This window comes from Natronobiforma cellulositropha, assembly GCF_025629245.1.
In the GTDB taxonomy this organism is placed as follows: Archaea; Halobacteriota; Halobacteria; order Halobacteriales; family Natrialbaceae; genus Natronobiforma; species Natronobiforma cellulositropha.
Genome location: NZ_JANZXN010000019.1, coordinates 55,612 through 111,432 on the forward strand (window position 1 = coordinate 55,612; position 55,821 = coordinate 111,432).

The window sequence follows — 55,821 nt, forward strand, 5'->3', positions numbered from 1 at the left end:
GGCTTCCGGTTCGCGTAACGAAGTTCCTCGACGGACGTTTCGTTCTCTCGAGCGGCGACGTAGTCGACGACGTCGCGAAAGTCGGCCGACCCGCGCGTGTGCTCGACGAGGTACTCGAGGACGTAGAGCCGACGCTGGTTACTCAGGACGGCGAAGATGTCACACCGAGCGGTGACACCTCCGCCCGAGGCGGTGTCGAGGGGACCGAAGACGGGCCGGGACATCAGTGGCTCACCATCGTCTGCCGAACGGTCACCCGCCCAGGAAGTTAACTACGGACGAACTACCCGAACCGGCCGGCCGGGTAACGGGGTGCTGATCGCAGGGATGGCCGCGCGAGCGACCGTCGGCCGGCACGGTATCGAGGACCTATCAGCAGAAGGGAGTGAGAACAGAGACGACTCGAAGTCTATACAGAAGGTCGTCGGCGCTGTCAGCCCAGTCAGTCGCGACCGGGACGGCCACGGCCGTCTCGCAGCGGCGGATACAACGATGAACCGAAGAACATTCTTGCTCGGAACGGGCGGTACCGCAATCGCGGCCGGTGGAATCATCGGCTCGAGTGCGTTCACCTCGGTGAATGCAGACCGCGTCGCAGACGTACAGGTAGTCGGTGACGAGTCAGCGTACTTACAGCTCGAGCCGACGACCGAACCCAACGGTGACTACGCAGCAATCGGCACCGATGGCGCACTGGAGTTACAGATGGAACTGGTGAACCCGCTCGCGGAGTCGAACTTCGAACAGGTGTTCACCGTCACGAACAACGGGAACCAGGACGTGGGCGTCTGGTTCGAACCGCAGGGTGACAACCCCGGGCTGATCGATTTCACCGACAACGACACCGGCGACCCGCTGGACGACGATACGGCCCCGGTAACGATCGCCGTCGGAAACTCGGTCACCGTCGACATCTTCGTCGACACGTCCACCGTGGGCGACGGCACCGAAATCATCGACGAACTCACCATCATCGCCGACGCCGACGAAGCCGCACCGTAGTCGCTGTCGACGAGACCAGGGGTCGCGAGCCGGTACGGCTCCGGCGTCCCTGGCCACCGCACGCCGGTCAACGCGTAGGCGCCTGCTACCGTGTCGCTGACTCCGTATACTCAAGGCCGTGGCGGATGGGCACACGGACCGACCGGACGAGTCGAGCGCGGCTCGAGGACGGACGATCATGAAACGACGCACACTCCTGGTCGGTTGCAGTGGAACAGTCATCGCGGGCGCTTCGGTACTCGGCACAGCGGCGTTCTCGACGGCCGAGGTCGACGGACGGTCGCTCGACGTACACGTCGCTGGCGACCGCCACGGCTGGCTCGCGCTGCGACCGGCGGACGACGGGACCCTCCCGAACAGTATCTACGTCGAGTACGACGACACCGACCGCCTGCGCCTCGTCTTCGACGACCGGGGGAACGAACTCGGTGGCGACGGGCCGAACGTCGACGCCGCGTTCACCTTCGGTCGGCTCTTCGAGGCGGTCAACTTCGGTCCCGAGGCGATCCGGCTCTGGGGAGGTCTCTCGAGTGCGACCGGGTTCGACGGCCACCTCTACTACGACGACGAGTCGACCGACGTCTCGAAGCCGGACAACGCCAGACGGCTCGAGCCAGGGGCAGCCCAGACGTTTGGCGTCTCGTTGCGCACCGAGCGCGAACGCGGACGGTTCCAGGGCGAGATGACGATCCGCGGCGAGCGAGCGGACGGAAAACCGCCGTGTGAAGCGAGCGACGGACCGGCCGACCCGGAGAAACGAACGCCGAAACCGGCCGATAGGGATCGCCACCGGAGGACCGATGACGACTGCACCGACTGAAGAGGGTCACGCAGCGCGACGGCGTCGGCCGTCGCCACGAGGCTGAGAGCGATGAGTGAGCCGTCGCTGCGTCGAGCCGTGGTTCCCGTCGCCGTCTGCGCGCTCCTGGCAGTCGTCGTCCTCGGACAGCTACTCGGCACGCCACTGCTCGTGAGCTACGTCGAGACCGACAGCATGGAGCCTGCACTCGAGGCCGGCGACGGCTTTCTGCTCGTCCCTGCGGCGGTGTCATCGCCGTCGGCCGGCGACGTGATCGTCTTCGACGCGGAGTCGGCCGACGGCGGCGGCCTGACGACCCACCGGGTCGTCGCAGTCACCGACGACGGCTACGTCACGAAAGGCGACGCGAACCCCTTCACCGACCAGGACGGCGGCGAACCGTACGTCACCGACGGCCAGGTCGTCGGCACCGCACTCGCCACCGATAGCGTCCTCACGATTCCGGCACTGGGGACGCTCGCGGGGACCGTCACAGACGGCGTCGAGGCGATCCAGACGACGCTCGCAGCGGCGCTCGGGACGCGTCGGGTGCTCGGCTCACAGGGACTCGCGCTCGCGCTCGTCGGTCTCGGAACGGCCCTCTACGGACTCTCGAGAGTGGCCAGTGAGGGCGGGCGGCCGACCCGCGTGCGCACGCGCCGCCGCAAGCGTGAGGGCGTCTACGACCGACAGCGCGTCGTGCTGGCTCTCGCGCTCGTCCTCACGCTCGTCACGGCCGGGGCGATGGGGCTCGCTGCGAACACCGATCGGTTCACCATCGTGAGCACGGAGAGTCCCAGCGACCGTGCGGACGTCGTCGAGACCGGGGAGACGGCGTCGTATCCGTACGAACTGCGCAACGGCGGTCTCGTACCGACGCTCACCGTCGTCGACCCGGCCAGTCCGGGCGTCGCCGTCGACGAGCGAACCCACCGGCTCACACGGGGCGAAGCGACGGCGGCGACGCTCGAGGTGACGGCACCGGAATCGACCGGCTACTACGTCCGCAGCGTCGAACACCGCCAGTACGTCGCCGTCTTACCGGCGGACGTGATCGTCACCCTCCACGACGTCCATCCCTGGGTCGCGACGGCCGCCGTCACGGTTGCCGTCGTCGCGCCGCCGACGGGAGTGGCCGCACTCGCACTCGGGAGCGGCGTGATCAGAACCCGTGACGGCCGGCGTCTCACTACGAGAGAACCGCCCGAGTGATTATCCGAACGCGTGAAATACCGGTTCTCGACGAATGAACGGAGGTCGCTACCGAGACCGGGCACGCTCGCTGGTACACGAGCGGTTCGCCCTCGTGATCGTACTCGTCGTCGTCCTCGTCCTCGCGGGTGGCTGGATGACGTACACGACGCACCTCGCGGGCGCGACGACGACCGAAGAACGCGTCGTCTCCTCGTGGTCGACTGACGGCGAGTTCGACCACCACGCGACCGTCGAAACCGACACCGGCCCGTTCAGTGCGGGCGAGGAACTCAGCGACCGATCGCTCTACTTCACCGACGCGACGCCGGTTCTCGAGGGAACCTTCACCTACCAGTACGCGACCGGTGAGCCAGCAGACGTGGCGGTCACGCTGGAGGCGACACGGGTCTACCGGTCGGTGAGCGACACCGACCAGGGAACGGAGACACACTGGGAAGTGACCGAACCGCTCGAGCGAACCGACGCCACCGGACTCGAACCCGGAGAGCCGGTCGCGGTCGACGTCGCCCTCGACGTCACAGACGCGAGTACGGACCTCGAAGCGCTCACGGACGAACTCGGAGCGACCCCCGGCACGACCGACGTGCTCGTCCGCGTCGACGCGACCGTCGAGGGAACGGTCGGCGGCGAGCGGGTGTCGACGAGCGAGACGTACGACCTGCTGGTCGAACCCGGCGGGTCGACCTACACGGTGAGTCCGCCGGCGGACGACGGCCACACCTACGAGACGGCCGAATCCGCCACCGTCCCGGTCGAACCGAGTCCACTCAGGTCGGTCGGGTCGGTCGGTCTCCTGCTCGCGTCGCTACTCACGGGACTCGCCGTCGGGACCGTCAGGTACGGTCCCGGAGCGGTTCCATCGGGACCGGTACGCGCACACGAACGCGAGCGGGCGGCGTTCGACGACTGGATCACCCGTGGCCGCGTGCCGGAGTCGGTGCTCGAGTCGTCGCCGCTCGAGGTCACCTCGCTCGAGGGACTCGTCGACGTCGCCATCGACAGCGACCGGCGTGTGATCGAAGACGGACGGCGAGGCGCGTACTACGTCGTCGTCGACGACCTCGTCTACCGGTACGGCCCGCCGACGCCGGTAGGGAGGGAGCCGGCCGACGGCGACGAGTGAACCAGCCTCACTCGTCAGAGCGGAGTCGTTCCGTCGTCTCGACGAGCGGGTGGCGTGCGTAATCGACGACCTCGACGTCCTCGAGCGTCTCGAGACCCTCCTTCGCCGCGGTGCGTTCCATCCCGAGGTCGATGGCGTGGTCGATGACGATCACGTACGCGTCCATCTCCTCGATGCCGAGACGGTCGGCCGCGAGCATCCGGTGGTGGCCGTCGGCGAGCAACAGCGTCCCGCCGTTGTCGATGACGACCAGCGGTTCGGCGAGACCGTGCTCGAGTTCGTAGCGCCGTCCCTCGAGTTCGTCGGCGTACACCCGTCCCTGCGTCGGGATGAGGTCGTAGAGGGCGACCGTACGTCGCTCCTGTGTCAACTCGATGCCGTGGATGTTCTCGAGGGTGCGAACCAGCTTCCCTACCTTTTCGGGCGTGGCGCGCTCGATCTGGCTGCGGATCACGTCCGCGTTCGAGATGATGCCGACGAGGTTGCCCGCGTCGTCGACGACCGGCAACTTCTGGATACCCGACCGTAAGATGACGCGCGCCGCGTCCGTCACCTTCATCTCGGGGTGGGCGACGATGAGGTCCGTCGTCATCACCCTGAAGATCGGGTCCTCGTCGTCGGCGAGCAACAGGTCGCGGGCGCTGACGAAGCCCTCGACGCGACGCCGGTCACAGACGGGATAGCCGCTGTGGTCGTCACTCGCAGCGATCCGTGAGGCCACCTCGCGAACGCTGGCGTCCGGTGATACCGTCATCACGTCACGGGTCATGTACTCGTAGACCTGCGCGTTGGTCCCGCCCGAGACGTCGTTCATACGAACGCCACGCGAGGAACCGTCAAAAGCGTCCCGGCTACCCCGGAATCGGGTCCCGGCGACGCGTCTCACTCCGCTCCGGTCTCGGCGTCCGACTCGTAGCCATCACCGGGGACGAACAGCCACTCACTCGTCCGACTGTACGCGCCGACGGGCGTCCCGGGACGGGTCTCGATCGCCTCGAAGAACCGGTCCGTGATCACCTCCTCGACGACGCTCACGATCGAATCGACCTGTTCCTGGTCGTCGACGCCGCCGAGACTGCCGATCTCGAGCTGTGCCCCGGCCATGTCGGTGTGGCCACCGGCGCTTCCAATCGGATCGAACGCGTCTCTGAGCGTCTCGCCCAGGTCGAACGTCCCGGCGCGCGAACGCGCCGAGATGTAGACCATCTCGTCGAGAAAGCCGAAGACGAGCGTCGTGTGCACCCCCTCCATGTTCAACAACTGCTCTGCCGCCTGGGGAAGCGCGTCCCGGTCGGTGATGTAGCCCGCACTCGAGGCGACGACACCGTCTCGCTGTACGCGCTTTTTGATCGCTCGAGCGACGGTATCGAGGGTCTCACCCTCTATCGTCGGCGTCTCGACCTGCGCCAAGATCCCCTCGTCGACGGCCGGCAACAGCGTCGCCGCTGCACGGAAGTCCATCGCAGAGACCTCACGGGTGAAGTCGTTCGTGTCGACGCGGATGCCGTAGAGCAACGCGGTCGCCGTCGTCTGCGAGAACTCGAGACCGAAGCCGTCGATGTACTCGGTCAGAATCGTACTCGTCGCCCCCGCCCGCTCGCGTAAGTCGACGAACTCACCGGGGACCGGCCCGCGGGGCGGATGGTGGTCGATGACGACGTCGACGTGCAGTTCCTCGGGTAGCTGGTCGTTCACGCCGGGGCGAGAGTGGTCGACCAGCGCGAACGAGGAGTACGCCCCCAGCGAGTCCTCGAGACTGAGGTTCCGCAGGTCCAGATCGAGGAGGTTCACCATCGCCCGGTTCTCGTGGTGTGAGATCTCGCCGTAGTAACACGCCTCGGCCTCCAGTCCGACCGCGGCCGCCAGGTCCGTCAGCGCGACGGCGCTCGCGATGGCGTCCGGATCCGGATTGTCGTGCATCACGACCGCGAGCGGTCCCTCGAGTCCCGCGAGGTGGCGGCGCAACGCGAGCGTCTTCGACGCCCCGGCGCTCGAGGTCCGCTCGAGGACGGCCGCCGCGATCGACCGGCGCGGATCGACGAGACGGTCTGCGAGGCGGCAGATCGCGCGGTGGTGGTCGCCATCCGGATCCTCGCCGGCGTAGGCGACCAGCGACGCCGCCGGATAGCGCTCGCTCGCCCGCTCGAGCGCGCGTCGGTTCGTCTCCGCCCGGTCACCGGCGACGAGCACGACGGCCGGGTCCTCGACGTCGGCGTAGACGTCGGGGTCGGTCGGATCGCCGTACCTCGCCGGAACGTTCTCCTCACGAAGCGTCTCGACGGCGTCCTCGCTATCTGCGACGACGAGTACTCGGCCGTCACGCTCGGGGAGTCGCTCGACGATCCGTCGAGCGACCGTGCCACACCCGAGCACGAGCCGAGAAACCATACGAGGCGTTACAACCGAAGCGGGTAAAACCTACCGACAGCGATCACATTCACCCCAAACTCGAGCGTTTTTGCCGTCGCTCGAGACGGTGGGGGCGGCCGACGGATCGGTCACGAACCGCATCCGAACTCGAGATGAACTCACGAACCGCCTCCGAATCAGTTCGTACTCGAACAGTAGCGGAAACACCGGGAAGCGTCGACATTGGCGTCAGTAGTGGAGCGCTGACCGTTGACCTCAGAAGAGCGTCAACCGCGTGGGATGATTACGTAACTGCGAAACCAGGAGGGCACGACTTCTCGTAATCACTGGAACCCACAGCTCGTCATCTGCACTCAAACAAAAACTTATTGATAATCAATCAGAAATACGACCGTGAACCAGTCCTCCACACCGATCGTAGGCGTACAATTGACGCTCCTGGGAATGTTCATCGGGTTGAGTTTCGACAACGACGTGTTCTGGGTCGGCGCACTACTGGTACTCGCTGGCACTGTCGTCGTCGGCAAGCATCTGTTTGCCGACGACGAGTAAACGCCGAGACGCCGGACTGGATACTCGTCGGTCACACGAATTATCGTAGCCGCCAACGGTCAGCGCACATCCCCTCGCGACGGGTCGCCCGAAGTCCGGAACGCCCTTCTGATTTCGGAGATCGCATGCGAGCATGCGCAGATCGTCTCAGTTGTTCGTCGGAGAGACGGCACCATCGTGAGCCGCCACCACGGCTCGAGGGAGTCGATGTGTACGTGCGGCCTCGAGCAGTCGCCAGTGAGAGAAGTCGAATTGTTCTCGAAGTCGTCCCGGGGACGGCCGGCGGTGTTCGCCGTCCTCCAATCGAATACGACGTCTGCCCGATCTAGCCGACGAGCATCGCCGCTGCGTCGTAGGCCAGCTCCGCCACGGGACCGAACCCGGGGAGGATGACGACGGTCACGACGGCCGCGGCGACGATCGCCGCGTACAGCCCCGCCGGCTGCGTGAGCGTCTCACGCTCGAGGACGGGATCCTCGATCCAGACCGCCTTGACGAGCCGCGAGTAGTAGTACAGCGACAGGGCGCTGTTGACGACTAACGCGGCGGCGACGACCAACAACGCGGGGTTGACGGTCGCCGCCTCGAGTGCGCCAGTGAACAGGAAGTACTTGCTCCAGAAGCCGCCGAACGGCGGGATTCCGGCCAGACTGAACATGAAGATCGCCAGCGCAACACAGGCGATCGGTGCCTGTCTCGCGAGACCGTTGTAGTCTTCGAAGGTGCGCCCGACGCCCCAGTACTCCGCGAGGGCGACGAAGAGGAACGCACCGGTGTTCATGAAGCCGTAGACGAGCAAGTGCATCATCGCCGCACCGAGGACGAGTTCGCCGCCGTCGACGGTCAACGCGGCGAGTCCGATCAGCGCGTAGCCGGCGTGGCCCACCGAGGAGTACGCGAGCATGCGCTTGACGTTGTTCTGGGTGGCCGCCGCGAAGTTCCCGACCGTCATGGTGACGATCGCGAGGATGATGAACGCGAGCGCCCAGTCGACGCCGAAGTCGGTCATCGTCTCGAGCGGGAACGCCGTCGTGAACACGCGGAAGGCGATCACGAACCCGGCGGCTTTCGACGCCGACGAGAGGAACGCCGAGATCGGAGCGGGTGCCCCCTCGTAGGCCTCGGGTGCCCAGAAGTGGAACGGAACGCTCGCGGTCTTGAACGCGAATCCGGCGATCAGCATCAGGACGCCGACGCCGAGGAGACCGTTGTACTCGCCGTCTAAGTTCGCCGCGATGGCCTCGAGCTGTAAGTGGCCGGTCGCGCCGTAGACGAGGCTGATCCCGTAGACGAAGATCGCAGACGAGAGCGCCCCGATCAGGAAGTACTTCAGCCCGGCCTCGACGCTTCCCTTGTTGTCCTTGAGGATCGCCACCAGCGCGTACGACGGGAGGCTGGCTAGCTCGAGGGCGATGAAGATCGTCACGAGGCTGTTCGAGGCAGCCATCACGCTCATCCCGGTCGCTGCGAGCAACATGAGCGAGTAGTACTCCGCCTGGTAGGCGTGATCGCGCATGTAGTCGTAGCTCGCGATGGAGACGAGCGCGGTGACGACCGCGACGACGATCATGAAGAACAGCGCCATCTGGTCGACGACGAGCTGGCCGCCGAAGAGGTCGATGGCACCGCCGGTGTCGGGGTGGCCGACGCCCGCTAAGACGTACCAGACGGCGACGCCGAGGGAGGCGAGCGAGCCGACCGTCGCGATGCCGGCGACGACCGGCCGGTTGGTCGACCGCGGGTTGATGCTGTCGAAGACGAAGAGGGCGAGCGCCGTCAGTGCGAGTACTAACGCCGGACCCATCGCCGTCCAGGTCCACTCAGAGAGGTCGAACACAACCATCAGAAGTCACCTCCGGCGAGGATCGGATCGACCGCATCCGTGATCATCTCGAAGATCAGCTCCGGTGCGACGCCGAGGGCGATGATCAGTCCCAGCAGGACGAACATCGGCGCGACGTCGTGCAGCGGTGCGCGGCCGACCTCGTAGTCGGTCTCGAGTCGGTACGGACCGAACAGGGTGCGCTGCATCGCAAACAGCAGGTAGCCCGCGACGATGACGATGCCGAACATCGCCAGTGCGGTGAAGATCGGCGCGTACTCGAGCATCGTCGAGTCGAACGCCCCGAAGAAGATGAAGTACTCCGCGGCGAAGCCGGACATCAGCGGCAGCCCCATGTAGCCGAAGGCCCCCGCGATGAGGATGCCGACGGCGATGGGCATCTTATCGGCCATGCCGGACATGTCCGTGACCATGCGCGTGTGCGTCGCGTTGTAGATGACGCCGACGGCCATGAACATCAGCCCCGAGATCAGCCCGTGGCTGACCATCTGGAAGGTCGCGCCACCGATGCCGAACTGGGTGAACGCGATCAGGCCGAGGATGACGTAGCCCATCGACGAGACCGACGAGTAGGCGACGATCCGTTTCAGGTCCGTCTGTGCCAGCGCGAGCATCGCGCCGTAGATGACGCTGATGACCGCGATGGCGGCGATGGGGATCACGAACGGCTCGATGACGTCCGTGGGGAACATCGTGAAGTTGAACCGGAGCAGCGCGTAGGTCCCCATCTTCAGGAGGACCCCCGCCAGGAGCACCGACGCGGGCGTCGGTGCCTCGACGTGTGCGTCCGGCAGCCAGGTGTGAAACGGCACCACTGGCACCTTCACGGCGAAGCCGAGGAACATCGCGACGAAGGCGAACGACATGAGCGTCGTTCCGGAGACGCCGGCGAACGCACCGGGACCGCCGTCGTGCATCGCGGCCGTGATCTCCGGCAGCGCGAAGCTCGAGACGGCGTCACCGAGACCGAAGACGAGCGCGATGAACGCCCCGAACATGACGAGCGAGGCCACGTTCGTGTAGATGAAGAACTTGATCGCGGCGTACTTCCGGCGTGGGCCGCCCCAGATACCGATGAGTAAGTACATCGGGATCAGGACTGCCTCCCAGAAGATGAACCAGAGGAAGAAATCGAGTGCCACGAAGACACCGATCAGGTTCGCCTCGATGAAGAGGACCAGTCCGTAGAACTGCGACTCGCGGTCGTCGATCGGCGTCCACGAGCTCATGATCGCGAGCGAGGTGAGCACCGTCGTCAACACCACGAGCGGGAGGCTGATCCCGTCGAGACCGACGAACCACGAAATCGTGTACTCACCCAGCTGGATCCACTCCATCTGGGACTCGAAAGCGAGCGTCGAGCCCTCGAGTAAGGCGTTACCACTGCCGTCGAACGCCGTGAACATCCACAGGCTGAGCGCCGCCGGAATCAGGCTGATGGCGAACGCGAGTTTGCCCGCGATGCGATTCGGCGCGAGGAACGTCACCAGCGCACCGATCAGGGCGACTGCGATCAGAGTCTCGATCATCATACGAACCACCCTCCGTAGACCCCGAAGAAGACGAGTAAGGCGACGAAGCCGAGCACGATCAGTGCCGCGTAGTTCGTCACCACACCCGTCTGGAGTCGTTTCATCCCGCCGCTACCGAAGAGGCTGACACTCGAGACGCCGTTGACGACGCCGTCGATGACGCTCCCGTCGAAGCGGTCGGCCGCCCGCGCCAGGGGGAGGGTGACCCCCGTGGCGAGCCAGACCTGGAACTCGTCCTGGTAGTAGTTGCTGCGCAGTACCTCTCGCGCCTGTCCGAGGTTCTCGGTGTGGGCTTTCGGCTCGGGGACGTTGTAGAGGACGTAGGCGAGTCCTGCGCCACCGAGTGCGAGACCGAGTGCGAGCACACCAGCCGCGATCAGCGTGATCGTCTCGGAGCCGGCGATGTAGGCCGTCTCGAGACCCGCCGTCGCGGTGTACTCGCTGTAGAGCAGTCCGTCGACGGCACCGTACTCGCCGTCGAGCCAGTGCTCGAGGAACACGATGTCCACGCCGGTCAGTTTCGCGACCGGGGCGAGATTGGCGACACCGGCGACGAGTGCGAGTACGCCGAGGACGGCCAGGGGTGCTTTCACGTTCCACCCGAGCGGGTGGGGGTCACGCGCGGCGTCCGTCCGTGGCTCACCGTGGAAGGTCAGGAAGACCATCCGGAAGGTGTAGAAGCCGGTGAAGAAGACCGCGAGCAGCCCCATCGCGTAGGCGACGAGGAAGATCGGTTCCTCGAGACCGAGGATGATGGCGTCGAAGAGAATCTCGTCTTTCGACCAGAAGCCCGAGAACGGGATGATGCCCGCGAGTGCGAGCGCGCCCGCGAGGAACGTGTAGTAGGTGACGGGCGCTTTGTCCTTGAGTCCGCCCATCTTCCACATGTCCTGTTCGTGGTGCATGAGGATGATGACCGCACCCGCACCGAGGAACAGCAGCGCCTTGAAGAAGGCGTGGTTCATGAGGTGGAAGACCCCGGCGACGTAGCCGCCGACACCGAGACCGAGCATCATGTAGCCGTACTGGCTGATCGTCGAGTACGCCAGCACCTGTTTGATGTCGTCTTTGACGACGCCCATGGTGGCGGCGAAGAGCGCGGTGAACGCCCCGACGAACGCGATGATCGCGAGCGCGGTGGGGCTGAGCGCGTAGAAGCCGAACATACGGGCGACGAGGTAGACACCGGCGGCGACCATCGTCGCCGCGTGAATCAGTGCGGAGACGGTGGTCGGACCCTCCATCGCGTCGGGCAGCCAGGTGTGCAGTGGGAACTGTGCGGACTTGCCGATGACGCCACCGAGGACGAGCAGACCGAGGATGGTCACCCAGGTCTCGGCGCTGAAGCCGTGGAAGGTCTCGCCGGCGTCGATGGCACCGGCGGCCGCGTCGACGAACGAGGCGTCGCCCGCGAACGAGAGCGTGCCGAACGTCGCGCCGATGGCGACGACCCCGAGCAGGAAGAAGTAGTCACCGAAACGGGTGACGAGGAACGCCTTCTTCGCCGCCGAGGGCGCGCTTCGGGTGCGGAACCAGAAGCCGATCAGCAGGTACGAACAGAGACCCACGAGTTCGAAGAAGATGAACGCCATGAGCAGGTTGTCCGCCATGACGAACGCGAGCATGCTGAACGTGAACAGGCCGAGTTCGGCGTAGTACCGCCGCAGGCCGGTCTCGCCCTCGTCGTTCATGTAGCCCATACTGAAGACGTGGACTAACAGGGCGACGAGCGAGACGATCACGAGCATGAGCGCCGACAGCGGGTCGATCAGGATTCCGAAGTGGAACGTGATCTCTTCGCCGATGGCCCAGTCGTAGAGTTCTTCGTTGTACGCCTCACCGCCGAAGACGGCGACGAGCATCCACAGCGAGAGCGCGAGCGAGCCCGCCGTCGCGAGGATACCCGCGTACGCGCCTTTCTTCGGCAGATAGTCGCCGAAGAGCAACGCGACGACGAACGCCGCGAGCGGGAGCAGTGCGATTGCCGGAGCGAATTCGAAAGCACCTACCATCTTACCACCTCATAGCCGACGGGACCGTCACGTCGACGTCCCGGAAGTTTCGATACAGGACCAGGATGATCCCGAGTCCGACGGCCACCTCGGCCGCTGCGAGTGCCATCGTAAAGAGCGCGAACACCTGTCCGGTGAGGTTCCCGTGATAGAACGCGAACGCGATCAGGTTGATGTTCGCCGCGTTGAGCATCAACTCGACGGACATCAGGAACATCAGCGCGTTCCGGCGCGTCAGGACGCCGAAGAGACCGATGCAGAACAGGGCTGCAGAGAGCAGCACGTAGTACTCGATACCGACAGTCACGCCTGCTCACCTCCGTCCGTCGCGGCCGGTCCCGACGAACCGGCGTCCGTACTCGAGTCCGTGCCCGCGTCGGTCCCTGTGCGCGTACTCGAGAGCGCCGTCACCATCTCGCCGCCCTCTTCACGCTTGGCGAGGACGAGTGCGGCGTCGAGTGCGGCGTCGAGGACGACCGCTGCGAGCAGGAACGAGACCAGGAACGGTTCGCTGGGTATCTCCTGGAGGACCTCCATGTCGAACATCGCGTAGCCGATGTTGGCGGTGATGCCGAGGTCGGTGTCGAAGCCGGTCATCTGTCCGAAGCCGGTGTTCAGCGTCACCGCCGCGAGGAGTCCGAACAGCACGACTGCGAGGACGCCCGGAACGAGGGCCTTCCCGAGTCGGAGCTGTGGGCCTGCTGTCATGCCTGTACCACCTCAGTCTCGTCGCCTTCCGGTTGCGTGAGCATCACGGCGAACGTAATGAGGATGAGAACCCCGCCCACGTAGACGAGGATCTGCATCATGGCGACGAACTCCGCCGCCAACATCACGTAGTGGACCGCGACGCTCAACAGCGCCACACCCAGCATGAGAGCCGAGTGCCAGGGGTCCTTCAAGAGGACGACGCCGATCGCACTGCCCAGCGTTACCGCGGCGAACAGCGCGAACGCGATCAGGTCGTATGTCATTGGTTTCTGTCTGGTTGGGTGTGCCCGTTGTCAGCGTCGGGACGGGCGACCCGCGTTATTGGTAGTCGACTGCGCCTTCGCCCTCGCCGATCCACGCCCCACGGTCGGGTTCGCGTGACTCGAGCGGGTCGATGTCTTTGTACCACGGCACGGCTTTCAGCTGCTCTTTGTTGAACACGAGATCGGCTTTGGTGTCGCCGGTGAACTCGAAGTTCTGGGTGAGCAGGATGGCGTCGACGGGGCAGACCTCCTCACAGAGTCGGCAGTAGACGCACTGGCCGATGTGGAGGTTGTACTGTTCGCCGTTTCGTTTGTCGTCCGTGACGATCTGGATGGTGTCGTTCGGACAGACGTTCTCACACTGGCGACACCAGATACAGCGCTCCTGGCTGAACTTGTGGACGCCACGGAAGCGTGGCGAGACGTCGGGTGCGACGTCCGGGTACTCCACGGTGAAGGTGTTGCCGTCCAGTGCGTGTTTCATGGTCGTTGCCATCGATTTGAGTAGTCCGATCATGCGACGATCACCCCCACGAGTATGGCCGTGAGCACCAGGTTAGCGAACGAAAGGACGAGCATGCCCTTCCAGCCGATTTCGATCAGTTGGTCGATCCGGACACGCGGCAGCGCCGAACGCAGCCACTGAGTGAGCAAGAACACCGCCCAGATCTTGACGAGGAACCAGACGATGCCGAGTTCGGCCGGGCCGGGCCCGGCGGGGCCACCGAGGAAGATGGTCGCGATGATCGCACCGCCGAGGAAGATGTGTAAGAACTCCCCGAGGTAGATCAGCACGAAGTAGACCGAGGAGTACTCGGTCTGGTAGCCGGCGACGATCTCGGTGGGTGCTTCGGGCGTGTCGAACGGGTTACGCCCGATCTCTGCGAAGTTCGCCGCGAGGAACAGGACGAACGCGAACGGGTTGACGAACGCGTACCACGCAGGAATCGCGAAGCCGCCGAGTTCGATCAGTGGCTCGGCCTGAATAGCGACGATCTCGCTGAGCTGTAAGGTCCCGGCGAAGACGACGACCGACATCCCGGTCACGACGAGCGGAATCTCGTAGGCGATGTTCTGGGCGACTGCGCGCAGCCCACCGAGCAAGGAGTACTTGTTCGAGGAGGCGTAGCCAGCCATCACCAGTCCCACGCTCGCAATCCCCGAGACGGCGAAGACGTAGACGAGGCCGACCTCGGGGTCGGCGAGCTGGACGCCGCTGCCCATCGGAATCACCGCGAACCCGAGCATCGCCGATCCGGCGACGACGATCGGTGCCAGGTCGTACGCCGGGCGGTCTACGTCTTCGGGAATAATGTTCTCTTTCGCGAGCAGGCGGACGGCGTCGGCGACGATGATCAACAGCCCGAACGGACCGACGCGGTTGACCGCGATGCGGTCGGTGAAGGCCGCCGTGATCTTTCGTTTCGCCCACGGACCGGCGACGCCGGTCATCGCGAGCATCAGGTTACCGACGATGAACGCGGCGATGAAGGCCGCCAGCAGCTCACCACCCATTCCGAACTCGCCGAGTCCAGTCAGGTCGGCGATGCGCTCGGGCAGCAGGTAGGTGTCGCCGTCGGCCTGTAAGACCGCAGCCTCGAGCGTGCTCATCGGTCCACCTCTCCGAGCACGATGTCGAGGCTGCCGAGTGAGGCGATCAGGTCAGGAATGTACTCGCCTTCGACCATCTCGGGGAGCGCCGAGAGGTTGTGGAAACACGGGCTGCGGATCTTGAACCGGCCGGGCTTGTCCGTGCCGTCGGCGCGGATGTAGATGCCGAGTTCACCTTTCGCGGCCTCGACGGCCTTGTACGTCTCCGTATCGGCCGGTGGCTTGAGCGTCCGCGGGACGTTACTCTGAATCTCGCGTTCGTCCTCCGGCCACTCCTCTAAGAGGTCGATACACTGCTCGATGATCTTCGCCGACTGTTCGACCTCCTGCATGCGCACGAGCACGCGCGAGTAGTTGTCACAGCCGTCTTCGGTGATGACGTCCCACTCTAAGTGCTCGTAGTAGCCGTAGGGGTCGTCACGGCGGAGGTCGACGTCGATCCCGGAGCCGCGAGCGGTCGGGCCGGTACAGCCGTACTGTTTCGCGACTTCTGGCTCGAGGATCCCGGTGCCGACACAGCGAAGCTGGAAGATCTCGTTTCCGGTGAGTAAGTCGTCGTACTCGGCGACTTTCGCGGGCAGTTCGTCGAGGAAGTCACGCGTCTTCTCGAAGAACTCCTCGCGCGGTTCCGGGAGGTCCCAGACGACGCCGCCGAGGCGGAAGTAGTTGAACATCAGGCGCTGGCCGGTGAGGTCTTCCAGAATGTCCTGGACGACCTCGCGGTCGCGGAAGGCGTACTGGAAGATGGCCGTAAAGTCACCGTAGACGTCGAGTGCGAAGGTCCCGAGCGCCAGCATGTGTGCGGCGATCCGACACAGCTCTGCGGACATCGTCCGGATGACCTGGGCGTACTCGGGGACCTCTAAGTCGGCGAGGTCCTCTGCGGCGCGCGCGTAGGCCCACTCGTTGAGAATGCCAGCCGAGACGTAGTCCCACCGGTCGGGGTAGGGCATGATCTGGTGGCGGTAGGTGCCCTGCTCGCACATCTGCTCCTCACACCGGTGTAAGTAGCCGATGTCGGGTTCGACGTCGACGACGGTCTCGCCGTCGAGGACGGCCTTGACGTGGAGCACGCCGTGGGTCGCCGGGTGGTGTGGCCCGATGTTCAGGAACATCGTGTCCGACTCGGTGTCGTGCTGGTCGGCCTCGAGCGGGTTCGCGTGCTGGGCGAACTTCACGACCTGGGGCTTGTCCTGGTCGTAGTCGAGCCCGAGTGGGTGACCCTGCCAGGTCTCGGGCAGCAGAATCCGACGCATGTCGGGGTGGTCTTCGTACTGGATGCCGACGAGGTCGAAGTTCTCGCGTTCGGCCCAGTCAGCGGAGCGAAACACCGGCTCTGCGGTCTGGCTGACGGGCTCGTCGACCGGCGTCGGGACGACGACGCTCACCTCTCGAGTGGGGTCGTCGTAGGTTTTCAGGTGGTAGATCGACTCGTAGCGGTCGTCGTACTGCTGGGCGGTGACACACGAGAGGTGGTCGAAGCCCGCCTGGTCTCGCAGGTCGAAGAGGACGCTCTGGACCTCGTCGGGGCGAATAACGAATCCGGGCGCGTTCTTGTGGTCGTCTCGAGTGAGTGCCCGGTCGCCGATGAGCGCCTCGAGGCCGTCCTCGTCGATCTGGTCTGCGGTGGTAGTGAGGTCCGTGCTCATGGCGAATCAGCCCAGTTGTAGCGCATGACGAGGTCGTCTTCGTCGATCTGGTCTGCGAGTTTCTGGACGAGTTCGTCCCGGGGGAGGTCGCCGAACTGCTCGAGTTCGTAGGGCTTGACCACGACGGGGGCGGTCTCGCCGTTGGCGACGCGCTCCTGGAGTTTCGCGACGCCGTAGACCAGCGCCTCCGGCCGCGGTGGGCAGCCGGGGACGTGGATGTCGACCGGGATGATCTCTTCGGCACCCTTGACGACGTTGTAGCCCTCCTGGAAGGGGCCGCCGGAGATCGTACACGAGCCCATGCCGATGACGAACTTCGGTTCGGGCATCTGGTCGTAGACGCGTTTCATACGCGGGCCGAACTTCGAGACGATCGTTCCGGGAACGATGATCACGTCGGCCTGCCTGGGCGAGGCACGGGGGACGCCCGCACCGAAGCGGTCCAGGTCGTGTTTGATCGCGTACGTGTGGATCATCTCGATGCTGCAGCAGGCGATGCCAAACTGCAGCATGAACATCGACGAGCCGCGCACCCAGTTCATGAACTGGTCGAACTTGGTGAGGATGAACGGCTGTGAGCCGAACGCCTCCCGGAGTTTCGAGTTGAAGCGGTCGTCGACGCCCTCACCCATGCGTGCGTCCCGCGTGTCTGTCACCGGTCCGGTGCTGTCGTAGATGGATTGGCGTGGTTCGTTACTCATGGTCGATCGACCTCAGCCTGGGAGTCGACCCGGTGGGGGCTTTTCGCCCACTGTACGGCGCCGTTGCGCCAGGCCCACGCGAGTCCGACGAGGAGGATGGCGACGAACAGCAACATCGGTCCGAGCGCTTCGAGGAGCGTTACCTGCCCGGACTCGAGTGCTGGCCGGTAGATGACCGCCCATGGGAACAGCAGGACGGTCTCGATGTCGAAGACGACGAAAAGAAGCGCAACCATGTAGTACTGGATGTTGAACCGGATGCGCGTCCCGCCAGTCGGCACCTCGCCACTCTCGTAGGTGGCACGTTTACTTGTCTCGGGCACGCTCGGCCGTAGGAGGTACGATACCGCCATCATGCCGAGCGGAATCAGTAACCCCACGAATGCCAACGCCCCGATGGCTATCCATTCATTCATCTCCGTAACGTTCGGCCGTTGGAAACGCACCCATATAAGGGTTGATTCTTCGATTTTCGGCCGCAGACGTGGTCCTGGAGCCTTCTGAAAGGTGTTTAGTGATGCGACAGTCGCGTGTGGCGAGAACGAACATGTGAGTGTCATCGCCCACACGGGCGCGTGCCGAGAAACCGGGCGAGTCGATCAGCAGGCTCGAGCGCTCTCAGACGGGTTTCGACTCACGCGACTCGAGGCGGCTGCCCCAGAGCGCGCGGCCAGCCAGCAACACGACGAACGCGACGGTGGTCGCGAGGAGCGCGGCGGGCAGACCCAGCGGTCCGCCGAGGAACTCCCAGGTCGTCCCGAGAACGAAGCCGATGGCGATCGCACTCACGATGGCCTTCCCGGGGATGTCGACGAGGTACATCGCGGCGTAGACCGGGACGAGGAGTGCGCTGGTGAGGAGGATCGCTCGCCACTCGTACATGACGATGATCGTTCCCGGCGGGTCGATGGCGATGGCGGCGGCGGCGATACCGAAGGCGACGGTCGCGAGTCGGGAGACACGGAGCAGCTGTGCGTCGTCGGGGTCGTCAGCGAAGTAGCTGAAGATGTCGTTCGAGCAGGTCACCCCGCAAGCGTGCAGTCGCGTGTCGGTCGTCGAGAGGATGCCGCTGAGAATCGCGACCGAGATGACGATGCCGAGGCTCGTCGGCAGGTACTCGGTGAGCAGGAGCGGGAACGCTTCGTCGGGGTTCGAGACGGAGACACCGGCGTTGTGTAAGGCGACCACGGTCGCCGCGCCGACGATCATCAAGACCACGTAGAAGACGGAGACGATCACGCCGCCTGCGGCGACGTGGAATCGCGCCGTCCGGTCGTCTCGGATCGCGTTCGTCCGGATGATCTCCGACTGGGAGGTGAAGATCGACCCGAAGAAGGTGATCAGTGCACCGAGGAAGCCGAGCGCAGCGAAGCCGGCCGCGCCGAACGGCGCGGTGTACGTGGGATCGAGAGCGGTGAACTGCTGGTTGATGCTCGTGATCCCGCCGAGGTCGGCAACGAGGTAGACGAACGCGACGGCGACGAGGCCGACCATCAGGAGCCCCTGGACGAAGTCGGTGTAGCTGACGCTCACGAGCCCGCCAAGGGCAGCGTAGGCGGTGAAGACGGCACCGATGATCAGTACCATGTACGTGTACGGAACCCCGGTGAGTGTCGCGACGAGGACACTGGCCCCGGTGAGCTGAATAATGAGGAACACCCACGCGTTCGCGAGCAGGACGGTACCCGTGAGCGGCCGCGCGACGTCGTAGCCGGTGAGTTCGACGACGATGTCGGAGAGCGTCACCGACCCGAACTCACGGATCTTCGGGACGACGAAGTAGAAGCCGCTGATACCGAGCATCAGGCCGAGGATGATCCCCGTGAGCGTCGAGTAGCCCTGGCCGAAGACCGCACCGACGAAACCGATGATGCTGACGGCGCTGACGAAGTGTGCGACGTACGACATCGTCGCGAGCCACGGCCCGAGTTCCCGCCCGAAGATCCAGAAGTCGTCCGTGTTCGTCACCCGCTGGTAGCCGAGGAGACCGACACCCAGGATGACGAGCATGTAGACGACGAACGCCCCGAGGTAGAGCGTGTTGATCTCGCTCATTTTGCCCCCCGTTCACTCGACGGTCGCTCGAGGGTTTTCGACTCGAACGGATTCACTCCGAGGACGTAGACCAGCACGTAGTGTGCGAAACCAATGCTTCCTGCGAGTACCGTTGCCACGAACACTGCTGCCATCTCCAGGGGCAGCCCTAACACATCCATAGCAGATGAATTGTGCTTTAATTTAAATTGTTTTCTATTCCATTATCGTGAAATATCATACAACGAACTCGAGCGTGATGCCGACCGCCATCGCCACGAATCCGAGGACGCGGACGAACTGGGAGTGGAGTTCGCGGTCGATGAGCCGCTCGACGTTGCGTTCGGTTTTTCGCCGGTGTTCGATCCCGGTTCGGGCGTACATCTCGTCTTTCATGTCCTCGGTGACCCACGCCATCGTCCCGATCGACGCCATCGGTCCGAACGCGAAGATGGCGATACCGAGACTGACCGTTCCCGACGCGTACACGTAGCCGAGGACCGTACAGAGCCAGCCGAGGGTGAACCCGAGGTTGCCCCACCCGGTGAGGTACTTCCGGTCGTGGAGGCGGCCGCCGAACCACTCGAGGTTGTAGGCGAGACCGAGGAAGACCCCGAGGACGAGGATACCGAGCGCCAGCCAGGTCGTCATCCAGGCGGCGACGATGGCGACGACCGCCCCGGCGGCGATCATCCCGAATCCGATCGGATACTGGATACGCGGGTCGACGGTCACGTTCACGTCGGGGGCAGCGAGGTCGACGGACTTCATCCCCTGGTCCAGCAGCCACAGCGCCGCCATCGCCAACGCCCAGACGGTCCAGTCCCACGTACCGCTCACCGACCCGATCACCATCCCCATCGTCGCCACCGTCAGCGGGAGGATGCTGAACAGCCAGTAGTTGTTCACGAGCGAACGACGGACGTGGTACGCCAGCGACCGATCGACACGGCCGGTAGACCCAGGCGAAAGTTCCATACCTATATCATATAAAATAACGTGTTAATAGTGTCGGTATTGATCGTTAGTGAGACGATCCGCCCGGCACCTGTCACTCGAGCGGTCGGAGGGTGAGTTCGACCGGCTCGGCCGGAACGAGCGAGAGTTCGGCGGTGACCGGGAGATCGGCCGCGTCGGTGTCGGCCGCCTCGAGCGTGTAGCCCCGGAGGAGCGACGCGACGACGACCCGGATCGTGGCGGTCGCGAACGCCCCGCCGACGCACTGGCGCGACCCGCCACCGAACGGCAGGTACGCGTTCGACGGCGGCGAGTCCTCGGCGAGCCACCGGTCGGGGTCGAACGAGAGCGGATCGGGGACGTAGCGCTCGTCCCGGTGGAGTTGCCACTGTGAGAGCCAGATCCGCGCTCCCGCGGGGATCTCGCACCCGCCGAGATCGGCCGGGCGAGTCGTGTGTCGGAACATCGTATAGATCGGCGGGTACAGACGCAGCGACTCGGAGATGACGGCGTCGAGATACGCGACCCGTTCGAGACTGCCGTACGTGGCCGCCCGGTCGTACGCGGCGTCGACGTCGGCGCGCAGGCGGTCCTGCGTCGGCGGATCGCTGGCGAGCGCCCAGCAGGTGTAGGTCAGCGCGAGCGCCAGCGGTTCGAACGCGCCGACGACCAGAATACCGATCTCCGTCCGGACCGACTCGGCGGAGAGCGTCCCCGCCTCACGGGCGCGCTCGAGACCCGCGAGGAGCGGGCCGTCGCCCCGCTCGAGCACGTCGTCGACCAGGTCACCGAGGTCGGCGACGGCGCGACGGTAGCGACGGTTCGTCGGCGTCGGGACCCACTCGGGCACCGCCATCGAGAGGGCGATCTGCGACGGCGCGAACTTGCGACTGATCGCGTCGACGAGTCGGCCGTACTCACGGTCGTCGACCTCGAGATCGGTGCCGAACAGCGTCGAGGCAGCGATCGAGAGCGAGAGGCGACGGAACAGCGCGAGCGCATCGACGGGTTCGTCGGCCGGGAGGTCGGCGAGCGCCCGCTCGAGCGCGTCGCGGATCGCAGGCGCGTACTCGGCGAGTCGGTCCGCGTACATGACCGGTTGCCAGACCTCCCGGAGGGTGGCGACCGACGCGGCGTCGTACTCGACTGGCGTGCCGAACGACGCGGAGAGCCGTTCACGCAGCATGTCGGGCTTCTCGAAGGCCGCCGTGCGGGTGAGGAGCACCTCCTCGATCAGCGACGGGTCGGTGACGACGTAGATCGAGTCGGTGCCGGCGCGCGCCCGCAGGAGGGGTGCCTCGAGATCGCGACACCGTTCGCCGAAGGCGAGGGGACGGACGACCTGGTGGCTGTTGCCGAACAGGGGGATCCCCGGCACCGACGGCGGTGTCTCACTCGACACGCGTTAGGCCTCCGCGGGAGTCGACTCACTGGTCTCACTCTCGTGCTCCTCTCGGCTCTCCGGGCCGAACAGCCGCGTCCAGTAGACGAGGAGGCTCGGGAGCACGATCACGCTCGCGACGAACGCGTAGACGATCGAGACCGCCGCGATGGTCCCGAACTGCTGGAGCGAGGGGAGGAACGCGAGCGTCAGGATACCGAACCCGCCGGCCGTCGTCACCGCACTCCCGAGCAACGCGCCGCCGGTCCCGGTGACCGTCCGCTCGAGCGCCTCGAACACCGACCCACAGCGCTCGAGTTCCTGGTGGTAGCGCTCGCTCACGTGGAGGCTGTAGTCGACGCCGAGACCGACGGTTAGACTGGTGATCATCCCCGTGATGTAGTTGAACGAGAGACCGAGGGCGTACATCGTCCCGAGGACCCCGCTGAGTGCGAACAACACGGGGACGAGGGTGACGAGACCGAGGGTGGCACGGCCGGTCGTCAGCCGGTAGACGAACGCGAGGAAGACGCCCACGACGACGATCGTAATCGCGAGGCTCTGTGCGACCGTCTGGCCGATGTCGCGCTCGGTCAGGTGCGAGAGTACCGTCTCCTGGCCGGTCGCCGTCGCACGGAGTCCGTCGCCGTCGAGGGGACTCGCACTCGAGCGCGCCTCGGCGGTGATCGTCTCGAGCGAGTACGCGCCGTCGGCGTAGGTGACCAGCCTGAGGGCGACGTACTCGCCGTCGTCTCTGTGGACGAACTCCGCGGCCGCACGCTCGTCGGCGGCGAAGAAGGCCGCGTAGACCGTCTCGAGATCCGTGTCGGGGACGCCGTCACCGGTCGTATCCGCGCCAGTGAACGTCTCGTTGAACGACTCGTTCTGGCTCGCGACGCGCTCCATCGTGCCGAACGGGCCCCGGACAGCCTTCTCGCCGGTCGGCAGTTCCGCAGTGGTCGGACTCTCCGCGGCGGCGGCTTCGGCGGCGGCGACCCGTTCCAGGGTGTCCTCGCGGGTGACGTCACCCTCGACGAGTATCTGCGTGGTGAGTTCCTGGCGGACGAACTGCTCGGTGAGCAGGTCGATCGTCGCCGCCTGCGTGTAGGTTCCCGGCGACCGAGAGTCGGGGAGGTTGTCGGTCCACTCCGGCGGCGACTCAGGGAGGAACTCCTCGGTCTCGAAGCTCGTGTCGACGTTCGCGCCGGCGTAGAAGCCGACGCCACCGACGACGAGTACGACGAGCACGACTGCGAGCGGCGCACGCCGTGCGATGCGTTCGCCGGTCAGCAACAGCGGGCGGAGCCGACGCCCCGTCCCGAACGCGCGCTTTCGACGGTCGAACCCGCGCGACTCGAGCGCGTCGTCGAGTTCGATCTTCGCGAGCGGGAGGAAGACGCCGAAGACGACGAGCGAGGCGAAGATGCCGGCGGCGCTGACGATACCGAACTCACGGATCGGGCCGACGGGACTGACGACGTTCGAGAGGAAGCCGGTGACCGTCGTCGCGGTCACGTAGACGAGCGCGACGCCGACGCTACCGAGTCCGATCGCCATCCCGCTCGAGACGCCGGTGTCGTTGTCGGCTCTCGCCTCCCGGTAGCGCATCACGACGTGGATGGCGTAGTCGACGCCCAGAGCGACGAGCAAGACGGGAACCGCGATGAAGATGATGCTGAAGTCGAACCCGACCCAGCCCATGAAGCCGACCGTCCAGACGAGCACCATCACGAGTCCGACCAGCCCCAGGAGCACGTCGAGGATGTCGCGGTAGGCGATCAACAGCGCCGCCAGGACGAACACGAAGACGAACGGTCCGAGGACGAGCATGCTGTCCCCGGAAGCGGCGTCGATCTCACTCGAGACCAGCCCGTAGCCGAAGACGGCGTACTCGGGGTCTTCCTGGCTCGTGGCGAGGTCCTGAATCGACAGCTGAGACTCGACGAGGTGGTCCGGAACGCTGCTGGCGTGGATCCCCTCGCCGCCGGTGTCCTGGAAGAGCACGACGATCGTCGCCGACGCCTCCGACGACCCCGGTTCGTACGTCCGCGGCAGGAGGGCGAACACCTCGGCACGGTCGGCGTCCTCGTCGAGGACCGCCTCGACGACCTGCTCGACCTCGCCGTCGCTCATCGACTCGAGTTGTGCGTGCTGTTCCTCGAGCGTCGCCTCCTGGGCCGGCGTACCCGCCGTCTGACCCGTAGCCGCCCGTTCGCGTTCGATGGCGGCCTGCGCGACGACGTTCGGGACGCCGACGATCGGGTCGTCCTCGACGAGCGTCGCCTCGATCTCGTCGTCGGCACGCAGTTCCTGCTGGAGTTCGAGGATCGAGAGCATCGTCTCCCGCTCTAGAACGTTCTCCGACTGAGCGACGAGCTGGACCGGTGTCCCTCCGCCGCCGCGCGCGGCGAAGTTTTCGTCGACGTACTCGAGTGCGTCCGCCTCGGCCGAGGCGGTCTGGAAGTCCTCGAGCGAGGTGGTCTCCTCGACCATCGAGACGCCCGCGTAGAGACCGATCGTCACGACGAACAGGGCGACGAGCACGAGTCGGCGATTGTCGACGAGCGACTCGACGAGATCAGCGAACGACATCGGTCACCCTCCAGCCGGTGACCGACCGAACGGTCGGTTGCATTAGTGAGTCAACGGTGGGTCCTAAAGTAAAGCGTTTCGGGACGCGTATCCGAACGGTCAAGAGTCCGTGATACCAACTACCGTCACCGATGGACGAGCGCGCGACACCGTTTGGCGACCCCGCCGGTGGGAAGGACGAAATATTCGGCGCGACCTACCGCGTCTTACACACCGACGGGTACGCTGCGCTCTCGATCCAGCGCATCGCCGACGAGGCCTCACTCAGTAAGTCGACGATCTATCACCACTTCGAGAGCAAAGACGACCTGCTACTCGAGTTCTCACAGTACCTCCTGACGACGTACATCGACGGCCTGCTCGCCACCGCCGACGCGGACGTCCTCGCGAGCATCGACGCCATCCTCGACCTCTTTTTCCCTTACGAACGCGGCGACGGTGCGAGCGAACATCCGCTGCCCGACGCCGTCCACCGCGTCTACCTCGAGATGCGCACGCAGGCGGCCCACGACGAGACCTACCGTGCACACTTCGACGCGGTCGACCACATGGTCCGCGAGCGCGTCGCGGGCGTGATCCGCGAAGGGATCGACCAAGGCGTCTTCCGGCCCGTCGACCCCGACGCCGTCGCGGGCATGCTGTACGTCTTTCTCGAGGGAACTCTGTTTCTCAGCAGTACGACCGACGACCACCAGTGGCTCCCTGCCGTCAGAGAAGAACTCGAGCGCTACCTCGCAGGGCTGGTCTACGCCGAGGACGGAGCGCAGACCGAACCGCCGGAGTGAGATGGCCACCGGAGTACGGTGACCGCAGTTACGAGTCGCGTGAGAACGCGAGCGTCCCGCCGTCGTGTAACTCTCGCGAGACGGTGCCGACACCCTCCTGGAGGCGCTCGTGGTAGGCGACTAACCGCTCGCGCAACTCGTCGTGTTCGAGGGCGAGAATCTGTGCCGCAGAGAGCGCCGCGTTGAACGACTTCCCGGCGTCGACGGCGACGATTGGGGCACCGGCGGGCATCCCGATGACGCTGTCGACGGACTTCTCCTGGACCGGCACGCCGATGACCGGGATCGGGTAGGCGATCGACGCCGTCATGTTCGGTAAGTCGGCGGACTTCCCGCCCGCCCCCGCGATGATGACCTGAACGCCGCGGGCGGCAGCCGTCTCCGCGTAGGCGTACATCAGCCCCGGTGTCCGGTGAGCCGAGGTGACGTACGTCTCGAACGTAAAGCGCGACTCCGGCGGCTGCTCGAAGTCGGTCTGTTCCTCGAAGCCGAGTTCCTCGACGAACGCGTCGTACGCGCCGGGGCGTTTCCCGCCAGTCATCATCGTCTCGAGGTCCGAGTCACTCCCCATCACGATCCCGATGTCGGGCGTCTCCTCGTGTGGACGTCCCTGCTCGGCTTCGCGGTGGAGCCGTTCGATCAGCGTCGAAACCGAATCCGTACTCATGTGCGTCTCTCTCGTCGTGGAGGCAAAGAAACGATAGGATTCGACCCGTGGCGGAGGCAGCTACTGGTCGACGTCGAACGTCACCGCCGCGCGAAGCCGCTGTGCGCGCTCGAGCAGCGCCTCCCGGCCCTCACCGTCGCGCTCGGTGACGGTGACGTGGCCCATCTTCCGCAGCGGGCGCACCTCCTGCTTGCCGTACCAGTGGAGGTGTGCGCCGGGCGTCTCGAGCACGCGGTCGACGTTCGCGAGCGCGGCCGGCCGGGACTCCTCGACGTCACCTAAGAGGTTCGTCGAGACCGTCGGTGTGCGCAGGTCGGTCGAGCCGAGCGGCCAGCCCAGGACGGCCCGGACGTGCTGTTCGAACTGCGAGGAGACGGCCCCCTCGATCGTCCAGTGGCCGGAGTTGTGCGGCCGGGGAGCGATCTCGTTGAGCAGGATCTCACCGTCGACCGTCTCGAACAGCTCGATCCCGTAGACGCCCCGGCCCTCCATCACCGCGAGGACGTCGCTCGCCACCTCGCGGGCGCGCTCGGCGACCGGTTCGCTCGAGCGCGCGGGAACGATCGTCTCCCAGAGGATCTCGTCTTCGTGACGGTTCTCCCCGAGCGGGAAGGTCGCGTGTTCGCCCTCACCCTTGACGGCGATGACCGACACCTCGCGCTCGAAGTCGACGAACGCCTCGACCATCGCGGGACCGGCGACCGACTCGAGCGCTTTCTCGGCCTCTTCGGGCGTCTCGACCGGGACGTTCCCCCGGCCGTCGTAGCCACCCGTCCGGGCTTTGAGCATGACCGGCCCGCCGTAGTCGGCCATCGCCTCGCGGACGTCGGCGGCCGTCTCGACCGCGCGAAACGGCGGCACTGGAACACCGGCGTCGGCCAGCGCACGCTTCTGAACGAGTTTGTCGTGGATCACGCGCAGCGTCTCGGGTTTCGGGTGGACCGGTGTGGCGGTCTCCTCGCCGATCCGCTCGAGGAGATCCTGGTCGGCGAGTTCGATCTCGAACGTGAGGACGTCGGCACGCTCGGCGAGTTCACGGATGCCGTCTTCGTCGTCGAAGCCGCCGACGAGCTGCTCGCGGGCGACCGGCGCGGCCGGACAGTCGGGCGTCGGATCGAGGACGATAACCTCGACACCGAGCGGGGACGCCGCCTCGGCGAGCATCCGTCCGAGCTGGCCGCCACCGACGACGCCGAGCGTGGGTCCCGGCGTTGACAGGGTCGTCATTTCGCGGCGGTTGTGCTCGCCCGCGCATAAGGATTCCCACTCGAGGCGTCGATCTCGTCTACGCGAGTGACTACCGGCGCGGCCGACGACCGAGTCGGACGCTTTTTACCTCCCCACACACAGAGACTCGCCGTGAACACGCGACGCGCCTGGACGGTCGGAATCTTTAGCTACGTCGGCTTGTTCGGCGCGTCGCTGCAGTTGCGCGGGGCGTTGCTCCCGAGTTTCGGCGAGACCTTCGGCGTCGGCGAGAGCCAGCTCGGCCTGCTCGCCTCGCTCGGCTCCGTAGGGTTTCTCGCGACGGTCCTCACCGTGGGCGTCCTCGCCAGTCGGCTCTCGATAAAGCCGGTGCTGGTCGGCGGCCTGGTCGGCATCGCGAGCGTCCACCTCCTGATCGCGAGCGCACCGACCTACCTCGTCTTGCTCGCCGGCTTCCTCCTCGCCGGGGTGTTCCAGGGCTGTCTGAACGGTCTCGACCGGCCGGTGTTGAGCCACCTCTACCCGTCGAACCGCGGCCGCGTCTACAACCGCCAGGAGATGGTCTGGGCCATCGGCGCGACCCTCGGCCCGCTGCTCGCGGTGGCCGCGCTCGCACTCACCGGCTGGCGCGCGGCCTACGTCGTCCTCGCGCTCGCCTTCCTCCCCATCGCCGTCGTGCTGTGGCGACTCGAGGTGCCCTCACTCGATGGCGAACGTGCGCTCTCGCGTGCCGACGTGAGCGGACTCGTACGCACGCCCGCGGTGGGGACGATGGGTGGGCTGATCTTCCTCCTGAGCCTCGTCGAGAGCGGCCTGTTCACCTGGCTGCCGTACTACCTCGCGGGCGAACTCCCCCAGAGCGTCGCGAGCCTCTCGCTGACGGTCTTTCTCGCGGCGTACGTCCCCGGCCGCTACACCTTCAGCGTCGCCGCGACGAAGGTCGACAACCTCACGCTCGTCGCCGTCAGCGCCGCGGTGTCGACCGCGTTACTCGCCGTCTTCATCGCCGTCGGCGGCTACGCCTCACTGGGCGTCGTCTTCCTCGTCGGCTTCGTCGTCTCGGGAATGTTCCCGACGCTGCTCGCCTGGGCGACCAACACCGTCCCGGAGTTCAGCGGTCCCATCAACGCCCTCGCCTTCGGCGCGAGCGGCACCGGCTTCATGGTGTTTCCGGTCACGATGGGCATCTTCGCCGAACGGTACGGCATGACGCCCGCGATGAGCCTGCTCGTCCTCGCGATGGGCGGATTCACCCTCCTCGCGTTCGTCCGCCTGCTCGGCCAGCGTCGACGCCGTGCGGCCGCGTGAACCGGCCAGCGTACCGCGCGTGAGTTACGCCTCGGCCTGCGCACGAACGACAACGCCCGACGACGGTTGCGTTCACCGCCGCCAGTACAGAACGGTACCTCTTTGACGCCCCCTCTCCACCCCTCGCGTATGCCCACGCTCGGAGTGGTGATCGCGCAGTTCAACCGCCCGATCACCGAGCAGATGGAAGCGCAGGCGCTCGAGACCGCCGAAGCGGCCGGGGCGGACGTCTACGACGTCGTCTCGGTCCCCGGCGTCTACGACGCGCCGCTGGCAGCGGACCGACTCGCCCGACTCGAGTCGGTCGACGCCGTCGCCGTCGTCGGCACGATCATCACCGGCGACACCGATCACGACCAGGTGATCGCCGACGCCGCCGCCCAGCGCCTCGCCGACGTCAGCCTCGAGCGTGACACTCCCGTCACCCTCGGCGTGACCGGTCCCGGCATGTCCGCCGCGGAAGCCCGCGAACGCGTCGAGAACGCCGCGAAAGCGGTCGACGGTGCACTCGAGTTACTCGAGGAACTGCCAGATCCGGCTCTCGAATCCGACCGATAGAGACAGCTCCTCGAACCCGACCAACAACACACAAGCTATGACCATGGACTTCACCGACCGCGTCAGCCGTGTCGAACCGTCAGCAACGCTCGCCATCTCCGCGCTCTCGAAGGAACTCACCGCCGAGGGCAAGGACGTCATCGACCTCAGCGTCGGCGAACCCGACTTCCCGACGCCCGAGAACATCGTCGAGGCGGCCAAAGACGCGATGGACGCCGGACACACCGGCTACGCCAGCGCCAAAGGCGTGCCCGCACTCAAGGAGGCCGTCGCCGAGAAACTCGCCGAGGACGGTCTCGAGTACGGTCCCGAGAACGTCATCGTCACCCCCGGCGCGAAACAGGCGCTCTACGAGGTCGTCCAGTCGCTGATCCAAGAGGGCGACGAGGTCGTCCTCTTAGACCCCGCGTGGGTCTCCTACGAGGCGATGGTGAAACTCGCCGGTGGCTCGCTCTCGCGCGTCGATCTCTCACCCTACGACTTCCAGCTCGAGCCCGCCCTCGACGACCTCGCAGACGCCGTCTCCGACGAGACCGAACTCCTGATCGTCAACTCGCCGTCGAACCCGACCGGCGCGGTCTACACCGACGCCGCACTCGAGGGCGTCCGTGACCTGGCCGTCGAGCACGACGTCACCGTCATCTCAGACGAGATCTACAAGGAGATCACCTACGGCGTCGAGCCGACGAGTCTGGGCACGCTCGAGGGGATGGCCGACCGCACCGTGACGGTCAACGGCTTCTCGAAGGCCTATTCGATGACTGGCTGGCGACTCGGCTACTTCGCCGGGCCCGAAGACCTCGTCGCCGAGGCGGGCAAACTCCACAGCCACTCCGTCTCGAGCGCCGTGAACTTCGTCCAGCACGCCGGTGTCGAGGCGCTCGCGAACACCGACGCCGCCGTCGCCGAGATGGTCGAGGCGTTCGAAGGCCGTCGCGACCTCGTCGTCGACTTACTGGCGGAGGAGGGCGTCGAGGTCGCCGTCCCCGACGGCGCCTTCTACATGATGCTCCCGGTCGCCGACGACGACCAGGCCTGGTGTGAGGGCGCACTCGAGGACGCCCACGTCGCCACGGTCCCCGGCAGCGCCTTCGGGACGCCCGGCTACGCGCGTATCTCCTACGCCGCGAGCGAAGAGCGCCTGCGAGAAGGCGTCGAGCGGCTGGCCGACGCGGGCTACTTCTAGGCTCGATCCTCGCCCTCGGACTCGAGGTACTCCTCGCGAGCGATCGAAAAGCGGTGGTGGTCGATCGGCCCGTCGGCCCGGACCGCGTGGTTGCGCAACAGCCCTTCGTATCGGCCGCCGTGGCGTTCGACGTACCGCTCGACCGCTCGGAGAGACTTCTCGTTCTCCCGGTGGAGCGGAATCGCGACCACCTCGAGGTCCAGCCGTTCGAATGCAATCTCGAGGAGTGCGTCCGCGCGCTCGCCGGAGTAGCCTCGCCCCCAGAAGGGCTTGCGGAGCCAGATTCCCGGATACGCCAGGTCACGATTCCACTCGAAGAGCAGCGTCGCGGTACCGGCTACCTCCCCAGCGCCGTCCTCGCCGGCTTTCGGTCGGAGCAGCCACTCGGCTCGCTCCCGTTCGTCCCACGTGCGTTCGAACCCCTCGAGGCGTGCGGCCGCGTCTGCGGGCGTCTCGAGGGGCTCCCAGGGCAGGTATCGCGTCTCCGCCTCGATCGTCGGATTCCGACGCGAGGTGAGGTCGTAGAACTCGAGCGGATCGATCGACTCGCGAGAACAGCGTTCGAACCGCAGTCGGTCGGTCTCGAGCGTCTCGGGAAACACGGCCGGAGTTGCGGATCGGGAAGTCAAATAGCTACTGGTGGTGCGGGATCAGTGACACAGAACGGAGGACCGCAGTCAGCCCCGTCCCACGGTCCCCGGCAGTACCTTTGGCACGCCCGGCTACGCACAAATCTCCTGTGCAGCGACCGAAGAGCGTCTCCGCGAGGATATCGACAGACTGGTCCACGAAGGCTACCTCTCAGATTTCCGCTCGGGCGAGCACAACTCGAAGCGACCGTAGGTTTTCAGAGACACCTACTCGAGTGAATTTCCATCCGTGTGTTAGTCGTCTTCCGTTGTAACCGGGTCTGTTGGGCCGGTCAGTCGCCCGACGTCGAATCCCTCCCAGTCGAATTTGCGCTGGAAGTACAGCGCGACGTGGACGAGCGCGAGCAAGACGGGGACTTCGATTAGCGGCCCGATCACGGTCGCGAACGCGACGCCCGAGCCGAGTCCGAAGACGGCGATGGCGACTGCGATTGCGAGTTCGAAGTTGTTAGAGGCGGCGGTGAAGCCGATCGCCGTCGTCGTCGAGTAATCAGCACCGATCCCGCGCCCCATCGCGAAGCTCACCAGGAACATCAGGACGAAGTAGATCGTGAGTGGGACTGCGATCCAGAGAACGTCCAACGGTGCGGCGACGATGTTGTCTCCCTGTGTGGAGAAGATCATCACGACAGTGAACAGGAGCGCAGTCAGTGTGAGTGGGCTGATCCGAGGGATGAACTCCTCGGCGTACCACTGTTCGCCCTTTCGCTCGACACCGACGTAGCGGGTGAGTATGCCGGCTGCGAACGGAATACCGAGAAAGATCGCAATTGCCTGGAACACCTGTGTCGTCGTGATCGTGAAGTCAGCGACGAGGTGCTCCATACCGAGTAGTGGTGGGGCGAACACCACGAAGAACCAGATGTACACACCGTAGGTGAGGATTTGGAAGACACTATTGAACGCGACGAGCCCTGCTGCGTACTCGTTCGAGCCTTCTGCGAGTTCGTTCCAGACGAGCACCATGGCGATACAGCGAGCCATGCCGATGAATATGAGGCCGATGAAGTACTCCGGACGGGCCGGGAGTCCGAAGAACGCACCGCTGAAGAAGACGATGGCGAGGACGAACATCAACAACGGGCCGATGATCCAGTTCTGAATCAGACTCAGTCCGAGGACACGCCAGTTTCGAAATACCATCGGAAGTTGTCCGTACTGGACTTTCGCGAGCGGTGGATACATCATCAGAATCAGACCGATCTCGACGAGTGGAAGCCTGTGGAGCGCTGCGGTGGCCCCCGGAGCCACGTATCCGAAGCCGATTCCGACCGCCATCGCGACGAATATCCAGATGGTCAGGTACTTATCGAGAACCGACATCGACCGTGGATCACCACAGCTAGCACAGCCACAGGCCGGTCCGTGTTCGTGTGCAGGCTCAGTCATGCAGTGCAACCTTCGATGACTGTGAGGAGTGCAACCGCACGGTTCGTCGCGCGGAACTTCTTCCATCGGCCGTCCTTTCGGCTCTCGACGAGCCCCGCATCGATGAGAGTCGAGAGTGCGTGACTGAGCCCACTCTCAGTGATGTCGACGACCGCGTTCAACTCACAGACACAGCGTTCCTCGCCAGCGGATACGAGAACGCGGACGAGTGTGTACCGTGTCTCGTTGGCGAGTGCCGTTAGCACCCCGAGTTCCGATTCGACTCGAGGCGACCCGACTGCCGCCTCGAGCGTACCAAGTTCGGTGAGTCGGCGTTCGATGTCCTCGTTTCGACACTCTCCCAACTCGTCCTCGAGATATCGTTCGAGTCGTTCTGTAGCGTGTGTCATCGATGGTCAGTTGAGTAGATACTCAATTAAATGTTTTGAGCTTAGCGAGTAGGTGAGTGCTTGTCGACTATATATCGACCAATAGGACTATAATAGTTGAGCAACCAATCAACTGTATGGGGAAGAATTCACCGACCCGAACACGGTCAGTCAGAGAGTCAGAGACGATCTCACGAGTGAGTACAGCGACCCGGAAGCAACGTGATGGGGCGAAGTACATCGGGGCTTTCGGGCGAAAAACCGGTGACTCGGATCTCCTGTTCGTCGAAGGGCAACTGCCGGAGTCAAATGGAGAGGTCCAGAACCACGCTTCGCCAGCGGAGCAGATGAGTCTGTGCTTAGATGGCCTCGAAACGGAGTTAACCGAACACGGAAGTGCGCTCACCGACGTGCTTCAAGTCACGCTGTACGTGTCGGATATGGATTCATACCGAGAGATGAACGACACCTACGAGACGTACTTCCCGACGGAGTCCCCTGCACGGACCACGGTCGGTGTTTGTTCACTCCTCGAGGGTGCATCGGTAACACTCGATGCGGTAGTGGCCATCGAGTGAGCGTCTCCTCCCTCTCCTTTTCGCCACAAACGCGGTGGAATTACACACAGACACTTCCGAGCAGCCACTGCTTTCATCACCCGCGACCCAGTGTAGTGCTCTCGCGAATCGGATCGGCTACCAAGCGCGGCGGATCACCGCTCCCGGCAGACGGTATCGAAAGACGCGAGTTACCCACGGCGCTCGAGGATCCGATCCACGATCAACCGCGTCGAGAGGAGTTCGTCCGTGTACTGTGGGTCGCGCCCGCTCGCGCGACAGACCTCGCACTCGAGTCCGCGAGCCTCGAGTTCGGCTTCGATCGCCGCCGGGTCGTGGTACTGGTCGTGACCGAGTGCGATGACGTCGGGTCTGAGTGCTTCGATCGGCGCGAAGATGTCTTCCTCGTCGCCGAGGATGGCACGGTCGACGACCTCGAGAGCGGCGACGACGTCCCGGCGCTGTTCGGCAGCGCAGATCGGTGCCTCCTTGTGGTCGACGTTGCTCTTGCGGGCGACGATGACGACCAACTCCTCGCCCATCGCCGCCGCCGCCTCGAGGTAGTGGATGTGACCCGGGTGGAGGATGTCGAACGTCCCCTGGGCAACGACGGTTTCGCCCCTTCGGTCACCGTTCATCCGCGCATCTCCTCGTCGATGTCGGCCTGTGTGAAGTCGAAGAACGTCTCGGCGTCGGGAAGGTCGACGTCGATGACGCCGAGGTTCGTCGGATAGCCCTCCGAGTCGAACGCCTTCCAGTCGGTCCGGCGGTACGGCGCGCCGACGATGATGTGGACCGTCCCGCGCCCGAAGCTCTCTAAGTCGGCCGCGCTCGGGTGCAACACCCCGTTCGGGTGGGAGTGAACGCTGCCGAGTGCGCGCACGTCGTTCGGTATCTGACTCGTCCTGACGGTCGCGCTCACGCTGTTCGATTCGGTCCCCGGAATCACGAGCACGTCGGTGATCACGAGCCCGTCGCGCTCGAGTCCCAGCGCCGACGCCTCGGTTCCACGGAGTAACCCCATGTACTCGTTGGGGTGAGTGGTCTCCGAGGATTCGATGACGAACTCGAGCGTCTCCTCGGCGATACCGAGGATCTGACTCGAGCGAAACAACGCGTCGAGCAACCCCATAGACACCCTTCTGCGCCTGACGTTGCTAAACGTTCCGGAACACGACTCCGCCCGCTCGAGACGCCGTCAGGTGCCTTGACAAGGGTTATACGGGACCGCTGCAAACTACGGACAACGATGACACGTGAGTCCGCCGGGGAACCCGGCGAAGACGGAACTGTTTCCGTCGTCTACGATCTCGATCCTGCATGCACTGTCTCCGACCTCGAAGAGAACCGCCCCTACCTCGCTGAGATCAACGGCATCGTCGACTACGGCGTCTTCGTCGACCTCTCCGAATCGGTCTCCGGACTCGTCCACGAGTCGGTCCTCGAGGGGACCTTCCGGGTCGGCCAGCCGATGGTCGTCGAACTCGAGACCATCCGTGACAACGGCGACGTCGCGTTCGAGCCCGCGGGAATCGACGCCGACGACGAGTACACCCTCGAGTCGGTCGCCCACGAGTACGACCTGACCGGGACGAATCGACTCGAGGCAGCCGTCGGCGAACAGATCCACCTCGAAGGCGAGGTCGTCCAGGTCAAACAGACCGGCGGCCCGACCGTCTTCCACGTCGCCGACGAGTACGGCGTCGTCCCCTGTGCAGCCTTCGAAGAGGCGGGCGTCCGCGCCTACCCAGCGGCGGAAGTCGGTGACATCGTCCGCATCACCGGTACGCCCGAACACCGCGAGGGGAGCGTCCAGATCGAAGTCGAGGGACTCTCGAAACTCGACGGTGACGTCGAGACCGACGCGCGCGACCGACTCGAGGAGGCACTCGAGGCTCGCGCAGAACCCCACGACGTCGAGCCACTGATCGACTGGCCCGCCTTCGAGAAGCTCAGACCCGACCTCGAAGCCGTCGCCAGACGCCTCCGCGAGACCGTCCTCGAGGGACGGCCGATCCGCGTCCGCCACCACGCCGACGGCGACGGCATGTGCGCGGCCGTCCCGGTCCAGCTCGCCCTCGAGCGGTTCATCGCCGACGTCCACGAAGACGAGAACGCCCCCCGCCACCTCGTCAAGCGCCTGCCCGCGAAGGCGCCGTTCTACGAGATGGAAGACGCGACCCGCGACCTCAACTTCGCACTCGAGGACCGCGCCCGCCACGGCCAGCAGCTCCCACTGTTGCTCATGCTCGACAACGGGAGCACCGAAGAGGACGTCCCCGCCTACGAGACCCTGGCTCACTACGACATCCCGATCATCGCCATCGACCACCACCACCCCGACCCGGAGGCGGTCGACGACCTCCTCGACGCCCACGTCAACCCCTACCTCCACGGCGAGGACTACCGCATCACGACCGGGATGTGCTGTGTCGAACTCGCCCGGATGATCTACCCCGACCTCACCGACGAACTCAGACACATTCCGGCCGTCGCCGGACTCTCCGACCGGTCGAAAGCCGACGCCATGGAGCAGTACCTCGCACTCGCCGCCGACGAGGGCTACGACGAGGACCGCCTCAAAGACGTCAGCGAGGCGCTCGACTACGCCGCCTTCTGGCTCCGGTACAACTCCGGAGACCGCCTGATCTGTGATCTGCTCGAGATCGACACCAACGAGGACCACCACCGCGACCTCGTCTCGTTCCTCGCCGAGCGCGCCCGTGCGAGCGTCGACGACCAGCTCGAGGCCGCCATGCCCCACGTCGAACACGAACGGCTCGCCAACGACGCCCACCTCTACCGGATCGACGTCGAGAACTACGCCCACCGCTTTACTTACCCCGCACCGGGGAAGACCACCGGCGAGATTCACGACCGGAAGATCACCGAGACCGGCGACCCCGTCATCACCGTCGGCTACGGTCCCGACTTCGCCGTCCTCCGCAGTGACGGCGTCCGCCTCGACATCCCCAACATGGTGACCGAACTCGAGGCGGAGATCCCCGGCGGCGGCGTCACCGGCGGCGGCCACCTCGTCGTCGGCTCGATCAAGTTCGTCAAAGGAAAACGCGAGGAAGTGATCGACGCGCTCGTCGAGAAGATGGCCGCTGCCGACATCGACGAGGAGCTCTCGAGCGCTGCCCCAATCGACGACTGAGCCACGAGCGCCGTTACTCTTCGTCGCCCTCCCGTACTGTCCCGTCTGCTCGCGCCTCGAGACGCTCGGCCAGCGTTCGAGACTCGCCGTGGTCGTTTCTGACCGATGGATCGGTCCCCGGCCGTTCGGCGGTCACGTCCTCGAGCGCGCCAGCCGCGTCCTCGTTCCGACCATCCTCACCGCCGGCCGCAGGTCCCTCGAGTGGCTCGGCGACCGGCTCTGCGTTCGCCTCGGCCGGCGGGGCGGGTGGCTCATCTGGCGGGTCCGCGTGGCCCGTGACCGGTCGCGAGAGCGCAGCGCGGTCCGTCTCCGACGGCACCACCTGGTCGGCCACCGGTCTCGGCGGTGTCCCATCGGGCGATGGCTGTGACGGCGAGGGACCGGCCGGCGGCGAGTCCTCGAGCGGGTGGAAGTCACGCTCGGTGCTGTCGGCCGCTGGCGGTTCGAACGGGCCGACGCCGAGGTCCGCACTCGTCCACGACCCGCCACTGCCGGAGAACTCCCCACGCTCGTCCTCGAACTCGAGGTAGGCTCTCGCTCCGAGACCGACGAGTGCGAGACCGAGGACGACCACGCCGACGAGTTCGGCGGGCAGCGGCCAGGAACGCTCCTCCCAGTCGGCGTCGAAGACAGCCGCGTAGAACGCGCCCACGTCTTCGCCGTGGAGGACGAGTGCGACCTCGCGGTTGTTCCGCAGTGAGTTCTCGTTCCAGTTGATGCTGCCGACGACGGCGACGCGCTCGTCGATCACCACACCCTTGGCGTGAATCTTCTCGAAGCGGCCGCGGGGGTCGACGAGTCGGACCTCGAGCGGGAGACCCTCCTCGTCGGCCGTCCGCTCGAGGTCGTGGGCGAGCGCCCGGTTCTCGTCTTCGACGTACCAGGTGGCGTCGAGGAGGATGCGTACGTCGACTCCCCGACGGGCAGCCTCGAGCGTCTCCTCGAGCAGCGGGAGGTCCCGACTGCCGATGCGAACCTGCTTGATTCGAATCGACTCGTCGGCGTCTCGAATGTGCTCGAGGAGGCGCTCCTCGGCGTTGTCCGGAGCGAGGAGCGTCTCGACGGCGTCGGCCGAGAACGGTTCGGGATCGATGTCGGCCGGGTAGGGATCACCGGGTGGGTCGTCCTCGACGAAGGTCGCGTTCGCCCGGTGGCGCTCCCAGGTCGTGGTGTCACGGCCCTCGAAGTCGGCGCGAAAGACGTGCGCGAGGTGGGCCGCCACGGCCGAGTCGTCGACGACGACGCCCCAGCCACGGCTCGAGGTGCCCCCGACGCCCGAGGGGTTCCAGTTCTCGGTCGTGACGAGCGCGCGGTCGTCGACGACGGCGTACTTCGGGTGGTGGTACCGGTAGCGCGCGCCGGGTCCGCCGAGCACCCGGACCGTGACGTTCTCGTCGACCGCATCGAGGAGGTCGGCAGTTCGTTCGGAAGTGCCCCCGACGGGACCAGCCTCGAGCAGCACGTCGACGGTGACGCCGCGGGCGGCGGCCGACTCGAGTTCGTCGGCGACGCTCTCGGAGGTGAACGTATACCCACCGAGGAGGATTCGATCCTCGGCGGCGTGCAGTTCCGAGCGGACGAGGTCGGGGGCGTCCGGGAGGGCGAACGCCGTCACGTCGGTCTCGCCGACGGCCGTCACCGGGAAACACGTTGCTCCGTGAGACCACCAGACGCCCCCGTCACCGGACGTCGGGCCACCATCGTCGTAGACTTCGCGGAACCAGACGTCGCCGACCGCGGCCCGACCGTAGCCGACCCGGTCTATCGTCCGGTTTCCGTCTCGGATCGTGAGTTCGTCGCCGTCCGCGGCGAGTCGGAGGTGGCCCTCGAGTGCCACGACCGGGTGGGGTGTCATCTCCGCCGTCACGTCGGGCGCCATCGAGAACGCGACGTGACCGGAGACCGTCCGGTTCGGAAAGCTGGCGGTCGTGTGGCCGTCGGTCACCGACCAGTTCGCGAGCGACGTCGGCTCGGGGACGTAGACGGCGAAGAACTCGCCGACGTTGCCGTAGGTCGTCGGGTTTGGGTACAGTTCGGTCACGCGGGGTCCATCGGCGGACTCCGTGACCGCTCGCGCCTCCGGCGTCGGGCCACCCAGACAGCGGCCGTCGGCCCTCGGGTCGCTTCCGGCCGTCAGATCACCGAGCGGACTCGCGGACGGGTGCGTGACGCGCTCGAGCGCCTCGGAAGCGCTGGCTGCTGGGCGGTCGTCCCCACCGCCACCGGGCGGTGCGAACGCGACGGCCACCGTCGCGACGACGACGAGCGAACAGAGTAGTGCCAGCACGGCCACTCGAGCGCGCATCACCGACGCTGGTGCGTACTGGTATATGAAGGTACGACCGACGGAGAACGTTCAGGAAGTGAGAGTCTCAGACGCGGGCCTTCTCGGCTTCGGCCTGAACGAGGTAGGCGCGGTCGTCGGCGTAGGCGGCGACGGCCTCGAGTGCGTCTTCGGTGGCGATCTGGTTGAGCGCCCAGGCGGCGCTGGCGCGGACGGTGTCTTCCTCGTCGTCCTCGAGAACGTCGGCGAGCGGGTTGATCGCTCGCGTGTCGCCGATCAGGCCGAGCGCGCGGGCGGCCTGGCTGCGAACGTCTTCGTTCTCGGCGACGAGTTTGTTCGCGATGGGGGCGACGGCCTCCTCGCTACCGATCTCACCGAGGGCTTTGAACGTCACGCCCTGCAACAGCGGGTCCTTGTCGGCGTCGACGTAGTCGAGCAGCGTCTCGACGACCTCCTCGTCTGCGACGCCGATCTTTCCGAGGATGGTGATCGCGTCCTTGTCGCGCTTGCCCGCGCGGGCGAGCATCGGTTCGATCGCTTCCTCGGGACCCATCCGGGTGAGCGCCTCGAGTGCGTGTTCCTCCATGAAGTCGGAGTCGAACGTCTCGAGCGCCAGGAGAACCATCTCGACGTTGCCGACCCGCTCGTGGATCTTCAGCGCGTGCCACTCCGGCGGGTAGTCTTTGATGTGGCTGAGGACGTCGTAGTAGCCCTGCGCTTCCAGTTGCTCGCGCACGGAGAGGTCCTCCCAGGTCTGGGCGTCGTCGACACCGGCGGCGAGGTCGTCTGCGGCCGCGAGCAAGTCGGCGATCGTCTCCGCGTCGTCGTCGGGGTCGAGTCCCTCGGCTTCGACGGCGCTCGCGACGTTCTCGAGGGTCGCCGTCAGGCGCTCGAGGAGGTCCTCGTCGTCGCTCAGCGAGAGCGAGGTACCGAGCGCCTCGTTGACGTCTGTGAGTGCCTCGCGGACGGTCTCGAGCAGTTCGGATTCGCCCCGTTCGGTCCACTCGGCCGAGGCGATGTCGGCTTTCGCGTCGTCGAGGTCGGAGACCACGTCCGCGGCGTAGGGACCGCGTGCGTCCTCGAGGTCGTCCCGGATGGCGTCGACGCCATCTTCGAGGTCACCAGCGGGGTCCTCGTCGTCGTCGGCTTCGGGGAGGTCAGCCGCCTCGAGGTCGGTCTCGAGGGCGTCGATTTCGGCTTCGACCTCGTCTAACTCGGCTTCGGTCTCGGCGTCTTCGAGGGCCGCCTCGAGCGCCTCGAGTCGTTCGGTGAGGGTCTCTACGGAGTGTTCCTCGCTCGCGCCATCGTCGCTCATGCTGTCACCTGGCGGGCGCCCGCCGACGCGTGGCTCGTGACCGTGCTCATACCGAGTGCTCTGGCCAGGACGCTCCTAAGCGTTTCCATACACCTCGGCGTCCTCGGTCTCGGCGGGTGCGGGGTCGTCGCGCCAGTAGAACCACGGACTGAGTACCATGTAGGCGATACCGAGCGTCAGCAACGCGTAGGGGAAGGTCCGGCCGGCGAAACTCGGAATCAGGATGGCGAGCGCGTGGACGACGCCCATGATGAGGGCGTCTCGAGCCAGCAGGTCGGGGTACTGGATCCGCGAGACCATCAGGTAACAGAAGGCGGCGGTGACCGCGAGGATCAGCCACGGGTCGTCGACGGGGTGGCCCGCGAGGATCGCCGCGCCGATGATCGTCGCCGCGAGCGTCGTCTGGATGCCCTCCGTGTAGTGCTCTGCCGTGTCGTAAGCGGTGTAGAGACCCAGACGGGCGACCGCCATCGCGACGAACAGCGCACAGACGGCCGTGACGAGCGCCAGTTCGAGGGAGACCGCATCGAACGAGATGCCGAGACCCTCGCTGACGACGACGAACGCGAGGACGGCGGGTGCGATGGCGAAGGAAGCGACGTCGGCGAGTGAGTCGAGGTAGGGACCGACCTCAGTGCCGCCGTAGCGGCGCGCGAGGATGCCGTCGACGCCGTCGGCGATCGCCGCGAGGAGGATGAGGCGCGCGGCGAGGTCGATGTCGACGAAGGCGACGACGACGGCGACGAACCCCAGGGCGGCGTTCGCGATCGTGACTGCGTCGGCGACACCGAGGCGGCCGACGAAGCGGGGGAGCATACTCCCGACATCGGCCACCGGCTACCTTACGTGTTTTCGTTCACCGTCGACTGCGTTTCACCGACGAACCCGTTCGGCTCCGACGAGCGACGGAACCGGGGGCGTTATATTCGGACTCGCCCAACCGTCTCGTATGCACCGGCGGGCGTACATCGCCTCACTCGGAACCGTGATCGCTGCCGCCCTCGCAGGCTGTACCGCCCTCGGCGACGTCGGCGAGGAGCTGTTCGGTGCGGAGTACGACATCGGGATGAGCCGCAACGAGTTCCTCCCCGAGACCTTCGAGACGACCGTCGGCGAACCCGTCGTCTGGAAGAACACGAGCGGGGCCGACCACACCGTCACCGCCCTCGAGCGGAGCCTCCCCGACGGCGCGGCGTACTTCGCGAGCGGCGGTTTCGAAGACGAGGACACCGCGCGTGCGGCCTGGCACGACTCCTTCGGCGGCCGGATCGCCCCACGCGAGACCTACACCCACACCTTCGAGGTCCCCGGCACGTACGGCTACATCTGCGAACCGCACGTCGGCGGCGGCATGATCGGCACCGTCGTCGTCACCGAGCCAACCGAGTGAGTCGGTCGTTCCCGGATCAGGTGGTGCCACTGCGGTATCGCTGCCAGGAGAGCGGCCGCTCACGACTCGAGAGCGAGCAGAAAAATCGCGTCTCTCGAACCGATTAGTCGTCTTCGACGGCGACGTCGCTCTCGTCGACATCGACCGACGTGGCCTCCTCCTCGGCGATCTCGTCTGGGTGGGCCTCGATCGTCGTCTTCTGGATCTCGACGCGTCGAAGCGGGTAGATCGTCTTCGCCTCGCCGTAGATCGCAGAGGAGAGTCGCCCCTCGACGATGCTCGAGACGAGTTCCTCGCAGGTGCGTTCTTCGGCGGCAGCCTCGACCATCTCGACCATCGTCTCGCGGATGGCCTTCTCCTGACTGGCGTCGGCCTTCTTCGTCGTGAACGCGACCGGCTGGACCTGCACGCGGTAGTCGTCGGTCGTGAGGACCGTCACGTAGGCGTCGACCTTCGACGCGCCACGGCGGACGAGCGAGCGCAGGTAGTCGCGGGTCAGCGAGTGCTCCTTGAACTCGGTGTAGGCGGCGTCGCTGCCGACGTCGGTCACCTGGAAGGTGAGCTTCGTGTTGTTCTCGCTGGCGTTGTTCGTGAGTTCGCCGAGCGTCGTTTCGATGGTCCGGTCGTACACCTGTTCCGGTTCGTCTGCCGGCGTCTCGCCGAGTTCCTGCCGGTCGAACTGCTCGGGTGCGAGCACGGTGTACCACCGCTTCTCCTGTCTGCTTCGTGAAACTGATCGTTCGCTCATAGGTTCGTGTCTGTGTCTGTCTGGTGTCTGTCTGCGTCGTGCCGTCGTCGACACGTCTGGTTCGCGTCTGTCGCGTGCTGTACAATCCGTTCTGCGACGTCGAGGTTGACGACGTAGTCGTCGACCGTCGACTGAAGTCCACCGACCGTCTCGCGCGTGATCTGCGTCCGAAGCGTCCCGTCCTCGACGGTCGTCTCCATCTCCGCCGTGTTGTCCGGGCGGAGCGCACGGGCGACGAGGACCGGATCGTCGTGATCCGTCCGAACCGTCGCGCGGTGTCCATCGCTCATCTCGCGAACACCTCCCGCGTCGCAGTGACGAGCGTCGACTCGTCGGCGCGTTCGGTCGTCTCGAGGCGAATCGAGCCACCTCGTGCCGAGCAGTCGTAATCGACCCCCGTCTCGAGCGTCGACGCGAGGTCACGTGCCAGCGCCTCGAGCTGTGAGGCGAGCGCGCGTCGCTCGGCGGTCGCGACCGCGAGACCGTCGGTGGCGGTCGCGAGGACCACTGGCTCGGGTGAGCGGTAGTCCACAGCGAGTCTGGCCACGGTCTCGGCGGTGGTGACCGCCGCGTCGGTCCGGGCGACGAACAGGCCGTCGTACCGGCTCGTCTCGGCCGTTTCGAGCGCTTCGTGTACCTCCCGGCCGTGTGTCCGCCAGGTCTCGAGTGCGGACGCACGGAGACCGTCTCCGCTGGGGTCGAGCGCGAGCGCGACACCGAGACCGGGGGCGCGCTTCGCCGTCGCCTCGAGGACGTCGGCGTAGCCGCCGAGCGTCTCGAACGGCCCGTTCGGGAGTTCGTACGGACGGAGGAACCGCCCGATCGAACGCGACGCCCGCTCGCCCGCGTCGGGCGCACCGATGGCGTCGAGCGTGACCAGCGAGGCGACGCGCCGGTGGTCGAGCGCGGCGTCGTCCGTCTCGAGCGCCTCGAGTGTCGCCGTCGCACGCTCGTGGTCGCCGGACCACGGCCCACAGCAGGCGGTCGTGTGCGCCAGTCCGTCGGCGAGGTCGCCCGTCGGGACGGCGATGCCGCCACGACGCGCGAGCAGGCCGCGCTCGAGCGCCGACTCGAGGACCCACTCGGTCTCGCCAGCGCCGGGTTCGATACCCGCACAGTGTCCGCCGGCGAGCGTGAGAACCGGATCCGGTCTGGTCTCGAGCGCCCGCACGAGGTCGCACGCGAGCAGGCTCGCCGGCCGGTCACCGGACTCGAGGTGGGCCGCGTGTTCGGCGTCCGAATCGCCGACGACGAGCGTCAGTTCGTCCGTGTGGTCGGCGTCGGCCGCCCGGTCGCTCCGCTCGCCTCGCATCGCCGCGACGCTCACCTGGAACGGAATCTCGCGGTCGGCGAACGCCCGCGCGAGGACGCCACTGGCCGCGAGGGAGTCGCCATCCGCTCGCGCGAGGACGCGAACGAAGCCGGCGCTCTCGACCTCGGCGGCGGACACGGCGTCTGGTGTGTGACCGGTGGTGGACATGCGGTGGGTTCAGTCGATGGGGTGGCTCACTCGTCGTCGAGGAGGTCCTTCGCGACCTCGTAGGAGTAGGTGAACTCGGGGTCGAGTTTGTCGCCGCGGTAGTACTCGACCAAGCGGCGCACCTTCGACTCGGTGTTCTGCAGCGCGCGCTTGTTCTGGAAGTCCTGCCCGTTGGCGCGGACGTGCTCGCGCAGTCGCACGGCGCGTGCCATCAGGTTTCTGAGGTCTTCGGGAATCTCCGGGGAGGCGTCGTTCTCCTCGAGGATCTGAGAGACCTTCTTCCCAGTCGCGAGTTTGACGTCCGGGACGGGCGTGCCGGTGACGCCTTCGTCACGCAGCTTCAAGCCGATCTGGCTGGGGTCGTAGCCCTGGTCTGCGAGTTCGACGACTCGGTCTTCGATCTTGTCTGCCTCGACGTCACTCCACTCCGGTGTGTCGTCCACCGCGGGTCGGTCCGATCCGGATTTGCCGCGGCGGCGGGTGTGCATTCGTGCCATTGTTCTAGAGGATAGGAATCGCACTGACCGCCGACTGTGAATCCGGCTCTCGCCGGGTTGCACTTCCGCAATCCCAAGTCGCGCGAGAACGTCTGCGCGACACCGTCGGATTTGCGGCCGTGCGCTTCCCACCCGCCTTTTCCCGGTGAGCGCCTAAAGGGTTTCTAGACGTACTCGCCCGGCGAGAGTCACTTGTGCGCACGCAGGCTCACGGGAAACCCAAAATCGAAGAACGTACCGCCACCCGACGGGGAGTCCCGACTCGAGCACCGCCTCCTCGAGCGGGTACGCCTCCCGGGTCGTCAACCGAACCGGCAGCCACACGGAGCGAGCCGGCAGTCGCTCGGTCCGCGGACCGTCACCACCGTTACCGGCGTCCCACAGCGTGGGCAGTGTGATGGTGAGGCGAACGGGTCGTCCGTGTCAGGTGTCTCGTTTGTCATCGTCTCGGTGTCGTGGCACAGCGTCGGTTCGTCCCGCCGGACACGGCACATCACCCGCGAGCGCGTCGCCACACCGCCAGTGGTCGCACTCTCGACGACGGGGTGCGTGTCTCCGTCGGAGACGTCGCTTCTGCTCTACCGATAGTGGTAGCAGGACATATATCTATTGGCGATTCTCAAGAACAATTGCATCTGGCTCCGGCAGACCGGTGGCCGCTCGAGCCACCGTCGAGCGTGTGGGAAGATAGCGCGCCCTCGAGCAATTCGAGGGGTTTATCTATCCCGGCGGGAAACTCGAGAGTGCAACACGGGCTTGTAGATCAGCGGTAGATCACTCCCTTGGCATGGGAGAGGCCCCGGGTTCAAATCCCGGCAAGTCCACTATTCTGCGGCGCGAGCATATCCGCGAGCGCCGCAAATGGTCGACGAAGCCGGGATTTGAAGCCCTGGAAGTCGCAGCACCGAGCGAAGCGAGGTGACCGTCTTCCTTCGGGTTCAAATCCCGGCAAGTCCATTTCTTCACATCGCTCCGCTCGTTCAGTCGTGGACTTACCGTACATCGCAAACGCTTCGCGTTTGCTCAGTCCCGACACGGCTACTCTTCCGTCGCTTCACCCGTTCAGTTCCGGCGGGTCCAGAGAGCGTCCAGAACGTCCTCTCTCGGAGGGTGCGCACAGGGTTTGCCGTCGAAACCGAGCTCTGGGTGATGGTCCACGACGGGCCACAGTGTCACGTCGCGGTCTCGTCCTCGCATCGCTCCCCTTCAGACTCTTTGCCGTGTTCGTCCTCTTTCGGATCCGTTTCGTCCGGCTCAGCGTCCGCTTCATCTGGAAGGGAATCTTCCGTGAGGAGAATCTCGAACGGCTCGTCGGCGGGTGCGTTCTCCGGCTCGAGGTAGCCAATCGCGAACGCGGAGTAGACGGTTCCTCCGGCGAGGGAGACGTCGATTTCGAAGACGCTGGTCTCCCGGTCGCCCGCAGGGTAGATAACGAGCGTGTACTCGCCTTCGGGGACCTCGACGTAGCCGGATTCACCGAAGGCGACGTTTTCGAACAGCGCATCCCCGGTTTCGTCGACGACGACGTCCACCGCGGGCGCGTCGGGTGCGGCGTGGACGACGCGAACGCGAGCGGTACCCGCATCGACCGGGCTGTTGTCGTCATCGAGGAATAGCGCCTCGAGGGGCTGGTTTTCCGCGGCCACTTCGCCGATCGCCGCGAGGGTGGAGTCCCCTTCCTCGATTTCGACGGTCTCCTCGAGCACTGCTTCAGCGGGGTCGTCACCGGTGGGTACGACCTGAATCTGGTACGTGCCAGGCTCGAGGTCGCGGTAGGGGGTGACCGTCCGGTACGCGAGGTCTTCGCGAACGAGTTCTCCGTCGACGTAGACGTCGACGTTGGGTGCGTCGGGCGAGAGGTGTGCACTTCGAGTCTGGATGCCAGCGTCGGCCGGCCGGTCGTTCGGTTCGTGTTCACTCGAGGCGACAGTGGTGCTTCCAGTGCCACCTACGACCACGAGACTGCCTCCTATCTGGATGATTCGTCGTCGGCTCACACGGTTTCCAGTCATGCAATTGTCACGACGACGATATCGGTAATAGTGCTACCAGTTGCAGACGCAGGTCGAGGTTCACGGTACCCAGCCGCGGGTTGCGGAGAGAAAGCCCTGACCGTCAGGGCGGGGAGGGTGTTCACGATTCAGTCCGTTGTTGCACGTGACTCCATACAGCCACAAAATTCACGAAGTTCCCCTGTTCCTCGGTGAACGCCACACTCGAGGCCGGGTTTAACCAATTTTGCCGGCGTTGGTGAGAGTGAGATGAGAGGTTCATGCTCTACACACACGTGGAACTCGTCGCGGCGACGATTTCTCGGCGTGGTCGGTGGGTCCGTGATAGCATCCACAGTCGGCCAGCTCGACATCGACAGTCTCGACGCCACCGTCAGAGCGGCCTGGATATACGACGGTCGGACGGACGACCTCGGCTGGACGAGCGCACATCACCGGGGCCTTCGAGAGACCGTCGACGAGTTTGGCGAGGACCTCGAGACGGAGTACGTCGAGACTGCCGATCCAGCGGACGTCGACGGTCTCGCGAGTGGATTCGCAGCTGACGGATTCGACATCGTCTTTGGGACGACCTCCGACTTCACTGAACCGATGGAACGCGCCTCGGAAGCGTATCCCGATGTCGCGTTCGAGGTCGCCTCCGGGACGTACACGGCGGACAATCTCGGTGCGTACTACGGCAAAATCTATCAGGCGCGGTACCTCGTCGGCTACGCGGCCGGACTCGTGACCGAAACAGACGGTGTCGGGTACGTCGCGTCCAATCCTGTCTCGACCGTCCTCCAGGATATCAACGGCTTCGCCGCGGGTGTTCGAGACGTCAACCCGGACGCGACCGTCCACCTGCACTGGACGAACGAGTGGTTCGACCCACCGGCTGAGCGCGACACGGCACAGGCGCTCGTCGACGACGAGAACGTCGACGTACTGGCACAGCATCAGGACTCGCCTGCCGTCGTCGAGACGGCGAACGAGAACAGCATCTGGGGGTCCGGTTTCAACACCGATATGTCCGGATTCGGTGGCGAGACCTACCTCACATCGCCGGTCTGGGACTGGTCAGTGGTGTACGCCGATCGGATCGAAGCCGTTCGCGACGGCACCTGGAAGGCTGGCGTGACGTTCCCAGGGATCGCTGACGGCGTTGGTGATATTTCGACGTTTGGCCCGAACGTGCCCGACGATGTCGCCGGTGCGGTGATCGATCGCCGCGAAGACCTGCTAACGGGAGACGCCGACGAGATCGTCTGGCGCGGAACACCGTTCGAGAACTGGTCCGACACGGCGCTCATGTTCGACGTCGACACGCTCGAGATCGACAACATCGACGAACGCGACTCGGCCAGAGTGGCCACCGTGAGTCACCACACACCTGGCCGACGACACAGGTCCGGCCAGGAGTGTCGTTCTCGAGGTTCACGGAGGCTCCAGAACCGTTAGTTCGCCGTCTCCAGATTCCGCGAGGAAGTAGACGTGACTGAACGAAGCCTGCGCATCAACACTGTTTCCGTGCCAGTGTTCTTCACCGGGCGGGAAAACGACTAGATCGCCTCTCGAGACCGTACGCTCTTCGTCGCGCGTCGCGACGATTCCTTCTCCCTCAGTGACGTACAGGATCTGTACGCCTGCGTGGGTGTGAAACGTCGTTCGCTCACCCGGCCGAAACGTTACTTCGGCGGAGTGGACGGTATTTCCGTCGAACTCGCTCTCGACGCTCTCAGAGAGGAGTGCCGTCGTCACCTGCACTGGATGGTCCCACTCGTTCTTTTCACCAGTGTTCGTCACGTCCATGATTCGTACCCAGTCTGTCTGTCGGTTCCCGAGACCTTGAAACGCTATTCGAGCCACGGCTGAAGGTACGTCTCTGTGAGAGAACAGCTCCGATCACGGGGCGAGTTACAGACGAGCCGGGCAGGTGTTTGGGGATTCGGTCTCGAGGCAGGTTAGCGCTCGTCCCAGGTCGGCATCGGGTAGATGGGATCGGCTTCGCTGACCTCCTCCGGCCACACGAGTTGTGTGCCCGTGTCCGGCTGCCACTGGTAGACGACCATCTCCCGGGGGATGACACCGTCTTCGTCGAACTGAACGGACCCGTAGAGGCTGTCGAACTGGACGTCACGGATCGCGTTGCGCACGGTCTCCGGCGTTAGTTCGTTGGTCTCCGTGAACGCATGCTGGAACGTCTGGACTACCGCGCTGGCGGCCGCGCTGTGGTAGGTAGGTTCGTAGCCGTACTCGCTCTCGATGGCCGAGCGAAACTCGCTCGCCGAGCCGAAGACGCCGTCAACGGAGTCGACAGTGCTCGCCCACGGCGACGGGCCGTACCAGAAGTCGCCGTTCTCTCCGGTCTGCTCGCTGAACGAGTCGGTCAGATTACCACCCGGCGCCCACGCCATGTCGACGTCGACGGTCTCGCTCGCCAGTTGTTCGGCCGCGGCCACCGCGTCGTTCTGATAGCCGTTCACGAGGAGGATGTCCGCGTCGGCGTCTTCGACCAGTGTGAAATGTGTCGACAGGTCGGCCGCCTCGTCGGCGATCGGTTCGTCGACGACGACATCGACACCTACCGACTGCAGGGTTCGGCGTGCGCCCGCCGCGACGTCCTGGTTGAACGGATCTTCTTTGGTCAGGATCGCCGCCGTCGACGGCGGATCCGGCTGAGCCATGGCCATCTCGATGCTCGTGGTGGCGTAGGTATCGGCTGTTGGTAACAGGCCAAAAATCCACTCGTTGTCCCGTTCGAAGAGCTGTGTACTGGCGCCACCACCCGCGACTAGCGGCCGCTCAGCGGCTGCTGCGGCGTCACCAGCTGGCAGTGTGATCTCGCTCGAGTACGGTCCCACCAGATAGTCGACCCCTTCCCGATCGACGAGGTCCTGGTAGATGGCTTCACTCCTCGTGGGGTCGCTCTCGTCGTCCCGCAAGACCAGGTCCAGTTCGTAGGTGGTTCCGTCGCCCCCTTCGACGCCGCCCGCGTCGTTGATGCGGTCGACGGTCAGGTCGTAGGCGTCTGCGTACAGCCGTCCGAGGTCGGAGAGATCACCGGAGAGGCTCATCGATCCGCCGAGCGTGATCGTATCAGTCGGCGTCTCGTCTCCGTCGGTAGTATCGACCGTCCCGGAAGCGGCAGCGGGTACCGTCGAGTCGCCACCCATACAGCCCGCGAGACCAGCGACACCCGCTCCCCCGACCACTTTCAACACCCGTCGACGGTTCGTGCTCCGTTGTTTCCGGTTACTGGTGTGTGATTCAGGCGACATCTTCCCCTCCAACTCCCACCGAAGTTCCAAAAGTAGCTTTCCGGTGGTGGGCGTGAGTGTCCACACCCTGGACCAGTACTCGAGGACGGCTTACGAGCACACCACTCACGCAGTCGCTTCGCCGTCCGAATCGTCGAGTCCCTCGAGTAGCTCCTCGAGCGTGTCCTCGATCGCCATCCCCGACTCCTCGGCATCCGTCGCCGCACTCGCGTCGACGCCGAGCGCCGCCGTGTACGCCGTTCGAGTCTCCTGGCTCCGCTCGAGGTCGGCCTGGGCGGCCGTGATGCGCTCGCGGCTGATTTCGGAATCGCGGTTGCGCCAGGCGATCAGGTGCTCGAAGAACTCGTCGCCGAAGTCCCGGTCCGGCGGTGAGTCGTCGACGAACTCGCCGTGCCAGTCGTCGACGCGGCGGGCGAGCGTCGTGTGGAGCGGCCAGGGGAGGTCGTCGAGCCGCGCCGGGTCGACGGCGAACGACGGGCCGCCGACGGCGCGGACCTCGAGGTCGGCCGCGGTCGGTTCGCCGCGCTCGAGTGTGGCGCTCGAGCCCTCGGTGAGCCGTCCGGTGACGGTGACGTCGATGCCGGTGCGCCGGACGAGCGGCACCGACGCAGCGTCCGTGCGTCGGTAGAGCAAGAGACCGACGGCCGTGAGCGCGAGCGAGATGAACACCGTCGGCAGGGAGAAGATGGCACCGACGAGTGCGAGCAAGCCTCCCTGGGTGCCGTGTGGACGGTAGGTGATCGTGCCCGTCGCCGCGGTCTCTTCGGGATCGTCCGTGACGGCGGCGATGTGGGCGTAGATGAGGGTCGCCCCGTCGCCACCGGCGGGGTGGTCGGCGTCGTCGTCCGACTCGAGCGACCAGTTCGTCGTGACCACGCGGTAGCCGAGTGCGGCGAGACGTGACTCGAGCGTCCGGACGACGGTGCGGGCGTCGACCGCCTCGTAGTGTCGCGCTACGGTCGTGCCGGCCGACTCCTCGGGCGTGAGCGGACCGTCGGCGTCGTGCATGCTCGCGAGTAGGTGCGGCCCGTGAAAGAGGTGTGTGGTTTCGACGCGGTCGGGACAGACACAACCCCTATCGTGCGCCGGACCAAGACGGAAAACGAGCGATGACACTGAGCGACCTACTGTGTGGAATTACGACACCGGTGGTGACGCCGTTCGACGACGGGCGCGTAGACGAAGCAGCCTACCGTGACGTCCTCGAGCACGTCGAAGCCGGCGGGGTCGACGCCGTCTTCCCCTGCGGGACGACCGGCGAGTTCGCGAGTCTCTCACCGGGCGAGCGTGAGCGCGTTCTCGAGGTGACGGTCGAACACGCGGAGGTGCCCGTCGTCGCCGGGGCGGGGGCGACGAGCGTCGCGGAGACGGTCGCGTACGTCGAGACGGCCGCAGAGGTGGGCGCCGACGCCGCCGTGGTGGTCCCGCCGTACTTCCACACGGCGAACGACCCCGAAGGCGACCGGCACTTCTTCGAGGCGGTCGCCGACCGCGTCTCGCTGCCGCTCGTCCTCTACAACATCCCTCAGTGTACCGGTCAGCGAATCGAGCCGGACGTCGTCGCAGAACTGGCGAGTCACGAGCGGATCATCGGCGTGAAAGATTCGAGTGGCGACCTCGAGTACTTCCAGACCCTGCTCCGGTCGACGCCCGACTCGTTTCGCTGTCTCCAGGGGTACGACCCGTTGCTGGTCCCGTCCCTCCGGGTGGGTGGAGACGGCGGCGTGAACGCGCTGTCGAACGTCGTCCCGGAGGTGTATCGCGAGGTCTTCGAGCGTGCACACGACGAACGTGGGTTACGCCTCGGACGCGACGTGATCGGAGCACTCTTCGAGGCGTGTACCGCGTACGGCTTCGCACCGGCGACCAAGGCTGCACTCGTCCACCGGGATGTGCTCGCGAGCGACGAGGTTCGGTCCCCGCTCGTGGCCGTCGACGATGTGACAGCGCTCGAGCGTACGCTCGACGACGTACACAGACGCTAGGCGAGCCAGCCAGTCCGTTCGTGAGACACTCACGACAGCGGAGACGACCCCGGTAGACTCATCTGTGAGTGGGTCGACACTTGGGGCATGGAGTTCTCATCGGGGTCGATACGTGTCCTCTGTGTCGACGACGATGCCGCGCTCGTCGACCTCACCTCGCGGTTCCTCGAGCGTGCCCACGACGGGTTGACGGTCGTCACCGAGACCGACGCGGAGTCGGGACTGGAGCGCCTCGAGACCGAGTCGGTCGACTGCATCGTCAGCGACTACGACATGCCGGGGATGGACGGTCTCGCGTTCCTCGAGGTCGTGCGCGAGACGGACAGCGACCTCCCGTTCATCCTGTTCACCGGCAAAGGATCGGAGGAGATCGCGAGTGAGGCCATCTCGGTCGGCGTGACCGATTACCTCCAGAAGAAACTCGGCGCGGATCAGTACGTCGTCCTCGCGAACCGCATCGAGAACGCCGTCGAGAGCTATCGCACACAGCGCGCACTCGAGCGAAACGAGTTGCTCTTCGAGGCGGTGTTCGACGATCCGGCGGCGTTCATCACCGTCACCGAACCCGACGGGACGATCGTCGACGTGAATCGGACGATCCTCGAATTCGTCGAGGGGTCTGCCGAAGAACTCGAAGGAAAACACATCTGGGAGTCGTCCTGGTGGGACCGAAATTCGGCATCGAGAGACCAGTGTCGGGGATGGATCGAGCGCGCGGCCGACGGCGAGTACGTCGAGTTCGAAGTCGAGTACACCGACGGAGACCGGGCCATCATCGACGGGACGATCCGACCGGTGAGGGCCGGTGGAACGGTCGTGGCACTCATCGCCGAGGGCCGCAACGTGAGAGATCGCCGACTCTGGAAGCGCCAACTCGAGACGTGTCTCACCCATTTTGCGGAGGTCGAACACCTCGCAGAGAACGGGGTCGAAGAGCCGCTGGCGAGTGCGACGGCGGACCTCTCGAGTGCCAGTGACGCGTGTAGTTGTGGGGCGGCCGACGACTACTTCGACACGATCACGCGCGCTCACGGCGAGATCGACGAGTCGGCACGCGTGTTGCAAGCGACCGCAGCGCAGGCGGTTCGCCGCCTCGAGTGACAGCGGTGGACTGAAGACGAGACCCCCGGCCGCGAGGAGAGCACCGAAGCGGGTGCGATGCTCACCGGCCGTGACGAACGCTCGAGGACGGTGTCACTCGCCGAGGTGCGAGCGGTATCCTTTGGGTTCGAACCCGCGCCGACAGATCACCCGCTTGCGGCCGACGGTGATCGCGCTGACCTGGTTGTCCTCCTCCATCTCTTCGACCACGGACTGGAGGTGCGTCCGCGACCAGCCGGTCTTCTCGAGGACGGTCTCTTCGTCGACGCGTCCGCCCTGTTTCACGAGGAGACGCAGGACGTGATCCTCGTCGGGGAGTTCCCGTTCGTCGACACCGTATTCGACCTGTTCTGCGTAACTCAGCGTTTCGTCGTCCGTCTGTCCGTCGTCGCTCTCCTCGGCTGTCGAGGGCGCATCAGCCGGCGAGTTGCCGGCAGAGTCTGACCGCCAAAGAGACGAGAGACGGGTCCAAAGGGTCTGAAGTACCATCGTATCGATCACCATCCGCGGAGGCTATCGCCGGTTAGACGCGCTCCTACCTTGCTGTTATGCCTTCCGGGTTATATGTCAGTACCGCCCGCACCGTCACTACCTAGTCGGAGTCTGGCGCAACGCAATAGCAGTAAGCTTGCGAGGCGCAAGCGCCCCGAGAGAGGGCGGTCAGGCTGGACACTCGGAACCGGACCTCACGCGTCGAGAGTCGGTTCGGGAAACTCCCCGACCAGTCGCTCGAGCGCGTCGTGGTGGCTGGTGGTGTGTGGTGCGGTCAGCGCCGAGAGGCTGATGCGTCCCTCGACGACCGCCCGGCGGTCCGTCCCCGCGGGGTCCGGCAGCGTCTCCGGTTCCATCCGTTCCCAGACGCGGTCCCGGAGGTGGATCCGTTCGCCCTCGCGTGCGGCGTCCATCTCGTAGCGTTTCGACGGGCGCGTGAGTTCGAGCGGCGGGCAGGTCGCGTCGGCCGACGGCGCGATCGGTGCGTTCAGGTTGAGGTAGTCGGTCGCCTCGAAGACGCCGGCGTCGAGGGCGTGCGTACAGAGGTACGTGGTCGCGTCGACGGCGTGGGCGTAATTCTCGAGGGTGACCTCGACCTCCGTGTACGCGAGGTCACCCGCCGGAACGTACATCGACGTGGCGATGGCGGGGACGTCGAAAAACGCCGCTTCGACGGCGGCGCTGATCGTCCCCGACCGACCGAGGACGTACTCGCCGAGGTTCGCTCCACGGTTACAGCCGGAGACGACGAGGTCGGGATCCGGAGCGAGCGCCCCCAGGCCCGCGACGACGCAGTCCGCTGGCGTCCCCGCCACGGCGTAGCCGAGGTCGTGTTCGAGGACGTCGACCTCGTGTGAGAGCGAGCGGCCGACGGCGCTCTGGTCGTCGGCCGGGGCAACGACGGTCACGTCGGCGACCGCGGCGAGCGCGTCGGCGAGCGCACGGAGTCCCGGACTGTCGATCCCGTCGTCGTTCGTGAGCAGGATCTCGAGGTCGTCGCGCATGTGTATAGGGAACGCCTCGGACGACGACGCGAAAAGTTCACCGGTTCGACGGCTGGAACTCCACCGGGGACGGTACCGAGCGGCCTGGGTCAGCCGATCCGGTCGACGATGGTCTCCTCGTCGACCACCAGATTGTACGCCTCCTCGTCGTCGTTCCAGAGCGCGAGCGCCTGCTCGAACGAACAGACCTCACCGTAGTCGGCCTCGAGCAGCGGCCGGTTGAGTTCGGTCACCGAGGTCACGACCACGTAGTGGTCGACGGACTCGCTGCCGTCTGTCACCTTGAACAGCGGGTTCGCCCGTCCCGACTCGCGCCCGCCGCCGTGTCCGGTTCCGTCGTCGTCTTCGGCGCTCAAGTTCCGGCTGAACTTCGCCGCGACGACGTTGATCCGGTTCGGCACGTGACGGTCCATGTCGGCCATCCGCGCCCAGTCGGCGGGGTCGAGGTCGAAGTCGACCCGCTGGACGCCGTCGCGTCTGAGGATCGAGTACGAGAACTGTACGTCGACGTTGACGAACTCGCCCGGCCGGTGGTCCTCGTCGTCGCCTCCTGCACGCTCGAGATGGCGCTGAAACGTCGGGACCGCGAGATCGGGGCGGGCGTCGAACGACCAGCCACGGTCACTCGGCGTCGCACCGGGCCAGAGGCGCACCGCGGGCGCGTAGACCGTCACGTCCGGGTCGGTCTCGACGGCGCGCTCGAGGCGGCGGAGACCGATGCTCGTCTCCCTGTCGGCGGGGGCGAGCGCGACGAGCGCCCCGTCGTCCGCGACGTACTCGAGGGACGACCTGAGCACTGCCTCGGGATCGTCGAGTTCGCTCAGGACGTTACAGACGAGGACGAGGTCGAAGCTGTCGGGTGCGTCGGCAGCGGCCGGGTCGAACGCCTCGGCGGTGGTTCGGTGAACCGTCGTGTGGACGTTCCGGTCCGTCTCCTCGAGCAGCGTCTCGAGGACGTCGGCGGCGGCGCTCGGTTCGACGGCGTGGTACTCGAGGAGGGCGTCCTCGGGGAGCAGATCACAGAGACCGAGGGCAGGCCCGCCGACGCCCGCACCCACGTCGAGCACGCGCAGGGTTCGCCCGAGCAGGCCGCGCTCGGCGAGGTCGCTCAGCGCGTACTGGATCGCCGCGTAGTACCCCGGCAGGTGGTAGATCGCGTAGCCCGAGGCGACGTCGTCGTCGTACTCGACGCCTTCGCCGTGGAGGTAGTTCGCTTTGAACCGGCGGATCACCGACCGGAGGAGGTCGCCGCTCGCACCCTCGTGCCAGTTCGGGCCGTAGCGCTCGGCGAGGAGGTCCTCGAGCCGGTCCTCGTAGTGGCGTGGGAGGCGGTCGAGCGGTCTCGAAAGCGGCGGGACGGGGTCGTCAGGGACGGGGACGAAGGTGCCGTCGGCGCGTTCGATTAGCTCGAGGTCGAGCGCCTCCTCGCGCAGAATCTGGCGGACGACGGCAGGGTGGGGCGTCCCCTCGACGTACTCACAGATCTCCTCTGGATCGATCGGGCGCACCTGCCGGAGGTACTTCGCGTTCGAGCGGACGGTCTCGCGCTGGTCGGTCATCGTCGCCCCCGGACATCGCTGTCGGTGTCACCGCTTCCGGCCCTCGCCTCCGGGTCGGTCTCGGCGGCCGTCCGTCGGTCTCTCCCCCACTGCGTCGCTGCCTCGCAGTACAGCGACTCGAGTTCGTCCGGGCCCGCGCCGGCGAGCGTGTTCGCGGCCGTCGCGACCGCGTCTGCGCCGTCGAAGGTGTCCTGAATGTCGGCGTACACACGCGGGGTGCCGCCGGTGACCGTCTCGACCAGTTCACGCAGGCCCTCGTAGACCGGCGTCTCGAACCCCTCGGGAACCGGCTTCGAGGCGAGAGCGAACGAGAGCACGGCGGCGTGCGCCGCGGCCTGAACGGTCTCCATCGCCTCGTCGTGTTCGGCCGGGTCGGTCTCGACGACGTCGTTGCCGCGAGTCTCGAGTCCCTCGAGCAGCGCGTCGGTCACGGGTCCGGGCTGTTCGCGGACCACCGCGACGAACCCCGGTGCGCGCTCGGGGGCGAACAGCGGGTGGAGACTCACGCGCTCG

Annotated in this window: 54 protein-coding genes, 1 tRNA gene and 1 pseudogene (2 of these 56 cut by a window edge); 16 read left to right on the top strand and 40 right to left on the bottom strand. The window is 65.8% G+C overall.

What is annotated here, in order from left to right; translation table 11 throughout:
• Positions 1-224 carry the beginning of a DUF7344 domain-containing protein gene (locus tag N0B15_RS09885; protein WP_263019537.1) on the bottom strand. It extends 367 nt beyond the left edge of the window, so the window shows 224 of its 591 coding nt (coding positions 1-224); its start codon is at positions 222-224; its stop codon lies beyond the left edge, outside the window.
• A 268-nt stretch (positions 225-492) separates the two neighbouring features.
• Here N0B15_RS09885 and N0B15_RS09890 point away from each other — a divergent pair, with 268 nt between their 5' ends.
• The 4 genes from N0B15_RS09890 to N0B15_RS09905 all read left to right on the top strand — a co-directional run bounded on the left by N0B15_RS09890 (position 493) and on the right by N0B15_RS09905 (position 4,139).
• Positions 493-1,002 carry a glycoside hydrolase family 32 protein gene (locus tag N0B15_RS09890; protein WP_263019538.1) on the top strand — a complete coding sequence of 170 codons (510 nt, stop codon included), beginning with the start codon at positions 493-495 and terminating at the stop codon, positions 1,000-1,002.
• 178 nt (positions 1,003-1,180) lie between these two features.
• Positions 1,181-1,822: a hypothetical protein gene (locus N0B15_RS09895; protein WP_263019539.1), complete on the top strand. Its 642-nt coding sequence runs from the start codon at positions 1,181-1,183 to the stop codon at positions 1,820-1,822.
• A gap of 51 nt (positions 1,823-1,873) precedes the next feature.
• Positions 1,874-3,013, top strand: coding sequence for a signal peptidase I (locus N0B15_RS09900; RefSeq protein ID WP_263019540.1), 1,140 nt, complete (start codon positions 1,874-1,876; stop codon positions 3,011-3,013).
• 34 nt (positions 3,014-3,047) lie between these two features.
• Positions 3,048-4,139, top strand: a complete 1,092-nt coding sequence (locus N0B15_RS09905) for a DUF5305 domain-containing protein (protein WP_263019541.1) — start codon at positions 3,048-3,050, stop codon at positions 4,137-4,139.
• Positions 4,140-4,146: 7 nt separating this feature from the next.
• Here the strand turns inward: N0B15_RS09905 and N0B15_RS09910 are convergent, their stop codons facing one another.
• The gene (locus N0B15_RS09910) at positions 4,147-4,953 is read right to left on the bottom strand and encodes a CBS domain-containing protein (protein ID WP_263019542.1); all 807 of its coding nucleotides are present in this window, start codon (positions 4,951-4,953) and stop codon (positions 4,147-4,149) included.
• Positions 4,954-5,021: 68 nt separating this feature from the next.
• Positions 5,022-6,527, bottom strand: a complete 1,506-nt coding sequence (locus N0B15_RS09915; RefSeq protein WP_263019543.1) for a DHH family phosphoesterase — start codon at positions 6,525-6,527, stop codon at positions 5,022-5,024.
• 375 nt (positions 6,528-6,902) lie between these two features.
• Between N0B15_RS09915 and N0B15_RS09920 the strand changes: the two genes are divergently transcribed.
• Positions 6,903-7,061, top strand: coding sequence for a hypothetical protein (locus N0B15_RS09920; protein ID WP_263019544.1), 159 nt, complete (start codon positions 6,903-6,905; stop codon positions 7,059-7,061).
• Between the two features lie 325 nt (positions 7,062-7,386).
• Here N0B15_RS09920 and N0B15_RS09925 read toward each other — a convergent pair whose 3' ends face one another.
• The 15 genes from N0B15_RS09925 to N0B15_RS09995 form a co-directional block, all read right to left on the bottom strand.
• Positions 7,387-8,904, bottom strand: a complete 1,518-nt coding sequence (locus tag N0B15_RS09925) for an NADH-quinone oxidoreductase subunit N (protein WP_263019545.1) — start codon at positions 8,902-8,904, stop codon at positions 7,387-7,389.
• Positions 8,904-10,436 carry a complex I subunit 4 family protein gene (locus N0B15_RS09930; RefSeq protein WP_263019546.1) on the bottom strand — a complete coding sequence of 511 codons (1,533 nt, stop codon included), beginning with the start codon at positions 10,434-10,436 and terminating at the stop codon, positions 8,904-8,906. The genes N0B15_RS09925 and N0B15_RS09930 overlap by 1 nt, the downstream gene beginning before the upstream one ends.
• Positions 10,433-12,448 (bottom strand): NADH-quinone oxidoreductase subunit L, encoded by a 2,016-nt coding sequence (nuoL, locus tag N0B15_RS09935; RefSeq protein WP_263019547.1) that lies wholly within the window; start codon positions 12,446-12,448, stop codon positions 10,433-10,435. The genes N0B15_RS09930 and nuoL overlap by 4 nt, the downstream gene beginning before the upstream one ends.
• Position 12,449: 1 nt before the next feature.
• A complete protein-coding gene (nuoK, locus tag N0B15_RS09940) occupies positions 12,450-12,755 on the bottom strand; it encodes an NADH-quinone oxidoreductase subunit NuoK (RefSeq protein ID WP_263019548.1) in 306 nt (101 codons plus the stop codon).
• Positions 12,752-13,156, bottom strand: coding sequence for a hypothetical protein (locus N0B15_RS09945; RefSeq protein WP_263019549.1), 405 nt, complete (start codon positions 13,154-13,156; stop codon positions 12,752-12,754). The genes nuoK and N0B15_RS09945 overlap by 4 nt, the downstream gene beginning before the upstream one ends.
• Complete coding sequence (locus tag N0B15_RS09950) at positions 13,153-13,422, bottom strand: NADH-quinone oxidoreductase subunit J (RefSeq protein ID WP_263019550.1); 270 nt, start codon at positions 13,420-13,422, stop codon at positions 13,153-13,155. The genes N0B15_RS09945 and N0B15_RS09950 overlap by 4 nt, the downstream gene beginning before the upstream one ends.
• A gap of 55 nt (positions 13,423-13,477) precedes the next feature.
• On the bottom strand, positions 13,478-13,939 hold the full coding sequence (locus N0B15_RS09955) for a NuoI/complex I 23 kDa subunit family protein (RefSeq protein ID WP_263019551.1): 462 nt from the start codon (positions 13,937-13,939) through the stop codon (positions 13,478-13,480).
• On the bottom strand, positions 13,936-15,033 hold the full coding sequence (locus N0B15_RS09960) for a complex I subunit 1/NuoH family protein (protein WP_263019552.1): 1,098 nt from the start codon (positions 15,031-15,033) through the stop codon (positions 13,936-13,938). The genes N0B15_RS09955 and N0B15_RS09960 overlap by 4 nt, the downstream gene beginning before the upstream one ends.
• Positions 15,030-16,682, bottom strand: coding sequence for an NADH-quinone oxidoreductase subunit D (locus N0B15_RS09965; RefSeq protein WP_263019553.1), 1,653 nt, complete (start codon positions 16,680-16,682; stop codon positions 15,030-15,032). The genes N0B15_RS09960 and N0B15_RS09965 overlap by 4 nt, the downstream gene beginning before the upstream one ends.
• The gene (locus N0B15_RS09970; RefSeq protein ID WP_263019554.1) at positions 16,679-17,383 is read right to left on the bottom strand and encodes an NADH-quinone oxidoreductase subunit B; all 705 of its coding nucleotides are present in this window, start codon (positions 17,381-17,383) and stop codon (positions 16,679-16,681) included. The genes N0B15_RS09965 and N0B15_RS09970 overlap by 4 nt, the downstream gene beginning before the upstream one ends.
• Positions 17,380-17,799: an NADH-quinone oxidoreductase subunit A gene (locus N0B15_RS09975; protein ID WP_263019555.1), complete on the bottom strand. Its 420-nt coding sequence runs from the start codon at positions 17,797-17,799 to the stop codon at positions 17,380-17,382. Before N0B15_RS09975 ends, N0B15_RS09970 begins: the two co-directional genes overlap by 4 nt.
• A gap of 202 nt (positions 17,800-18,001) precedes the next feature.
• Positions 18,002-19,438, bottom strand: coding sequence for a sodium:solute symporter family protein (locus N0B15_RS09980; protein ID WP_263019556.1), 1,437 nt, complete (start codon positions 19,436-19,438; stop codon positions 18,002-18,004).
• A gap of 216 nt (positions 19,439-19,654) precedes the next feature.
• The gene (locus tag N0B15_RS09985; RefSeq protein WP_263019557.1) at positions 19,655-20,395 is read right to left on the bottom strand and encodes a UbiA family prenyltransferase; all 741 of its coding nucleotides are present in this window, start codon (positions 20,393-20,395) and stop codon (positions 19,655-19,657) included.
• A gap of 73 nt (positions 20,396-20,468) precedes the next feature.
• Complete coding sequence (locus N0B15_RS09990; RefSeq protein ID WP_263019558.1) at positions 20,469-21,776, bottom strand: cytochrome P450; 1,308 nt, start codon at positions 21,774-21,776, stop codon at positions 20,469-20,471.
• A 3-nt stretch (positions 21,777-21,779) separates the two neighbouring features.
• Positions 21,780-24,347, bottom strand: a complete 2,568-nt coding sequence (locus tag N0B15_RS09995) for an efflux RND transporter permease subunit (protein WP_263019559.1) — start codon at positions 24,345-24,347, stop codon at positions 21,780-21,782.
• Positions 24,348-24,478: 131 nt separating this feature from the next.
• On the opposite strand from N0B15_RS09995, the gene N0B15_RS10000 reads away from it, so the two are divergent.
• Entirely contained in the window at positions 24,479-25,132 is a 654-nt protein-coding gene (locus N0B15_RS10000; RefSeq protein WP_263019560.1) for a TetR/AcrR family transcriptional regulator, read from the top strand.
• Between the two features lie 28 nt (positions 25,133-25,160).
• On the opposite strand, the gene N0B15_RS10005 is transcribed toward N0B15_RS10000, so the two are convergent.
• Both N0B15_RS10005 and N0B15_RS10010 read right to left on the bottom strand, forming a co-directional pair.
• On the bottom strand, positions 25,161-25,799 hold the full coding sequence (locus N0B15_RS10005; RefSeq protein WP_263019561.1) for an AIR carboxylase family protein: 639 nt from the start codon (positions 25,797-25,799) through the stop codon (positions 25,161-25,163).
• A gap of 60 nt (positions 25,800-25,859) precedes the next feature.
• Positions 25,860-27,080, bottom strand: a pseudogene (locus N0B15_RS10010) (5-(carboxyamino)imidazole ribonucleotide synthase); the annotation flags it as partial.
• 78 nt (positions 27,081-27,158) lie between these two features.
• Between N0B15_RS10010 and N0B15_RS10015 the strand changes: the two are divergent.
• From N0B15_RS10015 to N0B15_RS10025, 3 genes are all read left to right on the top strand, one after another.
• A complete protein-coding gene (locus N0B15_RS10015) occupies positions 27,159-28,313 on the top strand; it encodes an MFS transporter (RefSeq protein ID WP_263019562.1) in 1,155 nt (384 codons plus the stop codon).
• 129 nt (positions 28,314-28,442) lie between these two features.
• Positions 28,443-28,871, top strand: a complete 429-nt coding sequence (gene ribH / locus N0B15_RS10020) for a 6,7-dimethyl-8-ribityllumazine synthase (RefSeq protein WP_263019563.1) — start codon at positions 28,443-28,445, stop codon at positions 28,869-28,871.
• A gap of 37 nt (positions 28,872-28,908) precedes the next feature.
• Complete coding sequence (locus N0B15_RS10025) at positions 28,909-30,057, top strand: pyridoxal phosphate-dependent aminotransferase (protein ID WP_263019564.1); 1,149 nt, start codon at positions 28,909-28,911, stop codon at positions 30,055-30,057.
• Here the strand turns inward: N0B15_RS10025 and N0B15_RS10030 are convergent.
• From N0B15_RS10030 to N0B15_RS10040, 3 genes are all read right to left on the bottom strand, one after another.
• Positions 30,054-30,659 (bottom strand): GNAT family N-acetyltransferase, encoded by a 606-nt coding sequence (locus N0B15_RS10030; RefSeq protein WP_263019565.1) that lies wholly within the window; start codon positions 30,657-30,659, stop codon positions 30,054-30,056. The genes N0B15_RS10025 and N0B15_RS10030 overlap by 4 nt on opposite strands.
• A 282-nt stretch (positions 30,660-30,941) precedes the next feature.
• Complete coding sequence (gene arsB / locus N0B15_RS10035; protein WP_263019566.1) at positions 30,942-32,096, bottom strand: ACR3 family arsenite efflux transporter; 1,155 nt, start codon at positions 32,094-32,096, stop codon at positions 30,942-30,944.
• Positions 32,093-32,485 (bottom strand): ArsR/SmtB family transcription factor, encoded by a 393-nt coding sequence (locus N0B15_RS10040; protein WP_263019567.1) that lies wholly within the window; start codon positions 32,483-32,485, stop codon positions 32,093-32,095. Before N0B15_RS10040 ends, arsB begins: the two co-directional genes overlap by 4 nt.
• Before the next feature lie 176 nt (positions 32,486-32,661).
• On the opposite strand from N0B15_RS10040, the gene N0B15_RS10045 reads away from it, so the two are divergent.
• A complete protein-coding gene (locus N0B15_RS10045) occupies positions 32,662-33,042 on the top strand; it encodes a RidA family protein (protein ID WP_263019568.1) in 381 nt (126 codons plus the stop codon).
• Positions 33,043-33,212: 170 nt separating this feature from the next.
• On the opposite strand, the gene N0B15_RS10050 is transcribed toward N0B15_RS10045, so the two are convergent.
• Positions 33,213-33,659, bottom strand: coding sequence for an FAD synthase family protein (locus N0B15_RS10050; RefSeq protein ID WP_263019569.1), 447 nt, complete (start codon positions 33,657-33,659; stop codon positions 33,213-33,215).
• Positions 33,656-34,153 (bottom strand): Mov34/MPN/PAD-1 family protein, encoded by a 498-nt coding sequence (locus N0B15_RS10055; RefSeq protein ID WP_263019570.1) that lies wholly within the window; start codon positions 34,151-34,153, stop codon positions 33,656-33,658. The genes N0B15_RS10050 and N0B15_RS10055 overlap by 4 nt, the downstream gene beginning before the upstream one ends.
• A gap of 117 nt (positions 34,154-34,270) precedes the next feature.
• Between N0B15_RS10055 and han the strand changes: the two genes are divergently transcribed.
• Complete coding sequence (han, locus tag N0B15_RS10060) at positions 34,271-36,181, top strand: Hef-associated nuclease (protein ID WP_263019571.1); 1,911 nt, start codon at positions 34,271-34,273, stop codon at positions 36,179-36,181.
• A gap of 13 nt (positions 36,182-36,194) precedes the next feature.
• Here the strand turns inward: han and N0B15_RS10065 are convergent, their stop codons facing one another.
• From N0B15_RS10065 to N0B15_RS10075, 3 genes are all read right to left on the bottom strand, one after another.
• Positions 36,195-38,486, bottom strand: a complete 2,292-nt coding sequence (locus N0B15_RS10065; RefSeq protein WP_263019572.1) for a phospholipase D-like domain-containing protein — start codon at positions 38,484-38,486, stop codon at positions 36,195-36,197.
• 67 nt (positions 38,487-38,553) lie between these two features.
• Entirely contained in the window at positions 38,554-39,780 is a 1,227-nt protein-coding gene (locus tag N0B15_RS10070; protein ID WP_263019573.1) for a HEAT repeat domain-containing protein, read from the bottom strand.
• A gap of 75 nt (positions 39,781-39,855) precedes the next feature.
• Positions 39,856-40,596: a protein sorting system archaetidylserine synthase gene (locus N0B15_RS10075; RefSeq protein WP_263019574.1), complete on the bottom strand. Its 741-nt coding sequence runs from the start codon at positions 40,594-40,596 to the stop codon at positions 39,856-39,858.
• 133 nt (positions 40,597-40,729) lie between these two features.
• On the opposite strand from N0B15_RS10075, the gene N0B15_RS10080 reads away from it, so the two are divergent.
• Positions 40,730-41,170 (top strand): cupredoxin domain-containing protein, encoded by a 441-nt coding sequence (locus tag N0B15_RS10080; RefSeq protein WP_263019575.1) that lies wholly within the window; start codon positions 40,730-40,732, stop codon positions 41,168-41,170.
• Positions 41,171-41,273: 103 nt separating this feature from the next.
• Here the strand turns inward: N0B15_RS10080 and N0B15_RS10085 are convergent, their stop codons facing one another.
• The 4 genes from N0B15_RS10085 to N0B15_RS10100 are packed head-to-tail and all read right to left on the bottom strand — an operon-like array spanning position 41,274 to position 43,895.
• A complete protein-coding gene (locus N0B15_RS10085; protein WP_263019576.1) occupies positions 41,274-41,918 on the bottom strand; it encodes a 30S ribosomal protein S3ae in 645 nt (214 codons plus the stop codon).
• Positions 41,915-42,208, bottom strand: coding sequence for a KEOPS complex subunit Pcc1 (locus tag N0B15_RS10090; RefSeq protein ID WP_263019577.1), 294 nt, complete (start codon positions 42,206-42,208; stop codon positions 41,915-41,917). Before N0B15_RS10090 ends, N0B15_RS10085 begins: the two co-directional genes overlap by 4 nt.
• Positions 42,205-43,368: an exonuclease gene (locus N0B15_RS10095; RefSeq protein WP_263019578.1), complete on the bottom strand. Its 1,164-nt coding sequence runs from the start codon at positions 43,366-43,368 to the stop codon at positions 42,205-42,207. Before N0B15_RS10095 ends, N0B15_RS10090 begins: the two co-directional genes overlap by 4 nt.
• A 56-nt stretch (positions 43,369-43,424) precedes the next feature.
• Positions 43,425-43,895: a 30S ribosomal protein S15 gene (locus N0B15_RS10100; protein WP_263019579.1), complete on the bottom strand. Its 471-nt coding sequence runs from the start codon at positions 43,893-43,895 to the stop codon at positions 43,425-43,427.
• A gap of 752 nt (positions 43,896-44,647) precedes the next feature.
• Here N0B15_RS10100 and N0B15_RS10105 point away from each other — a divergent pair.
• Positions 44,648-44,719, top strand: a tRNA-Ala gene (locus N0B15_RS10105).
• Between the two features lie 348 nt (positions 44,720-45,067).
• Here the strand turns inward: N0B15_RS10105 and N0B15_RS10110 are convergent.
• On the bottom strand, positions 45,068-45,907 hold the full coding sequence (locus N0B15_RS10110) for a DUF4397 domain-containing protein (protein WP_263019580.1): 840 nt from the start codon (positions 45,905-45,907) through the stop codon (positions 45,068-45,070).
• A 321-nt stretch (positions 45,908-46,228) separates the two neighbouring features.
• Here N0B15_RS10110 and N0B15_RS10115 point away from each other — a divergent pair, with 321 nt between their 5' ends.
• On the top strand, positions 46,229-47,347 hold the full coding sequence (locus N0B15_RS10115; RefSeq protein ID WP_263019581.1) for a BMP family ABC transporter substrate-binding protein: 1,119 nt from the start codon (positions 46,229-46,231) through the stop codon (positions 47,345-47,347).
• Here the strand turns inward: N0B15_RS10115 and N0B15_RS10120 are convergent.
• The 3 genes from N0B15_RS10120 to N0B15_RS10130 all read right to left on the bottom strand — a co-directional run bounded on the left by N0B15_RS10120 (position 47,324) and on the right by N0B15_RS10130 (position 50,175).
• Positions 47,324-47,698 (bottom strand): cupin domain-containing protein, encoded by a 375-nt coding sequence (locus N0B15_RS10120; RefSeq protein WP_263019582.1) that lies wholly within the window; start codon positions 47,696-47,698, stop codon positions 47,324-47,326. The genes N0B15_RS10115 and N0B15_RS10120 overlap by 24 nt on opposite strands.
• A gap of 152 nt (positions 47,699-47,850) precedes the next feature.
• Positions 47,851-49,167 carry an amino acid ABC transporter substrate-binding protein gene (locus tag N0B15_RS10125; RefSeq protein WP_263019583.1) on the bottom strand — a complete coding sequence of 439 codons (1,317 nt, stop codon included), beginning with the start codon at positions 49,165-49,167 and terminating at the stop codon, positions 47,851-47,853.
• A gap of 105 nt (positions 49,168-49,272) precedes the next feature.
• Positions 49,273-50,175, bottom strand: a complete 903-nt coding sequence (locus N0B15_RS10130; protein ID WP_263019584.1) for a hypothetical protein — start codon at positions 50,173-50,175, stop codon at positions 49,273-49,275.
• A gap of 101 nt (positions 50,176-50,276) precedes the next feature.
• On the opposite strand from N0B15_RS10130, the gene N0B15_RS10135 reads away from it, so the two are divergent.
• A complete protein-coding gene (locus tag N0B15_RS10135) occupies positions 50,277-51,152 on the top strand; it encodes a dihydrodipicolinate synthase family protein (protein WP_263019585.1) in 876 nt (291 codons plus the stop codon).
• A gap of 87 nt (positions 51,153-51,239) precedes the next feature.
• Complete coding sequence (locus N0B15_RS10140) at positions 51,240-52,253, top strand: response regulator (RefSeq protein WP_263019586.1); 1,014 nt, start codon at positions 51,240-51,242, stop codon at positions 52,251-52,253.
• 93 nt (positions 52,254-52,346) lie between these two features.
• Here N0B15_RS10140 and N0B15_RS10145 read toward each other — a convergent pair whose 3' ends face one another.
• The 4 genes from N0B15_RS10145 to N0B15_RS10160 form a co-directional block, all read right to left on the bottom strand.
• Positions 52,347-52,742: a helix-turn-helix transcriptional regulator gene (locus N0B15_RS10145; RefSeq protein ID WP_263019587.1), complete on the bottom strand. Its 396-nt coding sequence runs from the start codon at positions 52,740-52,742 to the stop codon at positions 52,347-52,349.
• A 197-nt stretch (positions 52,743-52,939) separates the two neighbouring features.
• Complete coding sequence (gene surE, locus N0B15_RS10150) at positions 52,940-53,749, bottom strand: 5'/3'-nucleotidase SurE (protein ID WP_263019588.1); 810 nt, start codon at positions 53,747-53,749, stop codon at positions 52,940-52,942.
• A gap of 89 nt (positions 53,750-53,838) precedes the next feature.
• Positions 53,839-55,308 (bottom strand): small ribosomal subunit Rsm22 family protein, encoded by a 1,470-nt coding sequence (locus N0B15_RS10155; protein ID WP_263019589.1) that lies wholly within the window; start codon positions 55,306-55,308, stop codon positions 53,839-53,841.
• On the bottom strand, positions 55,305-55,821 hold the 3' portion of the coding sequence (locus tag N0B15_RS10160) for a prephenate dehydrogenase/arogenate dehydrogenase family protein (RefSeq protein ID WP_263019590.1). 302 nt of this gene lie beyond the right edge of the window; the window shows 517 of its 819 coding nt (coding positions 303-819); the start codon falls outside the window, past its right edge; it ends in the stop codon at positions 55,305-55,307. The genes N0B15_RS10155 and N0B15_RS10160 overlap by 4 nt, the downstream gene beginning before the upstream one ends.

Bases quoted from the DNA above. Each gene is read 5' to 3' on its own strand.
- N0B15_RS09890 (WP_263019538.1), top strand. From the start codon at position 493: ATGAACCGAAGAACATTCTTGCTCGGAACGGGCGGTACCGCAATCGCG.
- N0B15_RS09895 (WP_263019539.1), top strand. From the start codon at position 1,181: ATGAAACGACGCACACTCCTGGTCGGTTGCAGTGGAACAGTCATCGCG.
- N0B15_RS09900 (WP_263019540.1), top strand. From the start codon at position 1,874: ATGAGTGAGCCGTCGCTGCGTCGAGCCGTGGTTCCCGTCGCCGTCTGC.
- N0B15_RS09905 (WP_263019541.1), top strand. From the start codon at position 3,048: ATGAACGGAGGTCGCTACCGAGACCGGGCACGCTCGCTGGTACACGAG.
- N0B15_RS09910 (WP_263019542.1), bottom strand. From the start codon at position 4,953: ATGAACGACGTCTCGGGCGGGACCAACGCGCAGGTCTACGAGTACATG.
- N0B15_RS09915 (WP_263019543.1), bottom strand. From the start codon at position 6,527: ATGGTTTCTCGGCTCGTGCTCGGGTGTGGCACGGTCGCTCGACGGATC.
- N0B15_RS09925 (WP_263019545.1), bottom strand. From the start codon at position 8,904: ATGGTTGTGTTCGACCTCTCTGAGTGGACCTGGACGGCGATGGGTCCG.
- N0B15_RS09930 (WP_263019546.1), bottom strand. From the start codon at position 10,436: ATGATGATCGAGACTCTGATCGCAGTCGCCCTGATCGGTGCGCTGGTG.
- nuoL (WP_263019547.1), bottom strand. From the start codon at position 12,448: ATGGTAGGTGCTTTCGAATTCGCTCCGGCAATCGCACTGCTCCCGCTC.
- N0B15_RS09945 (WP_263019549.1), bottom strand. From the start codon at position 13,156: ATGACAGCAGGCCCACAGCTCCGACTCGGGAAGGCCCTCGTTCCGGGC.
- N0B15_RS09950 (WP_263019550.1), bottom strand. From the start codon at position 13,422: ATGACATACGACCTGATCGCGTTCGCGCTGTTCGCCGCGGTAACGCTG.
- N0B15_RS09955 (WP_263019551.1), bottom strand. From the start codon at position 13,939: ATGATCGGACTACTCAAATCGATGGCAACGACCATGAAACACGCACTG.
- N0B15_RS09960 (WP_263019552.1), bottom strand. From the start codon at position 15,033: ATGAGCACGCTCGAGGCTGCGGTCTTACAGGCCGACGGCGACACCTAC.
- N0B15_RS09965 (WP_263019553.1), bottom strand. From the start codon at position 16,682: ATGAGCACGGACCTCACTACCACCGCAGACCAGATCGACGAGGACGGC.
- N0B15_RS09970 (WP_263019554.1), bottom strand. From the start codon at position 17,383: ATGAGTAACGAACCACGCCAATCCATCTACGACAGCACCGGACCGGTG.
- N0B15_RS09975 (WP_263019555.1), bottom strand. From the start codon at position 17,799: ATGAATGAATGGATAGCCATCGGGGCGTTGGCATTCGTGGGGTTACTG.
- N0B15_RS09980 (WP_263019556.1), bottom strand. From the start codon at position 19,438: ATGAGCGAGATCAACACGCTCTACCTCGGGGCGTTCGTCGTCTACATG.
- N0B15_RS09985 (WP_263019557.1), bottom strand. From the start codon at position 20,395: ATGGAACTTTCGCCTGGGTCTACCGGCCGTGTCGATCGGTCGCTGGCG.
- N0B15_RS09995 (WP_263019559.1), bottom strand. From the start codon at position 24,347: ATGTCGTTCGCTGATCTCGTCGAGTCGCTCGTCGACAATCGCCGACTC.
- N0B15_RS10000 (WP_263019560.1), top strand. From the start codon at position 24,479: ATGGACGAGCGCGCGACACCGTTTGGCGACCCCGCCGGTGGGAAGGAC.
- N0B15_RS10005 (WP_263019561.1), bottom strand. From the start codon at position 25,799: ATGAGTACGGATTCGGTTTCGACGCTGATCGAACGGCTCCACCGCGAA.
- ribH (WP_263019563.1), top strand. From the start codon at position 28,443: ATGCCCACGCTCGGAGTGGTGATCGCGCAGTTCAACCGCCCGATCACC.
- N0B15_RS10025 (WP_263019564.1), top strand. From the start codon at position 28,909: ATGACCATGGACTTCACCGACCGCGTCAGCCGTGTCGAACCGTCAGCA.
- arsB (WP_263019566.1), bottom strand. From the start codon at position 32,096: ATGACTGAGCCTGCACACGAACACGGACCGGCCTGTGGCTGTGCTAGC.
- N0B15_RS10040 (WP_263019567.1), bottom strand. From the start codon at position 32,485: ATGACACACGCTACAGAACGACTCGAACGATATCTCGAGGACGAGTTG.
- N0B15_RS10050 (WP_263019569.1), bottom strand. From the start codon at position 33,659: ATGAACGGTGACCGAAGGGGCGAAACCGTCGTTGCCCAGGGGACGTTC.
- N0B15_RS10055 (WP_263019570.1), bottom strand. From the start codon at position 34,153: ATGGGGTTGCTCGACGCGTTGTTTCGCTCGAGTCAGATCCTCGGTATC.
- han (WP_263019571.1), top strand. From the start codon at position 34,271: ATGACACGTGAGTCCGCCGGGGAACCCGGCGAAGACGGAACTGTTTCC.
- N0B15_RS10065 (WP_263019572.1), bottom strand. From the start codon at position 38,486: ATGCGCGCTCGAGTGGCCGTGCTGGCACTACTCTGTTCGCTCGTCGTC.
- N0B15_RS10070 (WP_263019573.1), bottom strand. From the start codon at position 39,780: ATGAGCGACGATGGCGCGAGCGAGGAACACTCCGTAGAGACCCTCACC.
- N0B15_RS10075 (WP_263019574.1), bottom strand. From the start codon at position 40,596: ATGCTCCCCCGCTTCGTCGGCCGCCTCGGTGTCGCCGACGCAGTCACG.
- N0B15_RS10080 (WP_263019575.1), top strand. From the start codon at position 40,730: ATGCACCGGCGGGCGTACATCGCCTCACTCGGAACCGTGATCGCTGCC.
- N0B15_RS10085 (WP_263019576.1), bottom strand. From the start codon at position 41,918: ATGAGCGAACGATCAGTTTCACGAAGCAGACAGGAGAAGCGGTGGTAC.
- N0B15_RS10090 (WP_263019577.1), bottom strand. From the start codon at position 42,208: ATGAGCGATGGACACCGCGCGACGGTTCGGACGGATCACGACGATCCG.
- N0B15_RS10100 (WP_263019579.1), bottom strand. From the start codon at position 43,895: ATGGCACGAATGCACACCCGCCGCCGCGGCAAATCCGGATCGGACCGA.
- N0B15_RS10110 (WP_263019580.1), bottom strand. From the start codon at position 45,907: ATGACTGGAAACCGTGTGAGCCGACGACGAATCATCCAGATAGGAGGC.
- N0B15_RS10120 (WP_263019582.1), bottom strand. From the start codon at position 47,698: ATGGACGTGACGAACACTGGTGAAAAGAACGAGTGGGACCATCCAGTG.
- N0B15_RS10125 (WP_263019583.1), bottom strand. From the start codon at position 49,167: ATGTCGCCTGAATCACACACCAGTAACCGGAAACAACGGAGCACGAAC.
- N0B15_RS10130 (WP_263019584.1), bottom strand. From the start codon at position 50,175: ATGCACGACGCCGACGGTCCGCTCACGCCCGAGGAGTCGGCCGGCACG.
- N0B15_RS10135 (WP_263019585.1), top strand. From the start codon at position 50,277: ATGACACTGAGCGACCTACTGTGTGGAATTACGACACCGGTGGTGACG.
- N0B15_RS10140 (WP_263019586.1), top strand. From the start codon at position 51,240: ATGGAGTTCTCATCGGGGTCGATACGTGTCCTCTGTGTCGACGACGAT.
- N0B15_RS10145 (WP_263019587.1), bottom strand. From the start codon at position 52,742: ATGGTACTTCAGACCCTTTGGACCCGTCTCTCGTCTCTTTGGCGGTCA.
- surE (WP_263019588.1), bottom strand. From the start codon at position 53,749: ATGCGCGACGACCTCGAGATCCTGCTCACGAACGACGACGGGATCGAC.
- N0B15_RS10155 (WP_263019589.1), bottom strand. From the start codon at position 55,308: ATGACCGACCAGCGCGAGACCGTCCGCTCGAACGCGAAGTACCTCCGG.